This window comes from Halobacteriovorax sp. GFR8 (assembly GCF_050955245.1).
Lineage (GTDB): Bacteria > Bdellovibrionota > Bacteriovoracia > Bacteriovoracales > Bacteriovoracaceae > Halobacteriovorax_A.
This window is the reverse complement of sequence record NZ_JBPBLR010000002.1, coordinates 2,315,839-2,370,589: the sequence shown is the minus strand read 5'-3', so window position 1 is coordinate 2,370,589 and position 54,751 is coordinate 2,315,839. Positions and strand designations below refer to the sequence as shown.

Genomic DNA, 54,751 nt, shown 5'->3' with positions numbered 1-54,751 from the left:
GAAGATAAGTTTTAATAAACTGGCTACAATTCGTTGCAGCCAGTTGATGTCTTTATTATCAGTATCGCTGAATCCTTAATTTCTAGTTTATCATCCTGAATAGTTTTCCATTTATCTAAAAATTGACTTCCAAAGTTAATGTAATCAAACTTTGAGAGATCACTTTCTCTAACGATCATGTACTTTTCAGTCGTTTTTGGAAAAGTTATCGTTTGTCCATGAATGACTGAAGATAGAAACGATATCTTATTGTTGGCACATACTGTATGTACTGAATCACTAGGTCTCGAGTAGATCTTCGTAATATTCAATTTCTTATAAATTCTAGCAATAAAATAATCATAATTAGGTCTAAGGTTTTTATCATCAATAAGGCCATAATCTGAGCCGACAATTGTTTGACGAATAAGTTTCTTATTTCCAGCTGCCATGACCTTAAAAATATGATCGAAGAACCACAGAGCGGAGTTAAGCTTTGTTGATATACCAGGTTGGCCTCCACACTGTGCAGGACCTGTTTCTCCAAGCCATACTTCTTTTGAGCGTCCTTTTGTTACTTTTGTAATGGCCTCCATTGTTTCAATCATGTCATTCGACATAATGGCCTTAATCATGCTTTCATCGTCTGACTTGATAACTTGTAGTGGGCAACGAGTGGATTGAGTCGGGTAGTAGTGCCACGTATAAATATCAAGTTCACTACCTAGGTCTTTAACAATATTAAATGAGTTTACGCTAAACCAATCAAATACTTCTCCTAGAATCGGCCAGAAGGCATTAGCAGGTCCTGCTAGCTTCGCATCTGGATAGTACTTTCTTATGATATTTTTAATATCACGATAATTCTTCTTATACTCATTCTCACTAATCTGACCGAAAGGGCCGTAGTTTAGAAAGAAGGCATTGGCCTCGTTTCCAAGCTCAAAGTATTTTATGTCTTGTATTTCCTGAGAGAGATTTTTGATGAAGATTTCAATTGGAGCCAGATTTAGCTCACCATCTTTACGATAACCTGGCCCAATATTTAGTGTTATGAGTAAATCTAAGTTATTTCTAGCGACAAAGCTTTTGATATTATCGAGTTTTGTCTTGTTAAAAAGAGTTTGAAAACCTTGATCTTTCTCAGTTTGAGTAAGCTCAGTACGAGTTGATTTTATATCATAGTGAGCGGAATCTGCCTCCGATCCTCCTAGTCTGAGTGTAAAGGGGGCTAGTGGTTTCAGTAATTGATCCAATTTCTTTCGGTTGAAATCAAATGGTTTTGTGATCTTACCACCGCGTCCACCAGTAAAATCCATTGATCCTTCCCACCACTTGCCACCAAGTACTTGGGCCATATCAAGTGCAAATGAAAGATAGTCTTCAGTTACGCTAATACCTTCGTTATTTGGCACGTCGAATTGGATGACTTGGTTATGATAGGTTGGAAGTTTTGTATATAAGAATGTCGTTGCTGTTAGGATTAAAATAATAATGATTTTTTTCATAACCTATTACTACATTAGCTGAAGTCGCTATCCAAGACAGTTTTGTGTTAGTTTTCTAGTAAGAGAATCTAAGTTAACTTAAGTAATAATTACAATGGCATAGGTTGCTGATTTTGCTTATGCTAGGATGCCTCAAATTATGAGGTCTCCATGAAAAAGCTAAAGATATTGTCTTTAATGGCAATTATTTCAATAACTTCACAAGCCGCTGAGAGATTTGGTGGAATTTACTTTGATTCTTCTATTCCTGTTCATCAGGTTTATTCTCTTAAGGAAGATCTTACGTATCTATATCAATCAGAATTTGAGCATACAGATTCTGACTTTTCTTTATTTTTTGAGCTTGAAGAAGTAAATGGGCCGACTCTTTATAATTGGATTTTCAATCGCGTAAAATATATTGTTGGCCAAGACTATCGTATACGTGGACGCAATTATATCACAAAAAAAGGTTATCAATTTCCTGCAACACCTCTTCCTAGAAGTTCATCATTTCAAAATACAGATTCCTTTGGTGGTGTGGTCGTTATGTCAAATATTGGTGCTGGACTTTATCTGAGTGGAAAGAAATCAAAACTTTTAAAAGGCACTAAGATTAATCGCCAAAAAGTTTTTGCAACCTCTCCAAGAGTAGGCATTTTGCAAATCGGTGAAGGGCTCTTTTTAAATAGTATTTTAATTAATGACGAAATAAACTCTGAAGCGAATAAGATTAAACGCCTTGGAACTCTTTTTCACGAAGCTAGGCATAGTGATGGAAACTCTGAGCATATTGGCTTTAATCATCATACGTGTCCCGAAGGACATACGCTGTATGGATTCTCTGCCTGTGAGAAGTATGGAAATGGTTCTTATCAGTTGGAGGCCATCGCAACTAAGAACCTATTAGAAAATTGTTCAACTTGTAGTGTTGAAGATAAGACAAAGCTCGAAGCATCGATTGCAGATGCCTTTGATCGCGTGCTTACAGTTTCTCATCGTAAAAGCGAAGAGCAATTACTGCATGAAATAGAATCTTATAAGAAGGTCGTTGATTTCTATATCGACTTTATGGAAATGAGCCCTTCTCAAAATGAAACATCTCAAAAAGAGCTTGATCGTTTTACAGCAATGTATGAAAAAGCAAAGAATCAACTAGATGAACTAAGAAATACACCGGCACCTAAGATGATGGACTCAAATCCGGAGGGAGAGTTTAGTGAATCGAGTATCGAGGAATCTAATATGCTTATTGAGGCATCGGTTAAGTAATGAAGGTACGAATATTCTTTTTTACATTGGCAACGATAGCGTTTCTGCTTTTACTGAATCACCCCGAAACTCATGAAGTATCGATGAAAGTTGATGAAGTCAATCAGCTTAATAAATTAAATTCTAAGCATAGTGAAGACAAGAGTGAGTTGATAGTAGTAGAATTTGAACGAGAGCTTAATACTCTACCGATAAATGAGGATCTTAAAAAGTTAACTGCAGATGAAGTTCACCATACTCCTGAATTAATAAAAGATGCTGGTGAGCTAATTGGGAGTATCCATGCAAGTGCTCAAGCTGATCATTCTAAAAGGCCAGCAGCAATGAAGTTCTTTAAAAGTTGTGCAGAAGATAGAGATGTTGTCCGTCCCATACGTGCGGTTTGCTTGAAGAAGATATACAAGCTTATGCCTGAATGGAGAATCGCTACAGCTATTTCACATCACTTAATACCAGAGAGTGTTTCATCTCTAGCGTTTAAACTTCCTTAGTTTTAACTCATCGAAAGTAGCAGCCCAGCTAAGTACAATCCTAATCCATAAGAAGTATGTGCCATTGTACTCTTAGATCTTGTGACAAGTGGTGAAGGGGTTAGTGAAGCGGCTACGCCAAAACCAAAAGCTGGTTGCATGATATAGAAAGGTGCAATTAGTGTTATTAATCCAATAATAAGAGCAGGCATTATCTGAGGTGTTTCGAGCCAATTATTTCCGAAAGTTAAAACCAAAATAAAAGCAAAGAAGATTCCAATTAAATAATGAATCGTCCATCCAATAAGTGACTCTTTTGGTGCTGGAGGAGTTTGGATAATCGTATCGTGGAAGAAAACACCTTTTGCTATATAGTAGGCCCATCGCCCAACAAGTCTGTAATCAAGTCCTTTTATATTGAAGACACTTTTCATTATATATGCCCATAAATCCATAAATAGAGTTGCGAGAATTCCAAGTAATATAATTTTCATAAAATAATCCTTTGTTATATCAACTCTACAAGTTAAAGTTAACTTCAAGTCAAGCTGTGATTTAAAAAGGATTGGTATGGATATAAGTGAATTATCAAAGGTTACATCCCTTGCGTCTTCAAAGATTCGTTATTATGAAAAGATTGGACTCATAAAGTCAGTTGGAAGAAATGGACTTAAAAGAGTATTTTCTAAAGGGATCATCCACAACCTATCTTTTATCGCACTTGCACAGTCATGTGGCCTAAGTTTGGAAGAGATATCCTCAATGCTGAAAGCAAATGGAAAGTTTAAGGTTAGTCGCTCTCTTTTTACGAAGAAAATTCAAGATATTGATGAACAAATCAATAAACTAAAGAAGATGAAGAAGAGCTTGGAGCATTTAAATAACTGCAAGGAAAAAGATCACTTTGAATGTGCAAATTTTCAAAAAATATTGAATGAGCAGCTTAACTAAACTAGTTGTGCTTTCTAGTCATGTTACAGATTCAGCTTTAATAAAATCGCAACCCTCCGTTTTTGCACAGTATTGCCGTTGTTTGCTATTAGTGCGTCTATGAGCTATACTAGTTAAGTCGAGATTTTCTTTATGGCCATGTAGCTAGCAATCACTGAAAATAAATATCTTTTTGACTATAGGATTAGTAATAAAAAATGATCCTAGGTTATTTTCGCTATTAGCAACAGTTTGAATAATTTAATTTTAAAATACACTTACACAATCTTGTGTAGTAGAGGCATGTGTCTCTTTATATCCTTTGCAAGTAATGATTATTGTAAAGGCCGATTTACCTTGGAGGTAAAAATGAAATCAAATATTTATGTAGGGAATTTATCATACGATATCGAAAACTCTGATCTTGAAAAATTATTCGCTGAAGAAGGCAATGTTGTAGCGGTAAACGTTATAAGAGACCAAGAGTCAGGTAGAGCAAGAGGTTTCGGTTTTGTGGAAATGGAAACGATCAGTGATGCTGAGAAAGCTATAGGCAATCTTAACGACAAGAACTTTATGGGAAGGTCGTTAATAGTGAATATGGCAAAAACAACTAAGAGAAAATCACACGATCGCTATTAGTTTCTAAATAAATTGGGCGTCAATACTTGGCGCCTTTACAATTTTTCTAGGAGAATATAATGATTATTGATTTTGAAATGCATATTGAAAATAAAACAAAAGTTTATTCTGATGAATTTGGAGTAGGGAGAGTAACTCATATATTTAAACTCTATGACGGCATCTTTGACTATTTCGAAGTTCATTTTGAAAAAGATAATGTCAAAAAATACTTTCCTACTCGTGTAAGTGATAAAATGCGCATTCGCTCTAATGCCATTATATTAACTTAGCCTACTTGTTCCTTGTTTGGGGCAGACTAATAAGAGAGAGTGACCTTAATAGGCCACTTTCACAAATTTTTTAAATACTTCTTTATGTTTCTCTAGATTAAAATCTGCCGCAACTGAAACACGAACGATATAGTCTTTGTCACTCTCTTTCGTTGTTCCTTGAGTTGAAGTTGCTGGAACTGTCCAGTAGCAACCTTTTAGTTGGCCGTAGCTTACACAGTGCTTACTTTCCTCTGGTATGGCGTCAATCATCATGCGAATAAGCTTGTGATTAAGCTCACGTTTATGATCTTCACTAGAAGCCGGCAGATCCAGAGAGAATACTGAAGGAGTAAAAGTCGCATCAGCTAATTCATGTGAGACAAAGTTGATCTTCGCTTTTGGAAGTTGCTCTTGAATATAGTCAACGAACCCACGTGTGTTTGCATAGGCCTTAGCAATTCTTTCATTCATGCTTGGCATTTCACGAGTAAGAATTTGCAGTTGTAAATTTGTTGCTACGTTATCACACAGCTTTAAGTGATTTTCAACAAAGCTCATGTACTCTGCGGCGCTATCACTTGCAACAGCATAACCTGCTGTGCAAAGTCCACCACTTGGGAATTTTGATCCACTTACATAAGAGATAACCTTAACGTCATTAAGATAGCCGTGATCGCCAAAGAATTTCACATTTGGACAAAAGGTTTGATCGAGATTAAAAACTGCGCCAACAGCAGTTGCGCCATCATTTGTAAATCTCGGTTTCTTAAGTGTTTCACGAAGTTTAATTAAGTCTGGAATTTCAACGCGCGGGTTAGTTGGAATTTCTCCAATAATATATGGAACTGCATCCGCATGAGCAACGTCTGTTAGAATACGCTCGAGCTCAGTTACCATATCCTTACCACTATCAACCGGAAGGTCAATAATCTCAACGTTATCAATACAGGCCGCTACACGTCTGGCTTGGTCATTTGTTCCACCATAACAATTTGGAGGAACGATAAACTTAATATCTTTTCCTGGATGGTTCTCATTTGCAAAGTGAACTTGCCCCATCATGATTGCATATTGAGCAGAAAGGCCACAATTACTAAAAGCTACTTGAGTTTTAGAGTTTGTAATTTCTTGAATTGTTCTTGTTAGCTCTGTTGTATCAGTAGTTGTCACGCTTTTTGGACTTTCTCCAATCATTGCCTTAATAACAGTTAGGCAGTCTTGTGGAGTCATCGCAATCGATTCACGACGCCTTACGTGCTGAATTTCTTTAATATAGTCTGGGTTGTTATCGTTAATAGTTATCACACTTCCAAGGTTCGGATAGCGTGCGACATTGATATCAGCTTTCTCACTGCCGTCGATAACAATCGTTGTTCCATCAAAGTCTTTATCCATTTCTTGATTTTGAATAAAGTCATATTGATAAACAGATTGAATTAATTCCGATAGAGGAGTTTCGCAAACAATCTGTGTGCGTTTATTAAGAAATTTATTTGCACGAAGAACCGCAAGGATTGGCATCATATCAGAAGAAAATGAAATAACACTCTCTGGATTAAGATCGGCTTCTTTTGCAATGGCCCACTCGAGCACACATGAAAGAGGGTGACCGAGACGAATATAGTCATATGCAGTTGGAAGCTCTTCGAGCTCAACACCAGTTTCTAATTTTTGAAGAAATTCAACTTTCGCTAAAGACTCATTGTAGATATCAAGTCTATGCGTCGTTAAACGAAGCCAGTCTGTTGGCATATTGTTTACAATTTGCGTTAAAGTTTCTTTAAGATTTGCGTTCATGAGGAACTCCGTAATTGATTCAATATTTGGTAGAGATTCTACGATATAAAATATCAGATGTCGGCCTTTGGAAGGAGATTTTTTTTGAACTCGATGTTAAAATTATTCTTATCATGACACTGTGAGAAATAGTATTACGAAATACAATTATACTAATAAATCAGATTATATCCTTAAGGATCTTGTCAATTTCTCTTTCTGAAAACTCAGCACAATTATCAATGATGAGAAAGGAAATACCATGGATGCAGGCCAATACTTTCTTTAATTTTGTCTTTGAATCGATTAACTCCAAAAGGTATACGTAAAGTTGATCTGTTATACTTTCAACTTCTTGAAACTCATCCATCGTACAAATTTTCTTAAAGTAAATGGCCCTAAAATGTCCCTCATTTTCTTTGGCGAAATTTATATAAGCTTTACAAAATTTTAAAAGACTAGGGGATTTTGAGTTTGAAATAGTATCGAATTCTTCTTTAAGTAGACTCACTCCTTGTAGAGCAAGCTTAACTGCAATCTCATTTCTTGATTTAAAGTGTTTATAGATTGCAGCAGGAGAAACTTTGCAAGCATTACTAATGTCTCTTATTGAAAAATCGACACTTCCGTTCTCTGCAATGATTTGACTTGCATTGAATAGGATTGATTCTTTAAGGGCCCCATGATGATAAGTATCTGATTTTTTTCTCATTTTTTCATTTTGCCTTCTTTTATCTTGAAAGTAAACAAGTGTTAACTTATATTAAGTGAACAAGTGTTAACATTGGGGCCCATATGAAAAATATCTTAGTTATCCAAGGTCATTCTGATCCAACATCTCTCACATACTCTCTTGCCAAATCTTATCTTGAGGCACAGGAGGCGAAGGGAAACCATGTGAGCTTCATTGATTTATCTGAAATAGAGTTCAATCCTATTTTAGAAAAAGGCTATAAAGAAATCATTCCTCTCGAAGAAGTTCTACTTTCAGCACAAGCTTCTTTAAAAGAGGCCAATCATATTGCAATCTTCTATCCAACTTGGTGGGGGAGCCTTCCTGCCAAATTAAAAGGTTTCTTTGACCGCGTATTCCTGCCTGGATTTGCCTTTAAGTTTGAGCAAGGCCAAAGTTTCCAAACAAAGCTACTTAATGGAAAGACTGCAATAATAGTCACGACAATGGATACGCCACCGTTTTTCTATAAGTATATTCAAGGTAATTTAGGGCCGAAATTACTTAAAAGCTTAATTCTTGGCTTTTCAGGAATTAAAACGAAGCAAACTATTCTTGTCGGGCCAGTACGTAATTTTGATGATCGCAAGACAAGGTCTTGGATTGATAAGATGAAATATATTGATTAAACGTTATGCACCCTGTGTAAATAATCATGTAATACACAAACTAAATTTTATTCATGCTAACTTTTAGTAATTGATAGTTATTAGGAGTTAGAATGAAGCATTTATTCATTTTATCGGTAGCCTTACCGTCACTTTTATTTTCTTGTAAAGATAAGACTAATAGTCGCATCAATCTAGGAAGTGATACTAAAGAGACTCGTTCTGTAGAGAATGCTAGCGGATTTAATATTGAAAATATTGATATTTTAAAACGTGTATCATATGAAAAGTTATCGATTTCCTTTAGTCCTGTGAATCTTATTTATGAATTAAGCGATGAAAAAGTTATATTTAAGACTCGTGATAAAGCAGAGCTTGTTGCACAGTTAACAGTGTCTGATTTATCTAGTATCGAAACACTAGAAATTTCTGGAACAAATCCTATCTTTAGAAAGAAGGGTGATAAAAATGAGCTTGTCCTTGAAGTATTTGATGTAAAGCAAGCCGAAAATATCTTACGTCATAGCTTCTATGACAGCACTCCAAATTCAAAGTCATTAAATAATGGAAAAATTATTCTAAAGAGAAGAGCTGATAGTGAAAACCTTAAAAACTATGTATCTCATATTACTGATGCTCCTATTCAGTATTTAACTGCTCGTCGAATCGGAAATCTTAATCAAAATGGTACGTATGAGTTTTGGTTTGATGATGAGCTTAAGATGGTTAAAGAAGCTCAAGCTGACTCTATTTCTATAAAAGAGTTTGAAGTTATTGAGTCTATTAATATTGATGAGGCCCTTGCTGATAACTTTAAAATCGACTTTCGTATTGAAGAATTAGATGAAGATTATAATAAGATTTCTTTTAAAATTACCAACGAAATTGATAAGGGAGCGTTTGTAACATCTAATCCTATTACTGGACTAAGTTATAAATGCGTGGCCATGAATTATAAGACAGGTATGAGCTCAAAAAGAATCGACAACGGTGTTGAGCACATAATGGCCTTTAAAAAAGGACTAGACCGAGAGTGTCTAACGAATAATCACGATGACAAATCAATATACATTTTTGATAAGGATCTTAACTATATCAAAGTAAACTACTAATAATTTCAGGAGTTTAAAATGATGAAAACAATTATAAATAAAGGACATCAAGTATACTTAGTTAAGGATAGTGTATGTATATTCGTAATAGATTAGTTATCATTCTTAAGTCAATTGTATATTTAGTTGGAATATATAATTTATTTTATCTTTCAAATTATGTTGATTTTATCGCAATCTATATTTTTATATATATTGTTTTTCACAATTTCTTATGTTTTTTCTTAGTCCAAGGTAAAGTCACTAAGTATGAGTTTGTAAAAGAATTGAGTATTATCAATTTTTATATTCTTCCAATTGTTATCTATTTTTCAATGGAGAGTACTGATAAGACAATCTATGACTTTTTATTCAGTGCGAATTTCTACAAGAATATGTATGTAGTTCTTAAAAGCATGTTTTAATTTTTTTGTCTATATATTTAATAACAGAAGTGAGCGGTACTGGGAAATTGGCATTTTCATTTCCTTCTTAAAGAAACGTCTAAAACTCATATCGTCAATAAAACCAAGTTTATAAGAGATCTCTTTAATCGGTATATCTTTGAGAAGATATTCTTGCACTTTTTTTAGGCGATAGGCTTTTAGGCTATCGCGAAATGTCGTGTTAAACCTCTCTTTTAGATGGCGCTGAAGTCCACGAGGGGACATTCCTAAGTTTTGTGCAATATTTGTTAAGGTTAAATCTTCGTTTTTAAGTTCGTCATAAATTGCAAATAATTGTTTTAATTCTGAATCACTATCTTCTTTATGTCTTGGTATTTGATATTCTCGAATTCCTGGTCCTTGAATGATTTCGTTGTACATTCTGGCAATCTTTGTCCCCAACTCTTTTTTTATTATTAGACAAATAACATCAAGGTAACTAAGAACTCCGCCTGCTGTAATAACTTTTCCTGATTCAACGATTGTTCGATGGGCCTCGATATTTACCTTTGGATACTCTGCCTTTAATTTTTTTTCAAAGAACCAATGAGTCGTGACCTTTTTATTATTTAGTGCTCCTGTTGAGGCAAGCTTAAATGTTCCTCCACAGCATGCGATAACCTTTGAATCTTTGGAGGCAAGGTGGGCATTGATTATTTTTGTCTCTACTGCAGTTGCCTTCTGTGGGTTATGTGACGGAGGGATGACAAGATAATTCACTGTCTTTCTTGCTGATAACTTCGTCTTGAATTGACTCGTTATTATGAAGTTAACCTTGTTATTTATATATTTTAATATATCGAAATAATCCTTAAAGTTTTGAGTTGTACTCTTTAGTGAGTGATTACATTCAAGGATATGGATCGTTACGTTTGTCGTGTTTTGCATAGATTATGTCATAAGTGACGATACTGTTTAAGTCAAGTCTTGGGTAGAGTTTACTTAAGGAGACTGACACTATGAAAACAATCAAACCTCCTCACAAGTGTGGGGTAATAAAGAGCTTAATTAAGTATGACTTAAAAGAAACAATTTACCGAAGTAAGATGGCCTTGAGCAGAAGAAGTGCTAGCTATATCAGCTCAGTTGAATGGAGTGTTCCAAAGAGTGAAAAGGTGGAGAGGATTATTGCACTTGCTGATAAGCTCTATGATGGGCCGCTTTTTAATCATGGAATAAGAAGCTATGCTTTTGGAAAGATCTTAATGAGTTTAAATAATGAAAAAGTTGATAACGAAGTTTTCTTTATTGGCTCTCTTCTTCATGACTTGGGATTAATAAAGGATTGTACTGGAACGACGTTTGAACTTGTAGGTGCAGAGGAGGCGTGTGCTCACTGTCACGATATCTTAACACCTAAGCAGCTTGATATTATTCATGAAATGATCCTCCTTCACAGTGCCATTGGATATGCTGAAAATAAAAGCTTGGAGCTAAAATATCTCCATTATGGTGCAGGTGTGGATGTCGCCGACCTTTGGGGCCATCGTCTAAATGAACAAAACTATTTTGAAGTATATAATAAGTATCCTTCTCAAGGCCATATTCCTTATATGATCGATCTTCTTAAAAAGAGGATGAATGAAAATCCAAATATGTACCTTTCGACTGTTATAAATTTAGGCTTCTTAGGGAAAATGAAAAAAAAGAAAAAAAAGGGCGCGGGTACCAATGAAGATTTCGGTAACTTATAAGCGTTTTTATAATAATTGAGAGTTGGTTTTGTATTATTAGATCAATAATAGTGCCTATGGGACTCTAAAGGCCTTCGAAACAGAATATTTATAAAGGAATCGGATAAAGAGCGAGTAGAAATACTTTGTAAGTATTCAAAATCTCGATTGGTACCCGCGCCCCTAAGAGATAATATTAGACATGATCAAAGTAAGTGTTGCTATGGCAGTAAAACACCAAAGAAGCACTCCTTGAAGCATTGGTTTTATCCCTGCTTCTTTAATATGTTCTAGAGTAATACTAGAGCCAATATAAAATAGTGTGAGAACCATTAGCTTTTTAGCTCCGGCGTAAACCATCATTCCTGTTGGCCTTAACTCTGGAACAAAAGTAACGAGTGCCGCGGCCGTGATGAAGCCTAGGATAAACCAAGGCTTCTTTGTTTTTGTTGTTGTAGCAGCGTTTTGCTTCTTAAGTTGCACGGCAGTTGTAAAGCTAAAGATAAGTGCTAGTGGAATAATCCAAAGAGCACGAACTAGCTTAACAATTGTTCCAACCTCAAGCGCTTTTGGGCCGTAACTTAAGGCAGCTCCAACAACGGAACTTGTATCGTGAATTGCGAGGGCCGACCAAAGTCCAAATGAAGTTTGGTCGATATTTAATAAATGGCCAATCCATGGGAAGACGAATAGGGCTATTGCATTTAGTGTAAAAACAACGGCCAAAGATACTGTCACTTCATGATTCTTTGCTTTGATGACTGGAGCAACGGCAGCGATTGCACTTCCACCACAAATGGCAGTTCCAGAACTAATTAAAAGAGTTGTATTAAGAGGAGTTTTAAAGAGCTTACCTAAGATGCTCCCAACTGCAAAGACCGCTAAGATACTAAGCGCAGTAAAACCAACTGATTGCATCCCAACCTTTGTTACCACATTTAAGTCCATTCCTGCACCTAGGCCAACAACAGCAAGGGCCAGTAACTTCTTTACTGCTTTGGTTGTCCAATCCTGAAATGGGTTTCCTATAAATAATGAAAATAAGATGCCTGCAAAAAGAGCAATGGCCGAAGAGGCCCATGGACTTAAACAAAGGATTGAGAGAACAATGAACAGTAATTTCTTTATACTTTGATTTTTCATAACTTTAGTATCGCACTCTTTTTATGAATATGCTAAGTTCGCTACATGGAAAACAAAATAGAGTTAGTAGAATACAATGATTTTTGGTTAAAAGTTTTTGCAAAGGAGAGTCAGACTCTGGCAAAGCTTTTGAGAAATAATTTAATGGGCTGTGAGCATATTGGCTCGACTGCCATGCCAAAAGTTGTGGCCCGTCCGACCCTCGATATTCTATGTGTTGTCCATACTCTTGATGGCATTGAAATGTTTAGAAATGAATTCAAGGCCCAAGGTTTTTCATTAATTTCAAACGATTCAAAATGTTTCTTGTTTGAACGCAGGTCTCCTGAAGGGGATCGAGTTCTAACTAGTGTCCGTATCCTTAAGAAAGGTGATATCAAAATTAGTGATATCCTAGACTTCAGAGACTATCTAAACGCTGAACCTATGATTGCGACAGAGTATAAGAACGCCAAATTGAATCTCATACAAAATCACTCAAATGATATTGGTCTTTATGAAGAAATGAAGACGAGATTTATTGAGGCCGTGCTTTCTAAAATTAGCTAGTTCTTATTTAGCTTTCGATAAGAGTTGGTTAAGAAATTTTGGTATATTCCGATAAGTTTGCTATGCTTATTGGTAAGATGTCGAAATTATTTATTAGTTTAATTCTATTAAGTGGCCTCACTGGCTGCCAACAAGTTTATGTCTCTCAAAATGTAGAGGCCTCTACACAAATGATTGTCAAAAGTCCTCTTATTCATACAACGATTGTGAAAAAGGGTAAGGTCAAAAGAGGACAAGGTCTGTATCAGGCCCTGCAAAATATTGATATCGATAATAAGCAAGCATTGAATCTAATCAACCAACTTAGAGATGAAGTTGAGTTTTCAAAACTTAAAGTAGGTGATCGATTAGAAGCAACTTTTGATGAGTATAATATGCTTATTAAATTTTCTTTTGCGCAAAATGATTATGAAACTCATGTGGTGTCTTTAAATGAAGATACTGGCAAATGGGATTACTCTTTAAATGAGCTGGATACTTATTGGCAGCCGCGAATGATTGAAGGAAATCTCAATTCGGGATCAACTCTTCAAGACGACCTTTTGGCCATGGGCCTAGAAAGATCAGTTGTTAATGAAGTTATCAATGTTCTTCTTTGCAAAGTGAATTTTAGAATGAATGCACGTGCGGGAGATCAATATAAGATTCTTCTAAGCGAAAGAAAGCACGCCAAGAAAACTGTTCAGACAAAAGTTCTCTTTACTTCATATAGTGGAGTAAAAGCAGGAAGTCATGAAGCTTACTTCTATGAAGATACTGAAAAGAGCTCAACTTATACTGCTCACTACACACCAAATGGACAGGCCCTCATTAACTCTGGGCTTCGTTATCCACTTCCTAGACTTCACGTGCGTTCAAACTATGGTTGGCGCATGCACCCTGTAACGGGAAGACGCGCTATGCACAGAGGCGTTGATTTAAGGGGAAGAACTGGTGAGCGAGTCCATGCTGTTGCTGCCGGGAAAGTTATCATGTCTACTTATAATAAGTTTGCAGGTAATAAAATTGGTATTAGACACAGAGATGGATCAACTTCGTACTACTATCACTTAAATCGTCGTAGTGTAAAAGTAGGAGCATGGGTTAGGTCACATCAAGTTATTGGAACAGTTGGTGCAACAGGAAGAGTAACTGGCCCACATCTTCACTTTGGCTTTAAAGACTCAAGAGGAAGATGGATGAACCCATTAAATAAGAGAATGATTGCAACTCCTAAACTTACAGGTGAGCGCCTTGCTAATCTTCAAGGACAAGTTAGTAAGATCAAAGGTGTTGTTGCAGATTTACAAATTAGTAAAGAGTCAAAATATCTTGTGGCCAACTTAGATAAGATTAAGCGCTTTCCAAGTGCTCTTGATAATTTTAGCTTCTTACCTAAAGAATAAACTCAACTATTACTAGATATTGTCGATAAACGTTCATATGCGTTTAAAGCTCTTTATACTGTCAATTCAATTTATTGCTATCTTTGGCCTTGGTTTCTATTCTTCTAGTACAAAAGAAGGCCAGCGTTCGATAAGTTCATACTCAACTTCAAGATCTGTTTCAGAAATAAGTTGTTCTAGTGCACTTAGAACTTTTCTTTCTCCATTAAATCTTGAAGAGAATATTATGCTTTGGCATATCTTTAAAGAGCAGGGGGCATCAGTTAATCCTAAGTATCTTTCTCACGAAGATTTTGATTCTCTCGCATCAGATCCAGACCATAACTTTAAACAAACTCAAACAAGCCAGCTTGAGGCCGTAAGTGGACTCTATGCCCAGGAGAGGGGAATCATTGCTGCTGGAATTGAAAGAGGCCCAGAGGGAACAGAGTTCGTTGATGGCAATGGAGTCTTTTGGGATGTAAAAACACCTATTTCTCCACTGCTAACACATTCGTGGCGTTTTAATATTGAGAATGCTGGCAATAGTATCAAGCATAAACTTGAGGCGGTCGGTGATATTCATATTCTAGTAGACCTTTCCTATATGAGGCAAAGAAATGTAAGTGACCTAAAGAAGTGGATTAAGTCTAATATTTCCAAAGAACTGCAACAAAGAATTCGCTACGTTACCGTACCAGATGCCATTGTCGATTAAAGAAGTTAGTAAATACTTACGATAAGAATACATGGGACTCATCAAAGTATTTCTCATATTTCAAGTTGTGTTTACTGGCCTTGCAAATGAAGCCGGTATGAACACGTTAACAATTCGTACTTCAAGCGAAATAAGTAAAACCTATAAAATCAAAAAAATAAGTAAGACTAGACTCTCTGCTGACAGTGGACGAGTCATTCTTATTGAAACTTATGGAAAAGAAAAATGTGTTATTCCTATGGATAAGGTTGTGAGTACGCCTCGACCTAATTACCAAGGTTGCACACATTGTTTTACTGATGATGAAGAAGTTGAAAGATACTATTCACAAATGTTTTTAAATCGTAGAAATCCAAAGATTACTTGTGATGTAACAAATGGTGAAACAGTTGGCTTTAACTTTATTGGTGGAACAACGATTAATGGAGAATCGAAGCTTGTTTCAGCAGGCCTGGTTCTTGAGTCTGCCGTTTATTCAGAAGGGCCTTTCCTTCATAAGGAAAAGAAGCCTAATGCTTTAGAAAGACTTTTAGATGGTACTGCAGATCTTCTTCTTGATGCTGCATTTTAATTAATTTTTTTATTTTTTAAGACTCTTTAGCTACTCTATGTATTCATGCGCATTCATCAATTCAATCTTTAGATAACCTAAAGATTTAGCTTTTTAAGCCAGCCGATAGCATTTTCAAGCTATTGACAAAGCTTTGTACTGGCCAGTATTGCTGTCATCTATATTTATTTATAGCTAAAATTATCGGAGAAAAAAATGTTTCGTAGCTTACTAACGATTTTGATTACTATTGCCTTTGCATCATCTGTTGTTGCACAAACTCAAGTTTCAGCTGAGTTTGAAAAGATTAATACTTACAAAGAAATGAAAAACTATGCACAAGATAATTTCGCTGCAAATTCAACTTGTATGGATGATTATCACCAAAGAGTTAGAAAGCTTAGAAAAGATCTACTAATGCAACCAGTGAAGCTTACATTAGGTCTCGTTCAACTTCCAATTGTTGCAACTCTTGGCGGTTTTGTTCTTGGTGGTATTGCTGACGGTGGACCGATTACTGAGTTCGGAGAAAAAATTCTAGAGCTACTTGATATTGATTTAACAGAGACAATTGACGCTGAAACGGCACAAAAAATTATGGATGATTTGGGAATTAAGCCTATTGAAGCTATTCAAACTGGAGCTGGAGCAGGGATTGGCGCACTTGGAATCGTACTAATCTACAATACAGTAAAGATGGGTGTTATTAGTTCAAAGATTATTGCTACAAAGAATGCTGCAAAGTTGTCATTTTCTGGTTATATCGGTGCAGGGAAGAAGTTTGATAAGCTGGTTGCCAAAGTTAATAAAAGAGTAAATCGCGCTCTTAAGAAAGAGGGACTTGAAGAAATTGAGGTTGCACCTGAAAGAATCTCTGAGCTACTTGTTGAGGCAGATCAAAACTCGATGTTCTGTACAGGTGAGCTTAGAAAGTCGAAGAGTGCTAAGAAGTTTGGAGCTCCTCTTAGAAAGAGGCTTGCTAAGAAGTCTGATATCTATCGTTACTTAAAAAATTCAATACTATTAGAATACGGAATTAAGAAGTAATTCCGGCGGGCAAGCACTTGGTTTAGCGACGACGGTGCTTGCCTTTCGCATTTTGCTTTCGCTTTTCTTCTCTCTTTGTCGTCTTGCCACTGAAGTTAAATTCCTTATCTAAATCTTTAAAGAGCTTATCGTACTTACTCTTCTTTTTCTTTTGTGGTTGCTGAGGCTTTTTTGCAGGAGCTTTCTTATCTTCAGATGAGGAACCTTCAATTAATTTGTAGAGGGTCGCTATTTCTGTTTCGCTTAGCTCTCGCCAGTCTCCAACACCAAGGCCATTAAGACCTACATTCATGATGCGCACGCGATCAAGCTTTGTGACGTTATAGCCAAAGTGCTCACACATACGGCGAATCTGACGGTTAAGGCCTTGAACAAGTGTGATCTTGAAAACCATCATGCTCATTTGTTCAACCTTACACTTCTTAGTCATTGTTCCTAAAATCGGAACACCACTGCTCATACCTTTGATAAAGTTGTCGTTGATTGGTTTATCAACTGTAACGACATATTCTTTTTCGTGATTATTTCCTGCACGTAGGATCTTGTTAACGATATCACCATTATTAGTCAGAAAGATTAGCCCTTGTGAGTCTTTATCAAGACGGCCAATAGGGAAGATTCTTTCCACGTGATTTACGTAGTCGACAATATTATCTTTCTCACTGCTTTCTGTTGTTGAAACAATTCCGCGTGGTTTATTTAGAGCGATAATAATTTCTTTTTCTGCAACTTTTGGTTTTACGACCTGACCGCGAACTTCAACGACATCTCCCTCGTTAACAGTTGCACCAATGCCTGCAAGTACTCCGTTGATCTTTACAACTTGTTGTTCAATTAAATCGTCAACTTCACGACGAGAGCAGATACCACTTTGGCTAATGTATTTATTGATTCTCATTGCAGAATATACCTTATCTAAGTAAATAAAAGTGAGACAATCTAGCATACTTTTATGTCATAAATATAGCATCTTGAAATAATTCTCTCTTTTCGGGTGCAATATGCTATCAAGGCTTTATGAGTAAAAAGAAGAAATCAACGATGGCATTACAGGGTGTAGGCATTGCACCGAATATTCTCCTTCAACATGTTGAAAACACAGCACCTTTTCTCTTTCAAGGGGAGCTGGATACGACAGGTGAAAAGCGAGCTTTCCTTGAGAAGCTAAGGTTTTACAAGAAGAATTTAAAGCAACTAAATAATATCAATCTAGCTGAGTACTTTCATATTTGTATCAGTGCTCACTGGGCAACAGCGGGAACTTTTGTTCCAACAGATGTCGACAATCAGATCAGAGAGTCTTTGTGGAAGCATGGCCATATCTCTAAGCATATCGAGAAGATGGCCCGTCTGACAATTGAGTCTTGGTCTTGGGATTACTCTCAGGTCACGAGTCGTAAGGCTTATAATAACGACAATAATACGGTCATGAGTACGCACGAAGGAACATGGTTAAGTGTTGCCATTGGTGCTTACTGTGCTCTTGTTAAGAATCGTAAAACTGAACTTGCGCAGGAAATGGCAGATGTCATTTTAGAAGAGATCAAGAAAGAAGAGCTTATTATGCAAAAGCTTCGTGAGGAAAGGGATCATATCAATTTTCTAAGAGCGGCTCCTCTAATGGCCCATAATTTTGGGGATCTTGATCGCGTGATGGTTCAGTGGAATATGGACCCTGAAGATGCTTTCTACAAGCGTATCTTCAAACTAGGTCATCAATTAAATGAAAACTACGACCCGATTCTTGTGTATACAGGGAAGGTGAATAAGGAATTCTCTTCAAAAGAGAATCATCGTCATATGTCCATGAGACAACCGAAGTGTCTAAGAAAGTCTTCGAAGTTCTTAATTCCTGTAGGTCCTTTTATGGACGATTGGGGGAAAGTTCTAGGTGAGAGTGATCTTCTTTCAATGGAAGAGAAGGCAGAGATCGTAACTGCATTCTACGACGGATATAAGAGACAAGATGAAGCCTTTGGCTATATTCGTGGATACAAGAATCTTGTGGATTCAATTGATGGGGGCCTCGCTGCTCTTGAGATGTATCTACCATTTGACCTTGTCGCTGAAATGAAGAAGTCTGAATTTAGTGAGCTTGCAAAAGTTTCTCGCGAAGACTTTGAGGCAGACTACAAGAAACGTCTTGAGGAATTTGTCTGCCCAGTCACAAATATAAAATTTTAAGCTTCTCGATTTTTTAAGAGAAAGCGTTGAACCTTCCCACTTGGAGTTTTTGGTAGTTCGTCAATGAACTCAATTTCACGTGGGTAGGCGTGTGCCGCTAGTCCTTTCTTCACAAATAAGCTAAGTTCTTCTTTTAATTCTTTCGTGGCCTCAAAGCCTTTATTTAAAACCACAAATGCTTTTACGATTTCAGTTCTTTCTGGGTCAGGCTTTCCAATAACCGCCGTTTCTAGCACACAAGGGTGTTCTAGGAGGACACTCTCAACATCAAATGGGCCAATTCTATACCCTGAAGAAGTAATGACATCATCATTGCGTCCTACATAAGTAATGCGTCCATCTTCAGTTTGTTCGGCCGTATCACCAGTCGTATAGAAACCATTGGCGATGGCCGGGGTTTCGGCCTTTAGGTAGCCCTTAAACCACATGATAGGAGAGTTTGCGATATCAACAGCAATAACTCCTGGCGTATTAGGTGGAGCGATTTTTCCACTCTCATCAAGGATGACTACTTTATAACCAGGCATGGCATAACCCATACTTCCCGGTTTTATTTCATGTTCTAATTCATGGTGGTTATTAACGGTCATCCCTGTTTCGGTTTGTCCGTAGTGATCGTTGATCACAACATCGAGTTTATTCTTAAACCAATTAATAACCTCTGGGTTTAGTGGTTCTCCTGCACTGCTGACAACTCTAAGCTGTCCTTTAATGGCCTTAGAGACTTCTTCACCATTTCCTATTAAGAGTCTAAAGGCCGTAGGTGAGCCTGCTAAATTAGTTATTTTATACTTTTGAATCACACGCACTGTACTTTCTGCACTAAAGCCACCTTCATAGAAGAGTAGGGCATTTCCATTAACGAGTGGACCAATAACTGAATAGTATAGTCCGTAGGCCCAGCCTGGATCGGCGAGGTTCCAGAAGCGATCTGTTGGTTTTAAATCAACTGCGAGATCCATATATTGCTTAAATGAAGATAGGGCAAAGAGTGGAACCGGCACGGCCTTAGGAAGTCCTGTTGTTCCAGAAGTTGAAAGGAGACAAAATATTTCTTCACCTTTTCTCATGACTGGGGCGAAGTCCACACTTTGCTCTGCCATGGCCTTATGAAAGTCAAAATCATCTTGTGCTAATTGGTAATCAGCAGAACGAACCAAAACACATTTCTTAGGCTTCATTGGAAGCTCATCTAGTTTTGAACGGTTCGTATCATCAGTAAAAACAATCTTGGCCTGACTTGAGTTTAGTCTTTGTTCAATTGCTTTCGGTCCAAAGGCCGTAAAGAGAGGTTGATAGACAACGCCTGCTTTCCATGCGCCTAGGATAGTATAAAGTAGCTCCGGTGTTCGAGGGAGAAGTCCTGAAATCACTTCTCCTGGTTTAACTCCTTGAGCGACAAGAAAGTTTGCAAGCCTTGAGGTTTCATCTTTTAACTTTTTAAAAGTGATGACTTCCTCTTCACCATTTGCTCCCTCCCAATAAAGGGCGACCTTATCAGTATCCGCATAGCGGTCACAACACTCGACTGCTGCATTGATTGAGTTGTTGATATCTCCGTCAAAGAATTTATTGAACTCTTTAATGTCGAAATTACTATAGTGGTCTACGTACTTTCTTTTCATAACTTCTCCTTAAGGTATTGGTTTAATTATAAGGGGTATTTGATCTGTGTAAAACTTAATATGGTTAAGATGATTAACTTTAACTTGTATTATCAGCTACTTAATTAAGATATCTCTTGGTCATAAAATTATCTTATTAATTATCACTCATAAATTTATTGTATTTATTAAATATGATTTTCTATCTTACTTTCAACCAAAGGGAGGAGAAATGAAGAATTTTCTATTAATCGCACTTACTATTTTTACGTCTGCAAGCTTGCTAGCAGGAGATGGGAGTATCGCTCGTAAAGACTTTGAGATTCAAAACTACGCTTGTTACACAGATAGTATTGGAGCACTTAATGGAGCTGTCGATATGATTCTTCATGACGCCCAGAAGTGGTGCGATGGCCTAAATGGAGAACTTAGTCGCATCCATAGTAATGACCTTGAGGTTGTTGTTCACAGTGAATCACCGTTTCCTGGTGGGTGTCGTGGTGACGTTACAGTGAAATCGACATTTTCTTGCTTTGTTAATGGGAAAATTACTATAATCGAATAGAAGACTTGATGAAAAGGCCTATATGAAATCGATTAATGTTGAAAAGATTAACTCTGAAGTAAGTAAATTTATTAGTGAGAGAGACTGGGATCAATTTCACTCGATTAAGAACTTGGCAATGGCACTTAGTGTGGAAACTTCAGAGCTTGTTGAAATCTTTCAATGGCTAAAAGAAAGTGAGTCAAATGATATTGCTTCTAACCCAAGCCTTAAAGAGAAGCTTGAAGATGAAGTTGCTGATATCTTTGTTTATCTTATGAGAATTGCCATTAAGGCCGATATTGATATTGAAGAAGTTACTCTTAGAAAGATGCAAAAGAATGCGAAGAAATATCCAATTGAAAAAGCGAAGGGCTCAGCAAAGAAATATACTGAGCTCTAAGCTTTCTTTATTATTTTATGTTTACTTCAAAATATCTTTTATCTGAATCAATATTAACTTGATCTGTTACTTCATCAATCGTGAAGTATTCATTAACTAGCTTTCTGTACTTTGATCTAAAGATCGTAATAGGTCCACGGTCACTTAATTCATCAATTAAGTCTTGGTTAAATAGTTCTTTATCGTATTTGACTCTTGCCTCTGCATACTTACCGTACTTAAGTTTTTGTGCGTCTCTTTCTCCTAGGAAAGGGTCAAATTTCATAACTCGTTTTTGATAAATAACTGTAAGTTCGACTTTTTCATTATCTTTTGTCAGCTTAATATCACCAAGATGGACAGAGTGGTCGAGTTTATTTAATGCCACAACCTTTGGACCGCCGCCATAGTCTCCTCCAGCGAGAATACTAGCTGCTAAAGATGATAATATGATCCACTTTAAAAATTTCATAATTCACTCTTTGTAAATGTATCAGTTGTCATATAGGTAAAGACTCTCTTGCCTTTAACATTAGTTCGATACTGTTTAGCTATTTCAGCTTTCTTAATAAATGCTTCTTTATCAATTTCTAGCCACATCTGGTAGGCCTCCTCTGGAAGAGACTCAACATAAAGTCCGATGAAATTATCACCAGTGACTTCACAATTTTGATGCTTAGAGTACTTCTCTGATAAAGTCAGTCCTGCCTTCTTAATGATTTCAGCATCGAGCTGAACTCTGGAAGTCCCAAGAGTGATGGCACCATCATCTAGGTATTTAATTGCGTTAAGAGAGAACATATTGTCGAGAATATGAAGTCCATGCTCTCCGTATTTGAACATAATTAGATCACGTGTAACAGGTGCTGTATCAATTAAAAAATAGATCTCGCAAAAGACTGCATTCTTTAAAATTTCACTTTTGATAACTGCTGAGTAATCAATGTCAGTCTCAGGTAAATCAATTCCATCTTTTAATACAACTTCTTTAATTGCATTCGGGAGTAGGGGAAGTAGCTTAGATGTATTACTCTCTCCAAGAAGGACACGGTAAATTTTAAGAATTGTAATATGCCCAGGCGTATTTTCCTGGCGACAAATTCTTTGGATTGTCTTTGGATGAATATCTGCACTTTCGGCTAGCTTCCTTTGACCAATCTTTGGATCCTTGAAGTTTACAAGGTAGCGATTAATATCGGCCTGTACTTGTGCCCTAAGGCCAAGCTTTGAATGGGAAGCAGAAATGCTATTTTGCATGGATGTATAACTATCGTTCACTATTCATTTAATCAATAATTGTTGTAAAACTATGAAAAATTTGGACAAAATTCTGAGATTTGTCCGCTCTAGGGCCCTGAAATTAGGTTATTGGACAAATGTCTTTGAAAATTTGGACAAAATTTGAAGAATATATATTTTTTGTCGTGCTTAGTTCAAATTACCTCCATAGAAAACATTGCTAACCAATTCTTGGAGGATTTATGAAAAACTTATTAATCGCACTTACACTAATCGCAGGACTTTCAACTCAAGCAAAAACTATCTCATACGATGTATTCGCAACTGAGAAAAATGTTGAGTCATCTAGAACTGTAAACGTAAACGTATTTGATTTCAAAATTACTGAAGTTGTAAAGTCTAAAAATGTTGTTGTTACTAACTGTAACTCAAATGGTCCAGTTAGAGATAGAGCTCAAACAGGTCTTTGTAAAGAAGTAACACTTTCAAAAGTTGAAGTTGCTCAAGTTGTTCTAAGCTTCAAGCCATTTGGTACAGCTGATCGTCACGGTGAAGTAAATAATGGAAAAAGAAATGAGTTCGTAGCTTTCAATATCTCTCTAGACGAATTATCAAGCTCTGATGTAGAACTTCTTAAAAACGCTAAGAGATCTGATCGTAAAGCTCTAGCTCTAGAAATGTTTGAATTTGAAGTTGTTAGAGAAGGTGCTGTTCATACAATCATTCTTCTTTAATTTCATATGTCCATACCTTGATTTCCCTAAGGTCGAGGTATGGACTTTCAATTAAAAGCGCCAAGCAAGTATATGCGCTATCTTATTTCCATGATTCATCTCAATTACTCGACTATCGCTTACTCTTTGTTTCTTAAGCTCTTTCTCTAGTTCAAGAAGATTTTCTTTTTGAGAAATAAGGGTTGTAAACCAACGACACTGATCTTTAAACTCAATACTCTCTTGAATCATATTTGTCACAAAGGCCCTTTCACCACCTTCACACCAAAGTTCATTCTTAACGCCACCAAAATTCGATTTAGCTGAAGGTTTATGTCCTTTCTTTACTTTATTCGCATTTAAGTTCTTAAGCTTTGTTGCTCTTTCTTTATCGGCTTCTTCTTGTGATGAGTAGAAAGGTGGATTACACATTGTAAAATCGAATTTTTCATCATTCTTAATCAGATCAATAAAGATATGATTTGGAGATTTTTGAAAGCGTGCCTTAATATTCTTCTTTAAGCTTGCATTAGACTTAAGCATTGAGTTTGCATGATTGATGGCCTGCGAGCTGATGTCACTGCCAACAAACTTCCAACCATAGATACTATTACCAAGAATAGGATAGATGCAACTTGTCCCTGTACCAATATCAAGCCCCTTTATCTTTGGACCTACAGGAATTTTTCCATTATTTTCTTGGGCAAGTAGATCTGCTATATAGTGAATATAGTCTACACGTCCTGGTATGGGTGGTACGAGGTTTCCTTGGGGGACACTCCAATTTTCTACTTTGTAGTAATGTGCTAATAGTGCCTGGTTTAAACACAGAACAGCTCCTGCATCAGAGAAGTTTACACTCTGATTACCATACTGGTTCTCTTTTACAAAACTTGCCAGGGAAGGGAATGACTCTATTAAGGCCTTGAAGTCATAGCCCTTATTGTGAAGATTTCTTTGATGTAGTTCTTTGGTTTCATTTTTCATTCATTATTTTTAACATATTTTTAGTTCTTTATAAGAAAAAAGGAATTAGAGAAGAAAATACACAGTGTTCATCTGGTTGCTGATAAGAAATTTTTACTATTTATTTGTTGGAGTTTTTTTTGGAATAGAGTGATGATAAAAAAAATATCTCTTGGAGGTAGATATGCATCGATCATGGGTTGTTGTCGCAAGTAAGTCTAATGCGCGTATTTATGAGCGTAAAAAAAGAAATACACTAAAATTAATCAAGTCTCTTGAGAACCCAAAAGTCAAGCTTAAAGAAGGGGAGGTCGACTCTGATCGACATGGATCAATGGCAAATAGTAACGGCCATGGGTATCAATCATTTACTCCGAAAAAAACGAATAAGAAGCATCGTGAGGAATTATTTGCAAAAGAAATAAATCAATTCCTCAATCAAAATCATAATAAGAACAACTTTGATGATTTAGTTATTGTTGCTGAAAATTCATTCTTAGGAGTTATTCGAAATAACCTGAATAGCAATTTAAATAAGCATGTGAGTAACTATTTAAATAAAGACCTAGGAAACTTACCTGATAGTGAGATTGAAAAAATTATGGCCGCGTAGAGGTTTATAATAGTCTTAAATTGTAAAACATAAGGGCCTTTTATGGCCCTTTTTATATCTAAGTTTTTCTTACCGATAATAGATTTATTGACTTTAGACACTATTGTTAAAACTATTAACATAAGTGTGAATTCTTTGTTTGGTGCCTATATTTCAACAATCCCTAGTGTTAAATTTGAAAAAAACTAAACAAGGGATTAATTATGAGAAAACTTATCTTAGGTATTTGTGTTCTTTTATCAATGACAGCTGTTGCATCTGAAGCAAAGATTCAAGAAGTAAAAAAAGAAAAGGTTAGTAAACAAGCGTCGTCTAAAGATTGTCATAAAAAGGATGAAGCCGGAATCAAAGAATACCGTAGTGAATTCTTCGGAAAATAAGAAAGAGTTAAATACTTTTCGATTCAAATTTATGCTTAAATGAAAATACTCTGAGAGGTGCTGACTTAAGGAGATCGATGTGAAAAAGATTGCAATCGTTCAGCTTCCACCAGTATTTTTAAACTTATCTAAAACAATAGAACGGGCCTGTGACTCAATTTCTGAAGCCGCAGGAAATGGTGCTGACTTAGTAATGTTTCCTGAAGCCTACTTACCTGGTTATCCTTCATGGGTTTGGAGGTTAAGACCAGGTGGTGATATTGGAATGTCTAAAGAATTACACCACCTTCTTTTTAAGAACTCTGTTGACCTTTCCAAGGGACAACTTTCTGAAATTCAAGAGACAGCTAAGAAAGAAAATGTGACAGTCGCAATTGGCTTCAACGAGATTAATGCAGAAGCTAGCGGCTCAACTCTTTTTAATTCTTATGCCATTATTGGGCCAGATGGAAAAATTCTTAATAACCATCGTAAGCTTATCCCAACAAATCCTGAACGCATGGTCTGGGGGTGGGGAGATGCTCGTGGGTTAAATGTTGTTGATACACCCGCTGGAAAAATTGGAACGCTAATTTGCTGGGAAAATTATATGCCACTTTCACGCTTCAGTTTATATGCACAAGGAGTAGAAGTTTACTTGGCACCAACCTGGGACTGTGGAGAGTCTTGGGTAGGAACCTTAAGGCATATTGCTCGAGAAGGTGGTTGTTGGGTCGCTGGATGTTCTACTGCAATTCAGTGCCGTGATATTCCAGATGATATACCATTTAAAGACGATATTTTTCCGGAGCCAGATGACTGGTTATCAGATGGCGATGCGGTTTTATTTAGACCTTTTGGCAGTGCTGTTGCAGGGCCATTATCACGTGAAAAAGCAATTCTCTATGCTGAGTACGATCTCGAAGAAGTTATCGATGCAAGACGCTCTTTAGATATCGGTGGGCATTACTCTCGTCCAGATATCTTTGAGCTAACTGTCGATAAAAGAAATATGGATTCTCTTCACTTGAGAAAAGCTAGTTAAACGCGTATCGCTTGCGATGAAAAACTACGAGTAAAATTAAACATAGTAATCCCACTAATGCACCGATCGGTTGCGCTTGTTCTTTTGAAAGATTCACACCGATAGGAGCAGTTAGGATATATGATATTGTAACTGCTGTCCCGACAATAGCTGGAAGGCTTACAACCCAATGGATCGCCTTGCGATCAAAAAGATACTTTGTTGCTAGCCAGAGCACACTCGTTGATAAGAGCATATTTGAAAATGCAAAGTATCGCCAAATTAGAGAGAAATCGATCTTTGTCATAAAGTAGGCGATGGTTAGAATCGGGATCGAGACAAAGAGTCGATTTTTTATACTTTGGTGGATATTAAATGCATCAATGATCGTAAGCCTTAGTGATCGAAAGGCCGTATCTCCAGAAGTTATTGGAAAGATCGCTACTGCAAGAACCGCCATAACTCCACCAAGTGCTCCTAGATAAGTTGAAGAGATTTGTTTTACCACTAGGCCTGGCCCTCCTTGGGCGATGACTGCCTTTAATTGAACATATCCTTCTGGGAATGCCGAGATCCCTGCTAGGGCCCAAACACATGCAACAACACCTTCTGCTAACATAGCACCATAGTAAACGGGCCTTACATACTTTTCATTTTTAAGACATCTCGCAATGATTGGAGCTTGCGTTGAATGAAAACCACTAATGGCACCACAAGTGATCGTAACAAATAGTAGTGGCCACACGGGAGGCCCATTAGGGTCGCGATTTAATAATTCATAGTTCATATGAGAATGTGAAAAGTAGGCAAAGACATTTTCTATCTTAGGCAGCATTGGTGCATGAAGTATTAAAGAAATGGCCACTAAGACAGTCATGACAACCATTAAGAGACCAAAGAGTGGGTAGAATTTTGTAATGATTTTATCGATTGGAAGAAGAGTTGCAAGAAGGTAATAGGCAAGAATAACTAGAACCCAAAAATTATTACTTGCAAACATTGTATCTTTAAAGGCATCAAGGTTACTAATTAAACCGGCAGGACTCATAATAAAGACTACACCAACAAAGAAGAGGAGCATTGCTGTAAAGAGTAACATGATTGCCTTGAAGTATTGATTTAGGTAGTGACCAGCAATTTCAGGTAAGCTCTTACCATCTTCCTTGATGCTTAGAACTCCCGAGTAGAAATCATGAACAGAGCCTCCTATAATATTTCCAAGCACGATCCACACGAGTGCAATTGGGCCGTAGATTGCTCCAAGGATTGGTCCAAAAATTGGCCCCACTCCAGCAATATTTAAGAATTGAATGAGAAAGGCCTTGGTTGGTGAGACCTCAACGTAGTCAACTCCATCTTCGAATTTTGTCACGGGGGTATCCTTGCTTGGATCAATTCCTGCTTGTTTCTCGACAAAGGGACTATAAAAGATATAAGCGAGGGCCAGCATCGCAAGGCAGATGAAAAAAATAATCATTTAACACTTCCATGGTTAAAAGTTTTCTATCCTTAATTATAAGGGGATAAACAGATGTCATTGGTTAATTCTAAAAGTAAAATTTCTTGAAATTTATGTTAAACTCCATCTAAGGAAGTTAGAATGAATGAATTTATCTATATTGATTATCTCGGAACATTTGCATTTGCTGTCACTGGAGCATCTGTAGGAGGCAAGTCCAAACTTGATCTCTTTGGAATGCTATTCTTAGCATTTCTAACTGCAGTAGGTGGCGGGACAGTTCGTGACCTTATTATTGATGAACCTGTTTTCTGGACGCAAAATACGTCTTACCTCTATATAATTATCATTGCGACACTCTCAACTTTCTTTATGAGAAGATTCTATGAACGCCAGAGCTCTCTCTTACTCTTCCTTGATACACTAGGACTTGGCTTCTTTGTTGTCATCGGTACTCAAAAGACATTATTACTTGGGTTTAATAATGAGACTGCTCTTCTAATGGGTGTCATTACTGCTGTTTTAGGTGGAATCTTACGTTCTGCCTTTAGTGGGGAACTTTCAATACTCTACCAAAAAGAGCTGTATGCAACTGTGGCGGCAATTTCATCTCTCGTTTTTATTTTATTATCTGACGTCGATCTAGAGCCAATTTTCCCTGCAATAATCGTAATCATAAGTACTTTTGTTCTCAGGTACGGGGCCATAAAATTTGGTTTAAAGCTGCCAACAATGAAAGAATAAAGGTTAGTTCCACTTTGGATAGTAACCAAGTGACTCATGCACGTAGTAGTCATGTGTTGGAATAATAATAAAACCTTTTTCTTGCATATCTTTCACAACTTTAATTTTCTTTTGTGCCACTTCTTTGTCTGTATCAACAAGCTTAGATGAAATGAATGGCTTATTTTGAATTGGGGAGAGTTGCCTTGTTGTCCAGATAGCATCACCAACAAAGAAGTATTTCTTATGTGCTCCATTTAGAATGAGGCCAAGAGAACCATGAGTGTGCCCAAATAATGGAACAACGATAACTTTTTTATCCCCAAAGACGTCATGGTACTTATTAAACCCTAGATATCTTTCTTGCCTCCATTTGAATGGTTTTGTCTTTGTTCTTTTAAATTGTGAAGGAAATGTTCGATTGGCAATAGGGTGCTTAACTTCTTCCATTTCTTCTGGGCTTACTAGTGTTGTGATATATGGATAATCAACAAGGCCACTGGCGTGATCCCAGTGAGCATGAGATAAGATGATATTTTCAATTTTATACATATCTTTTAGTTGTACCTTTATTGAGTCAAGCTTTTCATAGGCAAAGAGTGGCCTTGCCCACCAAGACATGTCTTCGTCAAATTGTTGATCAACTTCATCTCCTAAACCTGTCTCAAATAGAATGTACCTTCCCTTGTTTTCAATTAGAAAACCTGCGTGGTTAACCATCATTGTTTTAAAGAGACTGCCTTTCTCATATATTAAGGCCTCAAGTGTTTTTGCTGTACCTGTTTGAATAATAGAAAATCGAGGACCTTCGCTTGCTGCAAAGATACTAAGTGTAAATAGAAGAGTGATCAGAGATTTCACTTGTTTTCCTTTTTGTTATCAGTTTAGACTAGTATAAACCTTAAACTATACTTTAAGGTCAAGTGCTGGAGAGAAAAAATGAAAATAGGTGATTTATCTAAGCAAACAGGGATACCTTCATCAGCAATACGCTATTATGAAAAGGTAGAGTTATTAGTTCCTAGAAGAAGTGATAATGGCTACCGAGTGTACCCTGAAGAGGCCGTTGATCTACTAAAACTTATTGTTCAGGCAAAGGAGTTGGGATTCTCTCTTGCTGAAATTAAGTCGATGGCAAAAGTTCTAGCAACAAGAAAACCTAATGGGCGACTGAGAAAGCAGCTAGAAGATAAACTGACTCAACTTGATAATCAAATTAAGGTGATTAGAAAATTTCAAAAGAATATCAGGGGACTTTTAGATTCTAATTGTCCTCTTTAAAGATATTTTCTAGCTTATTCTTGTTAGTGAGTAGGTCTGCCAGAGTATAGGCATTCAATGTTTCGTAGAATTGATTTTGAGCGATTATAAGAGCACTCTTTAATTTACACGCTGGACTAATAATACAGTTTCCCGCACTTCCAAAACACTCAACAAGGGGAGAGTCTTCCTCAAGTTCACGTATTAAGTTTCCAATGACGATTTCATCTGGAGCGCTAGAGAGGGTGATACCTCCACCTTTTCCTTTATACGAGTCAATGATTCCCATTGTTGAAAGATTATGAACAACCTTTACTAAGTGGTTACGAGATATCTTATACTTATCGGCAATTTCACCCACAGTAGAGCGCTCATCGCCCTTTGTGGCGATATATATAAGAACTCTTAGACTGTAATCTGTAAAACTGGCCAAACGCATATTAATTTCCTGTTTACTTTAATACCATTTAAGTCTAGCATACATAATATGTATTTTGGATATATATTAAGGAGATAGTATGTCAAAGTTATTTGAAAGAATAGGTGGTAGAGACGCTGTTAATGCAGCAGTTGATGTTTTTTATAATAAAGTTTTAGCAGATACACGTATTAAGCACTTCTTTGAGGGGATCGATATGGCCGCACAAAGAAGAAAGCAGATCATGTTCTTAACATATGCTTTTGGTGGCCCAAATACATATGACGGAAAGGGAATGAGAGAAGCACACGAGGCCCTAGTTGCCCAAGGATTAAATGATGAGCACTTTGATGCCGTTGTTGAAAACCTTGGTGCTACTTTACAAGAGCTGGGTGTGGCAGATGAGCTAATACAAGAAGCAGCAGCAATTGCTGAGTCGACTAGGGCCGACGTACTTCTTAAGTAGGCAGAGAGAGTTGATGGGGTTTAAGTCATTATTTTCAATTAGTTTTAGGCCATTCTTTATTATGGCCGGATTAATTGCGGCACTTAACCCCATTATTTGGGTTCTTACTTATCTGGGGCATTTTGAAGTTCCTGTCTTAAATTTAAGTTCTCTCTTTTGGCATTCTCACGAAATGCTTTTTGGATTTACAGGTGCTTTAATTGCCGGATTTCTACTCACTGCCAGTGCCAATTGGACGGGCTCAAGGCCATACCAAGGAAAGGCCCTCGTCATATTACTCCTGTTGTGGCTTATAGAGCGCTTCTCATATTTCTTACCTCTAACAGAAACTGTATTACTAATAACTTTAAATCTTTTCTTTCCAGCTCTTCTAATTATGCTTTTTAGAAAGTTACAGAATTTTCCAAAACAAAAATATGTCTTTATCCCGATATTATTGGGGTTCACTGTTTCTAGTTTTTTACATACTTGGGGGAATCTATATTCTGAAGCGACTATTTCAGATTACGGAAGGGATGTTGCGATTGGCCTAATTCGCTTCATTATTTTATTGATAGCAGGCAGAGTGATTCCATTTTTTACGAGAAGCAAAATCCCTGAGACTAAGATTGATATTCCTAAGTGGCTTAATATCTTAAGCTTAGGATCTGTTCTAATTCTTTCATTATTTTGGAATTTAATGAACCCATCAGTGGCGTATATTTTAATCCTTACTATTGCAATTATCTCAAACCTCTTCAGACAGCTTCTGTGGCGACCTATGTTAACTACAAGTATTCCAATACTTTTTATTCTTCATGTTGGTATTGGATTTATTAATATTGAGCTGGTCTTAAGATTAATTGGGATTTTCTACACGCGTATTAATCAGACAAATGCAGCATTGCATATGCTATTGGCCGGAGGCTTGGCCACCGTGTCCATTGGGATAATGACTCGTGTTTCTCTGGGGCATACTGGCAGAAAAATTATTGCAGACTCATGGACGAAGCTTTCTTACTTATTAATTATTATAGGTGCCTTAACACGTTCTATAACTCCTATGGTTACGTCAGAGTACTATTTCTCTAGCTTGTATATTGCGGCGGCTTTATGGAGTTTTGGTTTCTTGATCTTTGTTTTGAGCTACTTTGATATTCTAACTTCAATGAGACCAGATGGCAGAGAATACTAGCTGGCCTCTCTTGTTTCAACAATTTCTTCTTCTTTTTCTTTTTCTTCTTTTTTTATTCCGGCCAACTTTTCGATGGCCTCTTTTCTCTCATTATCTCCAATATCAGCAGTTCTGGTGCTAATTTCACTTAACATATCCGCTCTCCCATAAAGAATAGCAGTATCTCCTGGTGTGATGACATAGTCTTTTGAGGGAAGCCCGAGGTACTCACCATTTGCAACTTGAACACCTAGGACGATAAGGCCCTCTCTTGGTAGAGAGAGTTCTCGAACATTCTTATTGGCAAACCAGTGCTTATCAGAGACATAAACCTCACCAATGCCAAAGCGATCTCCTATGTGAAGTAAATTTGCGTAATCCACGAGTTCGACATCTGAGAGCTTCCCAAGATATTTTTTTAGTTTTTTATTTAGCCATTTATTAAAAAAACTACTCTGAGTTACATAGATTATTATTGAAAATAGAGTGACTGCGATAGCGAATCGGCTAAGTCCTTGAGCAGTCGTATCGATATTCACAAATGATAAGATGGCCGTTGAGATGACGGAGATAATTCCAACATTACTAATTGTCATTAGGAAGCTGAGAACGCGTCTTCTTAGAGGGTGGTTAACAAGACTTTCTGACTCACTAGTTGTATACCCTGTTCCTGTGAGGGCGGACTTTGCTTGAAATCTTGCAACTTCGTCACTTAGGCCAGTTAAAACTAAGATCTTAGTTGCTACTTTAACAACGGTAATAGATGTAAATAGTATGATCGTTAACGTTAGTAGGGCCAGCATGATAAACTCCACTTTCCATTATAGAGAAAAACCAGCTAAACTTATCTATAAATGAACTTAAATATACTTAAGGAAGCCTTATGACTCATCTCAAGCTAAAATCGACAGCACTTTGTTTACTTACACTTTCAACATGGGCAAGTTGTCCAGATCTTGCCGGTACTTGGGAAGGAATGTGTGATCGCGATGGTACAGTGAAGATTGAAAAATTACATGTACGACAGCAGAGTTGTGAGCATATCAATTTCTACGGAATGGATTATAAAATAGGTAAGCCTTATAGTGAACAGTATGAGAATAAATTTGAAAAGACATTTAATGTTCATAATCTTTACTGGGGAGCCGATAGGAAAAGCCTCTATTTTAATGTTGACCGTATCCAATGGATGAAGGATCGCAATCAGACTTCTAATGCTCAGGGGCTAGGAGTACTTAAAGTAGAAGGTGACGAAATGGACTATTTACGAGTCTACAGTGGACGTAGCCGAGAAGGTCAATATTTTAAAAAGTCGAGAAAGTGTAGTTTTACACGTATTTAGAAATAGTGAGAAGAAAAATGAATATTAAAGACCTTTTAAATATCGGAAAAGAGATCGAAGCTCTAAATCCTGTAGCTGAAGACTTTTCGAAAGTGTGTACTGACTTTCTCATAGAATCGAAATTTGATTTTGAACTTGAAGAGTTGGAGTCATTTATCGCGCAGTGGAGTTTAGAGCAAGTAACTCTGCCTGAACAAGTAAATGTTTATAATGGCTTCGGTCAGCCTCCTGTTACAATCTTTAATAATGGTCACTTTGTCGTTGATCTTTATTTTTGGCAGACTCTAGATACTTCTATTCACTCTCATTCATTCTGTGGCGCTTTTCAAGTCGTAGCAGGAGAGTCAAGACATGAAGTTTTTAAAGTTCATAAGAAAGAAGAGTTCTTCCCTGATATTTACACAAGTCAAATAGAGTGTATTGTAGATGAAACTCTTGTTAAGGGAGATATTCGTGAAATCAAAAGAGGACTTGAGTTCTCTCATCGTGTTCTTCATGAACAGAATCCTACTGTGACTCTTTGTATACGCACTGTTAATGACAAGAGTCCGCAGTGGCATCACTTTGACAATGGGCTTAGTATTCAAAAACGCTCACCGGAAGCCTGTGATATAAAACGATTATCAATTTATGACTATCTCTTAACACGAAATCCACAGCAAGGTTTGGCCTACCTTGAAAAGCTTATGGACTTTTTTTCGCCAAGTCTTATCATGAATCTTTATGAGCAACTCTCATATGATCAAATGGGCCTTACGGAAGAAGGTGTTGAAGTCTTCTTTGATAAGGTCGTCGAACGATATGGAGAGACACCTTGGTTTAAAGTGTATATGGACTTTTTTAATTAATATCTTTTCGTGCTTGATTATAATGATTAAGTACGGAAAGCTTACGCTCGTACTCTATGTCCATTAAGCTTGAATTAATGAAATAGTCAGCGCTTGTTTGATTACATGCCATGGGAATATTATAAAGTGTTGCAATTCTTAATAAGGCCTTAATATCTGGATCGTGTGCCATGGATTCCAATGGGTCCCAAAAAAAGATCAGCATATCTACACTGCCTTCAACAATAGCTGTACCTATTTGAAAGTCCCCACCGATTGGACCACTTAAGTATTTATGAATATTGATTCCTAGCTTTTCCTCTAAGAGTCTTCCTGTCGTCCCTGTAGCACAAATATTGTACTTGGTAAGTTTGTCTTTGTGTTCCAAAGTCCATTGGATAAGGTCATTCTTTCTACTGTCGTGGGCCACAAGGGCGATGGTCTTTTTCTTCATAGTATTATTCTATTCCCACACTTTATTTAAGTAAAGTTAACTTAGTGATCATTAATAGAGTGTTTTCCGAGTTATTCCATGCTAAAAGCTCCTATTAGTTTAAAAAAGTGAGATAGAAGTGAAGAAGACGTTTAATTTAGTAGACGAAAAGCGCGCACCAGAGAGAGTTGCGGATAAGATAAAATTTGAAGTTAAGAAGTATATTAAAAGAGAGCGCAAGAAGGAACTTCCTGAAGGTGCGGACTTTTGGGACTTTGACTGTCGCATTGGTACTTCGCAAGAGACTGCTAAAGAGATTCACGAGAAAGAGATCAATAAGAATGTTGATTTAATGGTTAACGAGAAAGCCGAATCTTTCTATCTTGAAATCTTGGCAAAGAAGGCCCGCCGTACTCGTCGTACTAAAGAATAAGAATACTAAGTTCCAGGAACCATTCTTGGTTCCTGGAGATGTCAGGAGTTTTGCCAAAGAGCAATTTACGCGACTTGTGGTCGACGTAAGCTACTTGCTAAGCTATTGCTAAATCTATCTCTTTTCCATTTTAGTAATTGCTCATCGATTGCTTCTTCAAGAAGTAAAAATGCTTGAAGTGGCGTGTGAGCAACTTTCTTTGCGTGAAAGTTTTTAGTAAACGATTTGATACTTAATTGACCAATATAATTGGTCTCATGCTTCTTGAATGTTAGTTTAAAGTGGCTATGAATAGGGCAGCGGTCCATAAGGCCGTCTAATCGTGATCTAATTTTCTGATATTGTTTGGGCCCTAATTCTATGCCGAAGTCATAAAATAGTGGATTTGAATAATTACATAATTTTGTTTTCTTTAACATAAAGTCTCCTTGATACGGTTAATAGTAAAAAAGATTCTTTAGAGGTCGAAAAAATAATGATTTACCTCTCGTGATAAAAGAATGGTAGCAAAAATAATGGTGTCAATACTAGCTAGGAAATTTTTTTTCTCTACAGCCAACTTGGTTTTCGATCAGCTTTTGCATAACTAAGACGTCCAAGAGGGGCCGTCTTAAAGTATGCATCTAGTCCCGATACACAAATTGTTCCCGCCTTGTGGATGTCGATATGACCGTCTTCTTCGAGGCAGTCTTGCGGTAAGTGAACACTTTTTATTTCTCCAATTAAAAAATGAGTCCCATTCTCCTCAATTTTAATCTCACGCACAAATTTAATCGCCATCTTTATATTTGCTTCTTGTACAAATGGTGCAGGAAATTCTTCTTTGTGTTCAACGAATTCTGCAGTTAGTCCACAAGCATCAAACTCGCTTTGCTCTTGAGGGTATCGTGCACTTGTTTGATGGGCCTTTTCGACTATCGATTCATTAACATGATTAATCGTAAAGAAACCGTTTTCTCGAATATTTTCTAGAGTATCTCTTCTGGCGATATCAGGTCTAATGACTAGTCCAATAAGAGCAGGAGAGGCTCCTAGATGTACGACGGAACTTATGATTGAAAGATTTGTTTGACCTTCATTATTGATTGTCCCTACAAGGTTCGCTGATTTAAAACCGGATAAGGCATTAATAAATTTAATTCTCTTTCTTTCATCATAGTTTTTAAAATCAGTGTCTTTAATTATCGTCGTTACCATGGAATTTCTCCGCCGTCCCAAGATAGAAACTTTCCAGTTTCATTTAGTTCTCTATTATTTATAACATTAAGTATATTGGAAGCGGTTTCATGTGTCTCGTGAATTATATAAGAGGTTCTTTCAATGAAGGGTTCAGATAAATCAGTTCTAGTAGTGCCAGGGTGAATGGCAAGAACAAGACATTTCTTTCTTTTTCTTTCAAATTCAATGGCAATATTTTTGATGAGCATATTTAGAGCAGCTTTTGAAGCACGGTAACTATACCATCCACCTATCTTATTATCTTCGATACTTCCTACTTTTGCCGATATCGTAGCAAAGAGACTAGGGGAGCTGCTTAAGTTCTTTTCGAAATACTTAGCTAACAGGGGTGTGATCATGGCATTAACTCTTATTAGTTCAAGAAAGGTATCGGGGTCAAACTCTCGTAAAGACTTTTCTGGGGAGATATTTTCGGTGTGAAGAAAGCCTACGCTATTGATGATTAGATCGAAGGAATTATTAATATTCTCTTGGGCAAAGTTCTTTAAATGATCTTCTTTAGTTGGGTCTACTTGATACACTTCTAAATTATTAGGAAATACTTTTTTTAGATTTAATAAATCTAATGCACTCTCTTTTCTACGATAAGTTGCCTTAACGAAGATACCTGAGTAATTCTCTAATAGATTCTGTACAATCCCAAATCCTATCCCATGACCAGCTCCAATAATAAGAGCATTTTGGCATTTATTGAGTCGAAAATTCATCCTTTCTCCTTTAGTTAATGTTAGAATAAGAAGGCCAATGAAAAAAATAAATAAAATAAAAAATAAGTTCATTTCAAGACAAGTCGGAGTTGCAAAACTTGCTCTCAAGATGGGCAAAGACGTTTGGTCTAAGCGTAATGAAGATTTGAAAAATAAATTGAGTGGGGGTATTGGGCCTCATGTTGAACTCATTGTAAATGAGTTAGGTGTGATGAAGGGCTCTTTAATGAAGGCCGGGCAACTTCTATCAACTTATGCAAGTGCATTTCTGCCTCCTGAGGCGCAAAAAGTTTTAAAGCAACTAGAGAGTCAGTCTTACTATTTAGAGTGGGGTCAAATTAAAGAACAACTACCTAAAGAATTCTTAGAAGAACTTGAAATCGAAGAGAAGCCAATTGCAGCGGCAAGCCTTGGGCAAGTTCACCTGGCCCACTTTAATGGAATCGATTATGCCATGAAGATTCAGTACAAGGGAGTTCGCAAGGCAATAAAGAATGATGTGAAGGCATTAAAGATGTTAATGAAGCTTTTAAATGTCATTCCAAAAGAAGTGGACTTAAAAGAAATCTATTCTGAAATTGAAGAGATGCTCTTTCTTGAAACTAATTACCAGGAAGAGGCCAAGTCAATAAATGAGTTTCGTGAGCTATTATCAGACTACCCACAGTACAAAGTACCTACTGTTTTAGAAGAGTATAGCAATGAGCGCGTACTAACAATGGAGTATCTCGAAGGCCATAGCTTAAGAGAGATTGACCAATTAAACTTGTCTCAAGAAGATCGAGATGAACTAGGTAAGGACTTTATGAGACTGATGTTCTTAGAGCTTTTTCAATTTAAGAAAGTTCAAACAGACGTTCATATGGGAAATTATATTCTTCTTCCAAATAATCGTTGGGGCCTAATCGACTTTGGTGCTTCAAAATCTCCACCAGAAAACTTTTTAAAGGGTTACCAAACACTAATCATGGCCTGTGCAAATCTTGACCGTGAGCTATTCTTCTCAAATCTCTATGAGATGGAGTACCTATCTAAGAGTAAGAAGACAAACGAAGACTTCTTTTGGGAGTACGCCAAAGTTATCGCTGCTCCTTTTCAAGGAGGTGTCTATGACTGGGGCAACTCAAACGTCGCGGACAAAGTAATGGAGATGGCGCCGCAACTAATGAAAGAAGTTGCTGTCGGTAATCCTTCAAGACATACCGTTTTCCTTGATCGCAAGATTGGAGGGGTCTTCTTTGTGCTACATAAGCTTGGTGCACGTTTTGATGTGCGTGCATTACTAGACGAGTGTCGTAAGTAATTCTAGTTAGTTAGATCTTCCTGAAAAACTTTTCCAAATTCAAGTGAATTTATTCATAAATAAACAATAAATGCCGATAAGTTATTTAATTAATTTACCTTAGGTAAGTTGATAAATGTTGAATAATTTAGGGGTTTTCATCATTGCACTTGGCCTAAAATTTAGGCGCTCTCTTTTTATTGAGAGTGAATAATTTTAGTTACTTAGCTATAAAGTTAGTTCAATTTCTAGCCTTAAGTTATTATTTTTTTTGGTGCACATCAAATTTTCTTTAGTTGGGAAAGTTTAATTTAGGTGGGGGAGATCTTTAAATTGAGAAATAATTCTACATTATTCAAATTCTCATTTATCGCATCGGCTATTTTCTTAGCTTATTATTTCTCATTCTCATTAAATAATAATCAATCAAAGACTATCAAAGAAGACACCGAGAAAGACTTAACAAAGAAAATATCGAGGTCCTCTCATCAAGCAAAGAAGATTAGTACTGACACTCTACAGAATACCGTAATTGAAGATACTCCAAATGAAGACGCTCAAGAACAAGAACGAAATGTTGCGAGCACTTTGGAGCTTGATAATATGGATATTGACGAGGGTGAGAGATTTATTTCGATTGGACAAAAGCAGGGAAGTTATAGCTCTGCTCTAAATGAAAATTCTCCAAGCACTTCTTCTCGATTTGATGATATTTCTTTTGAAAGTGAGCCTCGTTTTTTTGATACACCTCGTGCTGATTCTAATAGTGCGCCAAAAAAATCAAGTGAAGATGAAGAAGTAGGAATAAAGGTAACAAGTGTTTTTAATCCTCCTGAAAGTGAAACAGCTGAGAGCAACGAAGAAAGCTCAGGAAAAAGCTCTGGAAGCTCTAATAGTTTTATTGGAAATGTTATCTTAGCTCTTTCAACGAACTCTATTAGTAATCTAAATATCTCAGGGGGAGCATCTCCGGGACCTAGTGAAACTCTGACGCTGAAAAATTTAGGTAATATAAAAAGTTCTGCATTGATGGCACCTGTTATTGTTGGAGAAGATGCAGGACATATCGAAGTTATTAATGATAATTGTGAAGGTGTCGTTTTAGGGCCTAATGAAACTTGTACTTTTGAGATTAGGCCAATTGCTTCAAATAATGGAAGTTATAGCGTTTCAATGTATACAAGTGACTCGAAGGAGAGCTCTGATCTCGCGACAGTTAGTGGAACTCTCTCGGGCTTTGTTCCTCCTGTCGTAGATGCAATTGCTGATCAGGGACCAATAGCAGAGGGAAGCCCTGTTGCTACTATTGATGCCGGTGATGGTGGGGATGATTTTGATAGTACAGGTGAAGCACTTACGTATACGTGTACTTATGACATGATTATTGATGGGAGTGTGAACTCTGGAATTAATTGTACAACAATAGCTGGTGTTTCACTGAATCCTTCTTCCGGTGTTTTCGATTGGACACCAAATTATTCTCAGAGCGGAAATTATGAGTTCATGGTTGTCGCTTCTGATGGGAACCTTGTTGATGATGAGATTTTTGTTATCAATGTTGTCAATAGCAATCGTACACCTGTCATTGATAGTATTGCAAATCTTAGTGTTAATGAAAATGTGGCAATGACAACTATCGACGTTTCAGACGGTGGTGATGATCTTGATATTGATCTTGAGGCTATCACTTACTCATGTGAATTTGATACTGTTTTAGATGGAAGTGTATCTGGGACAAGCTGTTCAACTCTTTCCGGACTTAATCTTGATTCAGCGACAGGTGTAATTAATTGGACTCCAAGTTTTACACAAGCTGGAGTTTATGAGTTTAAGATTACAGCTAGTGATGGAAGCCTTAGTGATGAAGAGTTATTTATTGTAACTGTTAATAACGTGAATCGTACACCTATACTGGATACAATTTCAAATATTACGATTTCTGAGAATATTGCCATGACAACAGTTAATGCTAGTGATGGTGGAGATGACCTTGATATTGATTTAGAAACAATTTCATATACATGTATGTATGACAATATTATCGATGGAAGTGTTAGCGGGGCAAACTGTACAAGTTTATCTGGGGTTTCGTTTGATATTAACTCTGGAGAGTTTGACTGGACTCCAAGTTACTCTCAATCAGGTGATTATGAATTCAAGATTACGGGAACAGATGGTGGCCTTAGTGATGATGAATTTTTTTCGATTGTTGTAAATGATGTGAATGTTGCTCCTGTTTTAGATGCTATTTCAGACATTGTCGTAAGTGAGAATAGTGCTATCTCAACTGTTAATGCAGGAGATGGTGGGGATGATCTTGATTTTGATTCAAATACGATTTCTTATTCTTGTTCATTTGATACAACAATTGATGGAAGTGTTACTGGATCAAGCTGTACAACCTTAACAGGCGTGTCATTTAATGCAGTTTCTGGTGAATTGGATTGGACTCCTAATTTTGATCAAGAAGGAAGCTACGAGTTTAAGATTACGGGAAGCGATGGAAGCTTGAGTGATGATGAGTTTTTTTCTATCACTGTTTCCAATACGAACCGTACACCCGTGCTCGATACTATTTCAGATTTTAGTGTATCTGAGAACTCTGCAATAACAACGGTTGATGCTGGTGATGGCGGTAATGATAGTGATATTGATTTAGATACAATTACATACTCTTGTTATTACGATACGAGTGTTGATGGAAGTGTCGGTGGCACTAGTTGCCTTGGCCTTTCTGGGGTGTCTTTTAATGCAACAACTGGTGAACTTAATTGGACACCAGATTTTACTCAGAGTGGATCTTACGAATTTAGAATAAACGGTGGTGATGGTAGCTTAAGTGATGATGAGATATTTGTTGTCACTGTTAATAATGTTAACCAAGCACCAGTTCTTGATATGATTTCAGATTTTAGTGTTACTGAAAATTCTTCAATGGCAACTGTTAATGCAAATGACTCAGGAGATGATTTAGATGTTGATCTTGATGCGATTACATATTCTTGTCTATATGACACTGTTATTGATGGTAGCGTCTCAATTGGTTCTAACTGTGCCTCATTAACAGGTGTTAGTTTTAATGTGGCAACAGGTGAGCTTGACTGGACTCCTGATTTTGAGCAATCTGGAAATTATGAATTTAGAATAATTGGTAGTGACGGATCTTTGGATGATGATGAAATATTTGTCATTAATGTGACAAATACTAATCGTGCACCAGTCTTAGATTCAATCGGCGATCAAACAGTTGCAGAAAATTCTTCGATAACGACTGTTAATGCTGCCGATGGTGGGGACGACTTAGATGTTGATTTAGACACTGTTTCTTATAGCTGTGAGTATGATACAGCTGTTAATGGATCTGTTTTAAGTGGAACTGATTGTTCATTACTTACAGGGGTGTCTTTTGTTGCCTCAACAGGTGTCTTAGATTGGACTCCTAATTACTCTCAGTCAGGAACGTATGAGTTTAAGATTATGGGAAGTGATGGAAGCCTAAATGATGAGGAGATATTTTCTATTACTGTAAATAATGTCAATCGTGCCCCTGTATTAGATATTATTTCTGATTCATCAGTGAATGAGAATTCAGCTCTTACAACTATTAATGCAGCTGATGGCGGAGATGATTTAGATATTGATTTAGATACAATTACTTATTCATGTACTTTCGATACTACGGTTGATGGAAGTGTCGCGGGGGCGAATTGTTCGACTTTATCAGGTGCTACATTTAATACCTCAACTGGGGAGCTTGATTGGACGCCTAGTTATAGTCAAGCAGGAAGCTATGAATTTCAAGTTAATGGAAGTGATGGTAGCTTAAGTGATAATGAAATATTCGTCATTACTGTTAATAATATCAACCAACCACCTGTCCTAGATAGTATTTCAAATCAATCTGTCGCAGAAAATTCTGCAATGACTACTGTTAATGCTGAAGATGGTGGAGACGACTTAGACAACGACAATGATACGATCTCTTATACATGTATTTATGACACTACCGTAAATGGTAGTGTTAGTGGTGCAAATTGTACGGCCCTTACTGGTGTTAGCTTTAATAGTACGACAGGTATTTTAAATTGGACTCCTAATTATGATCAATCTGGTTCATATGAATTTCAAATTACTGGATCAGATGGAAGTTTAAGTGACTCTGAAATTTTTAGTGTCACGGTTACAAATACAAATCGTGCGCCTGCACTAGATTCTATTGCAGATATCATTGTTTCTGAAAACTCTGCGATGTCGAGCGTGAATGCTGCTGACGGAGGGGATGATTTAGACGTTGATTTGGATTCTATTTCATATACATGTACGTATGACACAGTTGTTGATGGTGCTGTTGCAAGTGCTACTTCTTGTACATCCTTGTCAGGGACTTCATTTTCTGCGACGACCGGGGTAATGGATTGGACACCTGATTATACTCAATCTGGTAATTATGAATTTAAAATTGTAGCTAGTGATGGAAGCTTAAGTGATGACGAAATCTTTAGTGTCATTGTAAATCATGTTAATGCCGCTCCTGTGCTAGATGCAATCTCTGATCAAAATGGTGCAGTAGAGAATAGTGCCATTACTACAGTCAATGCAGCAGATGGTGGGGATGATTTTGATCTTGATGGTCAGGCCCTAACTTATTCATGCGCTTACGATATTAATATTGATGGTAGTGTATCAGGCTCAAATTGTACGAGCTTAGCGGGTGTAAGTTTTAATGCTTCAACAGGTGTTATGGATTGGACTCCAGATTTAACTCAAGATGGTGAATACGAATTTATGATTATCGCTTCTGATGGAAGTCTAACGGATAACGAAATATTTGCAATCGTTGTGGCCGACCTTCCTGGGCCTTCATATAATGAAACATTTGCTTCGACTGGGGTTACAACTTGGACTCAGTCTGCAACTGATGATGGAAATTGGTCCGTAGATTCTAATACGACGACAAGTTCTGGAACAGGACCAAGTGCTCCAACTGATGGAACTTATTATGCTTTCATTGAGTCATCGAGTAATTATAATAATACTCATGTCATAGAAAGTCCGGTTTTCAATACTGTTACTGATAAGTACGTGATTGAATTTGATTGGCATATGTATGGTGCCACAATGGGGGAGTTAAATTTAGAATATTCTCTCGACGGTGGAAGTACATGGGAGCCAAGTATTGTTTGGAGCCAATCTGGAGATCAAGGAAATTCATGGTTTTCTGAAAGTATTAATTTATGCGAATCATTTCCGAGTTCAACTACTACGATGGTACGTTTTAGAGGAGTGACAGGTAGTAGTTATACTTCAGATATGGCAATCGATAATATACGATTAACAGCAGGACATCCATGTGACCTTCCTCCTGTAATTTCTTCAATTGTTGATCAAAATTCGTTAATAAGTACAGCAACAAATCCAATTCCTTTTACTATTGGTGACGCTGATTCGACGATAACTTGTTCGGGTTCAGTAACTGGAAGTTCTAGTAATACTGCTCTTCTTAATAATGCAAATATTGTTATTGGTGGAACCGCCCCGAACTGTACAGTCACGCTAACTCCTAGTGCTGGGGTGAAAGCTAGTACAGTCGTAACTCTTGCTCTCACAGATGGTAACTCAACAGTCTATGAAGTTTTCAATTATCATACAGTTGATCTATTTGATATCTCTCCAGGTGCTTTAAGTAATCTTGATATTGAGCCTGGTGAAGTTGGTGAAGAGTCAATCTTAACGATTACAAATAATGGCACGATTGCAACTGGTACAATTCAGTCACCTGTTATTACTGGAGACACTAGTAATTTTGAAGTTGTTGTTGATAATTGTACTGGGTTTTCGTTAGCAGCAGGTGCTAGTTGTACAATCAGTGTTCGTGGTGTCGAGACGGCCGCGACAACTTACTCTGGTAGTTTAACTGTTTCTGATGGAACATATGTCACTCCTGCTGTTTCATTATCAGGTAAGCATATTAATCCATTTAAGACGACTTGGAGAACGACAGCAACTAATGAAGTTGTCACTCTACCACTTGTTGCAACTTATAATTATAATTTTACTGTTGATTGGGGTGATGGAACACCAATTCAGACTATTACATCTGATACTGATACAAACAAGGCCCATACTTATGCAAGTGCTGGTGATTATCAAGTGAAAATTGTTGGTACATTTGAGGGGATGGATTTTCTAAATGGTGCTTATACTAATCAGCATCAATTAATTTCAGTCGAGTCTCTTGGTGAAGTTGGTTGGGTAAGTTTATCTCGAGCATTTTACAATTGTAATCAACTTACGACTTTTGTTGCAGGTACGGCGTCAACTGGTATTACGTCGTTTGAATATACTTTTATGAATAATACGTCATTAACTTCAGTTGATATGACAGGGCTTGATACAAGTAGTGCCGTAACTATGTCCTATATGTTTAATGGTGCGAGTGCATTAACAACACTCGATTTATCTGGATTTAATACTTCAAATGTTGATTCGATGACGCAGATGTTTTCAAATATGAGTGGTCTGACTAGTTTAAATATTTCTAGTTTTGATACGAGTAATGTTTTAAATTTCATTAGTATGTTTCAGGGAGTTAATAACCTGACTTCTCTTGATCTATCTCATTTTGATACATCTAGTGCTCTTTATATGAACGCTATGTTTAAAGAGATGAGAAATCTTACATCTCTTAATATTTCAAATTTTAACACTGCAAGTGTGAAGAATATGAAGGAGATGTTTAAGTATGTTCAAAGCTTAACGTCTTTAAATCTATCAAGCTTTAATACAGGAAATGTAACGAATATGGAGGGGATGTTCTTCCATGTGGACTCTCTTACAACATTAGACTTATCAAGTTTTGATACGAGTAAAGTTACAAATATGAAGGATATGTTTTATTGGAATACAAATATGCTTTCGATGAACCTCTCTTCATTTAATACTGCAAATGTAACTACGATGGAGAGAATGTTTGCAAGTAATGAAAAGTTAACAAGTCTTAATCTCTCTAGTTTTGATACCACAAAAGTCACAAGTATGCAGAGTATGTTCTCTGGTCTTGAAGCTCTAACAACACTAGATCTTTCTAGTTTTAATACGGCCAATGTAACGACTATGGCCTATATGTTTACATCGAATATTAGTTTAACTTCGTTAAATATCTCAAGCTTTAATACTTCTAAAGTTCGATTTATGCAATATATGTTTAACAACTTAGATGCTCTACCAAGTTTAAGTGTCGCCCATTTTGATACTGCCCTTGTTGAGAATATGGATCGAATGTTTAGTGGTATGAGCACTATTACAACTTTAGACTTAAGTATGCTTGATACATCAAATGTCACTAATATGACTGCGACATTTGCATATATGACCTCATTAACTTCTTTAAATCTTTCTGGTCTAGAAACTAATAGTGTGACGAAAATGGAGAGAATGTTTAATGATAGTCCATCTTTAACAACTCTTGATTTGACAAGTTTTAATACATCTTTAGTTACGACGATGTCATATATGTTTGCTGGAATGGACTCTTTAACGAGTCTTGATATTTCAACTTTTGATACTTCATCTGTGACAACTTTTAGTTATATGTTTAAAGAAACTGTTTTATCTGTTATTGACCTAACACATTTTAATACTTCAAGTGCTACAAATTTCGCAGGGATGTTCTATTTTGCTGATGGAGTTTCATCAATTAATATGGCCGGACTTGATACATCGAGTGTAACAACAATGTCGTGGATGTTTAGATATGCTGATGTTTTGGCCGTAGATGCAACAGGCTGGGATATTACGAGTGTATCAAATAGTACTGATATGTGGTCATCATCAAATGCCTTACTTGTGCTAACCTGTGATCAAGGTGGCACTCCTGCAACAGGACATATTTTTGGTGAACCTTGTAATTAGATCTTTATAACTTTTGGGCCGCCTTAATAAGCTTTTCATTAAAGAGTTTAATATGCTCCCTCTGATACTCCCATTGATGTAAAAAGAGAGAAACACTAAAATTTTTAGATGGATTAAGTTGGACAAACTTTCTCTTTTTCATTTCTTTTTCCATGTCGATGAAGGGGAGGAGACCATAGCCGTATCCACCAAGAATTGCTTTTTTAAAGCTTGAAACAGATGGCATGAGATTCATCTTTGTAAGCTTATCGACCTTGAAATTTTCTTTCAAGTAAGTATGTTGGGCCTTGTCATACTTATCAAAAACAACAAGCGGAGCTTCGGAGAGAGTCTTCTTATTTACACCTTCACTAAAGTACTCTTTGTAGAACTTTTTTGAACAAACTAAGGAGTAGACCATGTCACCGAGGTGTGTTGATGTATGGTTGGGAAGAGGTTTCTTTTCCGAACTAATACACATATCCACTTGACCACTCTTTAAGTACTTTAGTGTATTGTCCTGGTCATCTGCAATAATTTGTAACGTCAGAACTTGTGAGACTTTGCTGTCTGTTAAGACATCGTGAAAGAATAGGTCGAGGCTATCTCTATTCATAGCAATTTTTAATGTTGGCTTTGCCTTTTTGATGTCATCGTCTTCTAATATTTCATTTTCGAGGCTAGTTACTTTTCTCAGTAGGTTTAAGTATGACTTTCCTTTCTCTGTCGCACGATAAGGCGCCTTTCTAATCAATAATTTTGTCCCTAGAAAAGATTCAAAGTTTTGTATTCTCTGAGTTACTGCTGATTGGGAAATCCCAATGGCCTTAGAGGCAAGCTCAAAGCTTTGATATTCAATAACGGCCTGTAAGGCCCTAAGGGCATGGTAATCAATCATTATTTACTCTCATTAGTTTTACTAATTAATAATTAAAAAGATTAATTTAACTTATATCATGGTTTGCATTAAATTACGCCTCAGGAGCAGGTTTTATGGAATTTTTTACTCAAGGTTTTTTATTGCAGGCAAGTCTCATTCTAGCATTAGGTGCACAGAACCTATTTCTTATTGATATTGGGACAAAAAAGAAGAATCATTATTTAGCGGCAGCTATTTGTTCTGTCTGTGATATGGCCCTCATTCTTCTGGCCGTTCTTGGTGTCTCAGGAATGTTGGTAAAAACTGTTGAATTTAAAGTTGGGATAGGACTTTTAGGTGCTTCGTTCTTACTTTACTATGCAGTAATGAAACTTATTGACTCTGTTAAAGGTGTTAAGGAAGCTCAAGAAAATAAGAAGTTTGCTCTTTCTCGTCGCATAGTTATTTTAACGACTTTAAGTTTTACGCTTTTAAACCCACATGTTTATATTGATGCCTTCTTCTTAATTGGTGGTTACTCAACGCGCTTTGATCTCGTTCAACACCGTTTTCTATTTGGACTAGGAGCAGGTGTCTTCTCTATTGTGTGGTTTTACTTTCTCGTGACTTTCTCTTCTAAATTTTCACATATTCTTACTAAAGAGAAGAATTTAAGAATTTCGTCACTAGCGACAGCTATTGTCCTAGGATACCTTGCACACAAGCTTGGAAGTGAATCTGTAACAGAGTTCATTCAACTGGTGTCGTAGGAGGCACAATGTCTACTTCTATTTCTTGGATAATTCTAGTTATTGCAGGACTTCTCGAGGTTTGCTGGGCGATTGGATTAAAATATACTCAAGGTTTTACTAAGCTTGTTCCAAGTATTTTTACATTGGTCACACTTGCAGCGAGTATGTTCCTACTTGCAAAATCGAGTCAAACTCTTCCTATTGGGACGGCCTATGGTGTATGGGTTGGAATCGGGGCGCTAGGAGCAGCGGTATTTGGGATCATACTTTTCAATGAACCAATATCTCTTGCCAAAAGCTTCTTTCTTGTTCTATTACTAATTTCAATTATTGGTCTTAAGCTTTCAGCATAGACTTAATATAATCATCAACCAGGAGGTAACTATGACAAATTCATCAGTAAGTTTAGTTAGAGCTTCTTGGAGTCCAAGAAAATAAATTCTTCAAAAGCTCTTTTATTATTTCATAATTAAAAGAGGAATTTAATGACATTTAAACAATGTGAAATGCGGCCTTTTGCCTTGGCCGAATTGGATACCTATAACCTCGAGGGTTTTAGGATAGGTAAAGATATCGCTCTTAGTTCGATCGAAGAGGATCTGTTAGACGATCTTAATGATTTAAATAGTATGGAGACAAAGCTTGCTAGGCACAAGCTTTTTAAGGTTGATAATGCAACAGTTGATGACTATGAAGAGTCTTTGATTGACTTAGGTGACGGAAGAAAGGTCATTTGCGGTATCCGCCATTACGGGCGAGATCCAAATCTACCTTTTATAAATCTCATCCCTAATTTTTGCCTTTCTTCAAAGAGTGAAGCCTTAGGAGTCTATAAGTTAATTAAAGATCGCTTTGAGATCTTTTCACCGAAGTTCTTAAGCTTCCATAGTTCGATGCGTATGGATGTCGATTCGATTGGAGTTATTTATATGGCCATCTTAGCAGAGAGAATTCGTAAGCTTAGGCCATGGAGTGAAGAAGAGGGATTAGAGCTTATTAATATTAGCGATGATTCGTACTATGATTGGTATGTGGAAGGTTACCAGCAGTTTAACCGTGAGTATCCTGAGATGGCCAAAGACGTTAAGGCCAATAGTAAGGAGCTAATGAATGAGTCAATAGAACAGAATCTTTTAAAATATGCATACTATAAAGGGGAGCGTATAGGACTGATTGCTGCTGTTAAAAACAAGACTCTTGGCCATGATGACTTCTACTTCAATGAAATCCTTATACTAAAGAAATTCAAAGGGCTAGGACTTGCAAAGGCCATCCAAAGAAAGTTTATTCATGAAAATACTATGGGGCATGAACTCGTTTGGGGAACGATATTTGATAAGAATAAAGCTTCTCTAAAAACGGCCATGTCTAATAATAGAAAACCTATTCGTTACGAATGCTTTATTAATCTAGATTAAAAATTAGGGCCTTAATTGGCCCTATATTATTTCTGAAAGTAATTTTAAAGAATGTATTTTCTTTTCAATATCAAAGATAGAAGTCACAACCATAAGCTCATCAGGGCGGTAGCGCTCAATGAATTGATCGAGGCCTTTTTTAACTGTTTCCTTTGATCCGATAAAAGAAAAGTGAAGCATATGCTTGGCCATCATTGCTTCATCATGACTCCAATAAGAATTGATATCTTCTAATGGAGCTTGAAACTTCTTTTTTAATCCACGACGAAGATTAGCAAAAGACTGCTTTTGGCTTGTAGAGAGGAATTGAGCTTCCTCATCAGTGTCCGCAATAATGACATTCACACCTAACATGACATAAGGTTTTTCTTGCTGTGGCGAAGGTTCAAAGCCTGCATGGTATAGTGATAATGCTTCTTGAATTGCGTCGGGGGCGAAGTGAGAGGCAAAGGCATATGGTAGTCCTAAGTGGGCCGCAAGCTGGGCACCAAAAGTACTGGAACCAAGAATCCATAAAGGGACTTCTGAGCCATGCCCCGGAGTTGCTACAATAGGGTCATTAGCACTTTCTTTTGAAAGATAGCGCTGTAGCTCCACTATATCCTTTGGAAAGTTATTTGAACTTTGGGCCGTAGTCCTTAAAGCCTGTATTGTCATTTGGTCAGTTCCTGGAGCGCGACCAAGACCTAGATCAATTCGACCAGGGTAGAGTGCTTCTAATGTTCCAAACTGTTCTGCGATAACAAGGGGAGAGTGGTTGGGAAGCATAATTCCTCCCGCTCCGATACGAATCGATTTTGTTTGACTAGCAAGATGTCCAATAACGACGGAAGTTGCAGCACTTGCGATAGCAGGCATATTGTGATGCTCGGCCACCCAAATACGGTGGTATCCGTACTTTTCTGCCGCCTGTGCACTACGAACTGAATTATCAAATGCATCCTTAAGCTCTTGTCCTTCATTCACAAAAACTAAATCGAGTAATGATAATTTTGGAGTCATGATAAATCCTTCAAGGTTGGATAATCAGTATAACCAACATGATCGGGGCCATAAAAAGTTTCAAAGACTGGCTCATTTAAAGGAGCATCGTTTGCAAGCCTCTCTACAAGGTCAGGGTTTGCAATAAAAGGAACGCCAAATGAAATGGCATCGGCTATTTTATCCTCTAGTGCTTTTTCTGCAGTGGCCTTAGTAAATTTCTGGTTGGCAATTAGGACTCCATCAAATTTTTCTTTCAACTTAGGAAAAAGGCTACCTTCATCCAATGGATCGCGAGTAAAAATAAATGCGATCCTTCTTTTGTTAAGTTCTTCTACCACATGGCCAAAAAGTGCCAAGGGGTCAGAGTCACCCATGTCGTGGCTATCGCAACGAGGAGCAAGATGAACGCCGACGCGATCAGCGCCCCATACTTCAATGAGTTCGTCTGTAATTTCAAGCAAGAATCTTGTACGGTTTTCAATACTCCCTCCATATATATCGTCTCTCTTATTTGTTGAGTCTTGTAAGAATTGATCAATGAGATAGCCATTTGCTGCATGTATTTCAACACCGTCAAAGCCTGCCTCCATTGCATTGAGTGAGGCCTGGCGATAGTCTTTAACAATTGCTTTAACTTCTTCAGTTGTTAAAGCACGTGGCTCCTCATAGTTAGTGATTGGACGAACGAGTGAAACATGGCCTGCTGGCCTGATCGCACTTGGGGCCACAGGCTTTTGTCCATTTAAAAAACTAGAGTGGGAGATTCTTCCCACGTGCCATAGCTGCATAAAAATCTTTGAACCTTTAGCGTGAACTGCATTTGTAATTTTACGCCAACCCTCAACTTGCTCTTGTGACCAAACTCCTGGCGTGTTGGCATAACCTACGGCCGATGGAGTAATGGCCGTTGCCTCAGTGAGAATCATTCCTGCATCAGCTCTTTGTTCATAGTATTTCACCATGAGATCATTTGGAATTCGTTCAGCGCCAGCTCTAGCACGAGTTAGAGGTGCCATAATAATTCTATTTTTCAGCTCAGTTCTTCCAAGCTTTACCGGTGTAAATAAATTCGTACTCATTCGAGACTCCTTTAGTTTGATATTTATCAAACAATAGGCCTGCCCTTGATAAAAATCAAGTCCTTTGTTAGAATTTTATCTAACTATGAATGATTGCACACAAATACCATTAGATAAGATATTTAAATCACTAGGCGATCCCATTCGCATGAGTGTGATAAAGCAGTTAATTGCTTATGAAGAAGAGCATGGACACAAGGAGATTACTTGTGGGGCCTTCGATTATTGTGTAAATAAGGCCACTTTCTCTCATCATATTAAGATTCTTATTGAGGCCCATATCATCTGCCAAAGAACAGAAGGGGTGAAGAAATACTTATTTCTTAATCCTAATATCAAAAAACTATATCCAGGTGTTATTGAAACAATTAAACAAAGTTGCGTATAAAATACATAAATAAGAAACTTACTTGTAATTAGACACAGGTCGTTGTATCTTCTCTCAAATTAGGTTTCCTATAGTTCACTTCCTTTATTCGGTTCTGTCTATTTTTAATCTTTATTTATTTAGAAACGACAGAATTCAAGGGTAACCTTTAGTGAGCGCCACGCAAGTATTATTAAAAGATCTTATCAAAAATCCACGTACATATATTCGTAGTAATGATCTTCACCCACGTGTTCATGCAAAGAATTTAGATAGTAAGCTTGGTTTTCGTATTTCAAAGATCGAAGGAAAGCTTCTTCAAAAATATAAAGCTTACTATAAGCAGAATGATGGGAACAAAAGAAAGCAGCACTATCAAGGTACACAGACTTGGATAGGACTTCACCCTCAAGCACTGCAAACCCCTTACAATGATATCTTTGAGGCCCTCTATCTTTTAAAAGAATATGATATTGAGCGTATTGTAGACATTGGTGCAGGCTATGGGCGAGTGGGAATTGTGATGAATTCGGTTTTCCCTGAAGCTCGCTTTATCGGTTATGAAATTCTCAAGCAAAGAGAGAGCGAAGGAAATCGCCTCTTTGAAAAATTAGATTTAATTAACTGTGAAATTCTCTTAGAAGATGTTTTAGATGAGGAGTTCTCTCTACCTAAAGCGCAGGTATATTTTATCTATGACTTTAGTGAGATTGAGGATATATCTAAAATATTAGATGAATTAGTTTCACGGATTAATGAATACAGCTTCTTTCTAATTACTAAGGGAGATCGAACTGATTTTCTTTTAGAGAGAAAGTATAAACAATTTTGGAAGGCCAATGGCGTTTTAAGCTCTGGCGAATTAAAAATATATAGTTCTAACGTAGACCTAAAGAAACTTAAACATAAGGAGTAAGTATGAAAACAGGTAAAGTTAAGTTTTTTAATGATGAGAAAGGTTTTGGATTTATCGTTCCTGACGATGGAAGCAAAGATCTTTTCGTACACGTTTCAGCAGTAAACGGAAACACACTAAGTGAAAATGACGCTGTTGAATTTGAAGTAGGTGAAGGCCAAAAAGGTCCTTGCGCTGTTTCAGTAAGTGTTCTTTCTTAATTTAAAGATTGATTCACCGTGTCTTTTGAGAAAGCTAAGAATTTTAGCTTCTTAAAAGGCACACCTTTATAAAGTTCATTTATTTATAAGAATGCCTAATATATCTTATAAGATTTATTAAACTTTTTCATTGTGTTCATGTATTTTAGTCGATACTCTCTTTGCATGAAAATCACACACATCACAACAACTTTTCTAATTTTCATCACAAGCACGGTCTTTGCCTCAACTTGTGATCAAACTCAGTTTTATTCACGACTTTCAAAGCACGCATCTGGCTACGAGTTTAAATCGGAGCTTTCTTCACTTTTAAGAAGAACTCATCGTGGTATCTCGTATGATGACCTTCTTAAGGCGTATCGTAGTACAGATCTTGATACTACTTACGATGGTGATCGCACGATTATGGATATGTACTCTGAAAACCCAAACGGAAAAGATCCTTATCGTTTTCAACCAGGTCGCAGAACATGTGGCCAATATAAGGGAGAAGGTGACTGCTACAATAGAGAGCACTTATTCCCTCAAGGTCTTTTTAATAAGAGACGTCCTATGAAAACTGATATCTTTCATGTTTACCCAACTGACGGGAAAGTAAACGGACACCGTGGCTCTTATCCTTTTGGTGAAGTTGGTGAGGCATCTTGGGTTTCTAAAAACGGGTCAAAAGTTGGGAGAAGCTCGACAAGTGGTTACCGTGGACGTGTTTTTGAACCAATTGATGAGTTCAAAGGCGATATTGCAAGAGCAATGCTTTACTTTGCTGTTCGCTATGAAGCAGAAATTCCAAGGTTTAAAAACAATCCAATGACTAATGGTTCTCGTGAACAAACATATAGCTCTTGGTTCATCAAACTACTTTTAAAGTGGCATAAGCAAGATCCTGTAAGTGAGCACGAAAGAAGAAGAAACGATATTGCATGTGAGTATCAAAAGAACCGTAACCCTTTCATCGATCACCCAGAGTGGGCGATGGCCATTTGGGAAGTTCAATAGATGTTTAGAATTCTTATTACAGTTATTCTAACATTTATTTTTCTCGTTCCGTTCTTCTCCACTCCAGTTGGAGAAGAACTCTACCTCGAATATCAAGACACAGACCTTTATAAATCTATCTATTGCCAATACGTTGAGTGGTTTGGTGCTGAAGGATTTGATAAAATTAAGTTTGCAGTTAAGTGTCAGCTATTAAAATAAGCCCCTTATATTAGAAATATTTCAATGCAATTCCATATAGTTACATCATTTAGCTTGAGTCTTACGCTCTGCTGTGGCATATTCTAGAATACACGTCTAGACAAGTTGTCTACAAATGGAGTGATTGTGAAGCAGGACTCAAAAGAGGCCATTTTTGAAGGTGTCTTAGAATTATTAAATAAAGAGGCCATCTTAGATATTTCAGTTTCAAAACTAAAAAAACATACAGGCCTTTCAACTGGAACCTTTTATTATCACTTTCCTGGCGGGATTGAAGATATATACAAATCTCTTTTTATAAAGCTTTCAACTAAGATTAGAAATAGGGCCTTTGTCGCTGCTAGTAGTGCAAGGTCGATAGAACAAACTTTAAATGATTTAGTTTGCATTTATTTTGGTTGGCATAAGAATGAAGTTCGAGAGAGTGACTTCTTTTGGAAGGCGACAATGTCTGGCTTCCAAGAAATACGTGAGCTTTTAGTTAGTGAGTACGAAATTTTATCAACAAGAATTTATGAAGTCCTCATAAAACAAGCTGAGCTTGAAAATATTAGAATTGTTGATCGCCATATACTTGATGCCATATTATTTGGTGCGGCCAGAGAGCTTGTCCATTCGTGGATTGGACGTGGCAGGGATGAAAAAGAATTTGATCTTTTAAAGCAACAATTTATAAAGACGCTAAATCGAGCATGTATCATTGGAACCCCTTGTGAAATACAATAAAGACTTCTTTAAACAGTTCGAGCATCGTGGCGAGAAATTCGTCATCCGAAGTGTAAGTGAAAAAGATCAAGAAAAGTTGATCGAAGCTTTTAAGATGGCCTCTCATCGTACGTTGAGCAGTCGTTTTTTAGCGGCAAAAAAAAGTCTTTCAAAAAAAGATTTAGAGCTATTCACTTGTCCTGATTATGTTAACCATGTGGCCTTAACGATTATGCAAGAAAATGAAGAAGGAGAGACTCCGGTAGGCTCAACAAGATTCTA

General features: G+C 37.0%; 63 protein-coding genes (2 of these 63 running past the window's edge). 41 read left to right on the top strand and 22 right to left on the bottom strand.

Going from position 1 to position 54,751, the window contains the following annotated elements:
• A protein-coding gene (locus ACRXC1_RS11820; RefSeq protein WP_433659035.1) for a hypothetical protein crosses the window boundary here: on the top strand, positions 1-8 show its final stretch. Its footprint begins 670 nt before the window's first position; the window shows 8 of its 678 coding nt (coding positions 671-678); its start codon lies beyond the left edge, outside the window; its stop codon occupies positions 6-8.
• Positions 9-23: 15 nt separating this feature from the next.
• Here the strand turns inward: ACRXC1_RS11820 and ACRXC1_RS11815 are convergent, their stop codons facing one another.
• Positions 24-1,487 (bottom strand): hypothetical protein, encoded by a 1,464-nt coding sequence (locus ACRXC1_RS11815; protein ID WP_433659033.1) that lies wholly within the window; start codon positions 1,485-1,487, stop codon positions 24-26.
• Between the two features lie 150 nt (positions 1,488-1,637).
• Between ACRXC1_RS11815 and ACRXC1_RS11810 the strand changes: the two genes are divergently transcribed.
• Complete coding sequence (locus ACRXC1_RS11810) at positions 1,638-2,738, top strand: hypothetical protein (RefSeq protein ID WP_433659031.1); 1,101 nt, start codon at positions 1,638-1,640, stop codon at positions 2,736-2,738.
• Positions 2,738-3,229, top strand: a complete 492-nt coding sequence (locus ACRXC1_RS11805; RefSeq protein WP_433659029.1) for a hypothetical protein — start codon at positions 2,738-2,740, stop codon at positions 3,227-3,229. Before ACRXC1_RS11810 ends, ACRXC1_RS11805 begins: the two co-directional genes overlap by 1 nt.
• Before the next feature lie 2 nt (positions 3,230-3,231).
• On the opposite strand, the gene ACRXC1_RS11800 is transcribed toward ACRXC1_RS11805, so the two are convergent.
• Positions 3,232-3,702 (bottom strand): DUF2938 domain-containing protein, encoded by a 471-nt coding sequence (locus tag ACRXC1_RS11800; protein WP_433659027.1) that lies wholly within the window; start codon positions 3,700-3,702, stop codon positions 3,232-3,234.
• Positions 3,703-3,778: 76 nt separating this feature from the next.
• Between ACRXC1_RS11800 and ACRXC1_RS11795 the strand changes: the two genes are divergently transcribed.
• From ACRXC1_RS11795 to ACRXC1_RS11785, 3 genes are all read left to right on the top strand, one after another.
• Positions 3,779-4,159 carry a MerR family DNA-binding protein gene (locus tag ACRXC1_RS11795; protein ID WP_433659025.1) on the top strand — a complete coding sequence of 127 codons (381 nt, stop codon included), beginning with the start codon at positions 3,779-3,781 and terminating at the stop codon, positions 4,157-4,159.
• A 348-nt stretch (positions 4,160-4,507) separates the two neighbouring features.
• Positions 4,508-4,780, top strand: a complete 273-nt coding sequence (locus ACRXC1_RS11790; RefSeq protein ID WP_392908790.1) for an RNA recognition motif domain-containing protein — start codon at positions 4,508-4,510, stop codon at positions 4,778-4,780.
• A 59-nt stretch (positions 4,781-4,839) separates the two neighbouring features.
• Positions 4,840-5,052: a hypothetical protein gene (locus tag ACRXC1_RS11785; RefSeq protein WP_392908792.1), complete on the top strand. Its 213-nt coding sequence runs from the start codon at positions 4,840-4,842 to the stop codon at positions 5,050-5,052.
• Positions 5,053-5,097: 45 nt separating this feature from the next.
• Here ACRXC1_RS11785 and ACRXC1_RS11780 read toward each other — a convergent pair whose 3' ends face one another.
• The gene (locus ACRXC1_RS11780) at positions 5,098-6,831 is read right to left on the bottom strand and encodes a cystathionine beta-synthase (protein WP_433659022.1); all 1,734 of its coding nucleotides are present in this window, start codon (positions 6,829-6,831) and stop codon (positions 5,098-5,100) included.
• A 160-nt stretch (positions 6,832-6,991) separates the two neighbouring features.
• Entirely contained in the window at positions 6,992-7,522 is a 531-nt protein-coding gene (locus tag ACRXC1_RS11775) for a TetR/AcrR family transcriptional regulator (RefSeq protein WP_433659020.1), read from the bottom strand.
• An 83-nt stretch (positions 7,523-7,605) separates the two neighbouring features.
• On the opposite strand from ACRXC1_RS11775, the gene ACRXC1_RS11770 reads away from it, so the two are divergent.
• The 3 genes from ACRXC1_RS11770 to ACRXC1_RS11760 all read left to right on the top strand — a co-directional run bounded on the left by ACRXC1_RS11770 (position 7,606) and on the right by ACRXC1_RS11760 (position 9,667).
• Positions 7,606-8,172: an NAD(P)H-dependent oxidoreductase gene (locus tag ACRXC1_RS11770; RefSeq protein ID WP_433659018.1), complete on the top strand. Its 567-nt coding sequence runs from the start codon at positions 7,606-7,608 to the stop codon at positions 8,170-8,172.
• A 92-nt stretch (positions 8,173-8,264) separates the two neighbouring features.
• Positions 8,265-9,263, top strand: coding sequence for a hypothetical protein (locus tag ACRXC1_RS11765; RefSeq protein WP_433659016.1), 999 nt, complete (start codon positions 8,265-8,267; stop codon positions 9,261-9,263).
• Between the two features lie 74 nt (positions 9,264-9,337).
• Positions 9,338-9,667: a hypothetical protein gene (locus ACRXC1_RS11760; protein ID WP_433659014.1), complete on the top strand. Its 330-nt coding sequence runs from the start codon at positions 9,338-9,340 to the stop codon at positions 9,665-9,667.
• Positions 9,668-9,676: 9 nt separating this feature from the next.
• Here ACRXC1_RS11760 and ACRXC1_RS11755 read toward each other — a convergent pair whose 3' ends face one another.
• Positions 9,677-10,576 (bottom strand): helix-turn-helix domain-containing protein, encoded by a 900-nt coding sequence (locus tag ACRXC1_RS11755; RefSeq protein WP_433659012.1) that lies wholly within the window; start codon positions 10,574-10,576, stop codon positions 9,677-9,679.
• A gap of 71 nt (positions 10,577-10,647) precedes the next feature.
• Between ACRXC1_RS11755 and ACRXC1_RS11750 the strand changes: the two genes are divergently transcribed.
• Positions 10,648-11,382 (top strand): hypothetical protein, encoded by a 735-nt coding sequence (locus tag ACRXC1_RS11750; RefSeq protein WP_433659011.1) that lies wholly within the window; start codon positions 10,648-10,650, stop codon positions 11,380-11,382.
• Positions 11,383-11,544: 162 nt separating this feature from the next.
• Here ACRXC1_RS11750 and ACRXC1_RS11745 read toward each other — a convergent pair whose 3' ends face one another.
• A complete protein-coding gene (locus tag ACRXC1_RS11745; RefSeq protein ID WP_433659009.1) occupies positions 11,545-12,504 on the bottom strand; it encodes a YeiH family protein in 960 nt (319 codons plus the stop codon).
• A gap of 45 nt (positions 12,505-12,549) precedes the next feature.
• Between ACRXC1_RS11745 and ACRXC1_RS11740 the strand changes: the two genes are divergently transcribed.
• From ACRXC1_RS11740 to ACRXC1_RS11720, 5 genes are all read left to right on the top strand, one after another.
• Positions 12,550-13,053, top strand: coding sequence for a GrpB family protein (locus tag ACRXC1_RS11740; protein ID WP_433659007.1), 504 nt, complete (start codon positions 12,550-12,552; stop codon positions 13,051-13,053).
• Between the two features lie 62 nt (positions 13,054-13,115).
• Positions 13,116-14,438: a peptidoglycan DD-metalloendopeptidase family protein gene (locus tag ACRXC1_RS11735; protein ID WP_433659005.1), complete on the top strand. Its 1,323-nt coding sequence runs from the start codon at positions 13,116-13,118 to the stop codon at positions 14,436-14,438.
• 37 nt (positions 14,439-14,475) lie between these two features.
• Entirely contained in the window at positions 14,476-15,135 is a 660-nt protein-coding gene (locus ACRXC1_RS11730) for a hypothetical protein (RefSeq protein ID WP_433659003.1), read from the top strand.
• A 31-nt stretch (positions 15,136-15,166) separates the two neighbouring features.
• Positions 15,167-15,706 (top strand): hypothetical protein, encoded by a 540-nt coding sequence (locus ACRXC1_RS11725; protein WP_433659001.1) that lies wholly within the window; start codon positions 15,167-15,169, stop codon positions 15,704-15,706.
• Positions 15,707-15,901: 195 nt separating this feature from the next.
• Entirely contained in the window at positions 15,902-16,732 is an 831-nt protein-coding gene (locus tag ACRXC1_RS11720) for a hypothetical protein (RefSeq protein ID WP_433658999.1), read from the top strand.
• A 22-nt stretch (positions 16,733-16,754) separates the two neighbouring features.
• Here the strand turns inward: ACRXC1_RS11720 and rluF are convergent, their stop codons facing one another.
• A complete protein-coding gene (rluF, locus tag ACRXC1_RS11715; RefSeq protein WP_392908826.1) occupies positions 16,755-17,630 on the bottom strand; it encodes a 23S rRNA pseudouridine(2604) synthase RluF in 876 nt (291 codons plus the stop codon).
• Positions 17,631-17,749: 119 nt separating this feature from the next.
• On the opposite strand from rluF, the gene ACRXC1_RS11710 reads away from it, so the two are divergent.
• Entirely contained in the window at positions 17,750-18,916 is a 1,167-nt protein-coding gene (locus ACRXC1_RS11710) for a hypothetical protein (protein ID WP_433658997.1), read from the top strand.
• Here ACRXC1_RS11710 and ACRXC1_RS11705 read toward each other — a convergent pair.
• A complete protein-coding gene (locus ACRXC1_RS11705) occupies positions 18,913-20,541 on the bottom strand; it encodes an AMP-binding protein (protein WP_433658995.1) in 1,629 nt (542 codons plus the stop codon). The two genes, ACRXC1_RS11710 and ACRXC1_RS11705, sit on opposite strands and share 4 nt — an antisense overlap.
• 211 nt (positions 20,542-20,752) lie before the next feature.
• Between ACRXC1_RS11705 and ACRXC1_RS11700 the strand changes: the two genes are divergently transcribed.
• Together ACRXC1_RS11700 and ACRXC1_RS11695 are read left to right on the top strand one after the other, a co-directional pair.
• Entirely contained in the window at positions 20,753-21,085 is a 333-nt protein-coding gene (locus ACRXC1_RS11700; protein WP_433658993.1) for a hypothetical protein, read from the top strand.
• A gap of 22 nt (positions 21,086-21,107) precedes the next feature.
• Entirely contained in the window at positions 21,108-21,467 is a 360-nt protein-coding gene (locus ACRXC1_RS11695; protein ID WP_433658991.1) for a nucleotide pyrophosphohydrolase, read from the top strand.
• A 10-nt stretch (positions 21,468-21,477) separates the two neighbouring features.
• Here ACRXC1_RS11695 and ACRXC1_RS11690 read toward each other — a convergent pair whose 3' ends face one another.
• Both ACRXC1_RS11690 and ACRXC1_RS11685 read right to left on the bottom strand, forming a co-directional pair.
• Entirely contained in the window at positions 21,478-21,918 is a 441-nt protein-coding gene (locus tag ACRXC1_RS11690; RefSeq protein ID WP_433658989.1) for a hypothetical protein, read from the bottom strand.
• The gene (locus ACRXC1_RS11685; RefSeq protein ID WP_433658987.1) at positions 21,915-22,703 is read right to left on the bottom strand and encodes a hypothetical protein; all 789 of its coding nucleotides are present in this window, start codon (positions 22,701-22,703) and stop codon (positions 21,915-21,917) included. Before ACRXC1_RS11685 ends, ACRXC1_RS11690 begins: the two co-directional genes overlap by 4 nt.
• Positions 22,704-22,927: 224 nt before the next feature.
• Between ACRXC1_RS11685 and ACRXC1_RS11680 the strand changes: the two genes are divergently transcribed.
• Positions 22,928-23,419, top strand: a complete 492-nt coding sequence (locus ACRXC1_RS11680; RefSeq protein ID WP_393060897.1) for a hypothetical protein — start codon at positions 22,928-22,930, stop codon at positions 23,417-23,419.
• 51 nt (positions 23,420-23,470) lie between these two features.
• Here the strand turns inward: ACRXC1_RS11680 and rlmF are convergent, their stop codons facing one another.
• The gene (gene rlmF, locus ACRXC1_RS11675) at positions 23,471-24,385 is read right to left on the bottom strand and encodes a 23S rRNA (adenine(1618)-N(6))-methyltransferase RlmF (protein WP_433658985.1); all 915 of its coding nucleotides are present in this window, start codon (positions 24,383-24,385) and stop codon (positions 23,471-23,473) included.
• Positions 24,386-24,548: 163 nt separating this feature from the next.
• Here rlmF and ACRXC1_RS11670 point away from each other — a divergent pair, with 163 nt between their 5' ends.
• The 3 genes from ACRXC1_RS11670 to ACRXC1_RS11660 all read left to right on the top strand — a co-directional run bounded on the left by ACRXC1_RS11670 (position 24,549) and on the right by ACRXC1_RS11660 (position 26,381).
• Entirely contained in the window at positions 24,549-24,977 is a 429-nt protein-coding gene (locus ACRXC1_RS11670) for a host attachment protein (RefSeq protein WP_433658983.1), read from the top strand.
• Between the two features lie 203 nt (positions 24,978-25,180).
• Entirely contained in the window at positions 25,181-25,357 is a 177-nt protein-coding gene (locus tag ACRXC1_RS11665) for a hypothetical protein (protein ID WP_392908842.1), read from the top strand.
• A gap of 79 nt (positions 25,358-25,436) precedes the next feature.
• Entirely contained in the window at positions 25,437-26,381 is a 945-nt protein-coding gene (locus ACRXC1_RS11660) for a carbon-nitrogen hydrolase family protein (protein ID WP_433658981.1), read from the top strand.
• Here the strand turns inward: ACRXC1_RS11660 and ACRXC1_RS11655 are convergent.
• Positions 26,374-27,837: a carbon starvation CstA family protein gene (locus ACRXC1_RS11655; protein WP_392908844.1), complete on the bottom strand. Its 1,464-nt coding sequence runs from the start codon at positions 27,835-27,837 to the stop codon at positions 26,374-26,376. The genes ACRXC1_RS11660 and ACRXC1_RS11655 overlap by 8 nt on opposite strands.
• A 123-nt stretch (positions 27,838-27,960) precedes the next feature.
• Here ACRXC1_RS11655 and ACRXC1_RS11650 point away from each other — a divergent pair, with 123 nt between their 5' ends.
• Positions 27,961-28,563 (top strand): trimeric intracellular cation channel family protein, encoded by a 603-nt coding sequence (locus ACRXC1_RS11650; protein ID WP_433658978.1) that lies wholly within the window; start codon positions 27,961-27,963, stop codon positions 28,561-28,563.
• A gap of 3 nt (positions 28,564-28,566) precedes the next feature.
• On the opposite strand, the gene ACRXC1_RS11645 is transcribed toward ACRXC1_RS11650, so the two are convergent.
• A complete protein-coding gene (locus ACRXC1_RS11645; RefSeq protein ID WP_433658976.1) occupies positions 28,567-29,403 on the bottom strand; it encodes an MBL fold metallo-hydrolase in 837 nt (278 codons plus the stop codon).
• A 78-nt stretch (positions 29,404-29,481) separates the two neighbouring features.
• On the opposite strand from ACRXC1_RS11645, the gene ACRXC1_RS11640 reads away from it, so the two are divergent.
• Positions 29,482-29,823 (top strand): MerR family transcriptional regulator, encoded by a 342-nt coding sequence (locus ACRXC1_RS11640; protein ID WP_392908847.1) that lies wholly within the window; start codon positions 29,482-29,484, stop codon positions 29,821-29,823.
• Here the strand turns inward: ACRXC1_RS11640 and ACRXC1_RS11635 are convergent.
• Positions 29,807-30,241: an Rrf2 family transcriptional regulator gene (locus tag ACRXC1_RS11635; RefSeq protein WP_433658974.1), complete on the bottom strand. Its 435-nt coding sequence runs from the start codon at positions 30,239-30,241 to the stop codon at positions 29,807-29,809. The genes ACRXC1_RS11640 and ACRXC1_RS11635 overlap by 17 nt on opposite strands.
• Before the next feature lie 79 nt (positions 30,242-30,320).
• On the opposite strand from ACRXC1_RS11635, the gene ACRXC1_RS11630 reads away from it, so the two are divergent.
• Positions 30,321-30,686, top strand: coding sequence for a group I truncated hemoglobin (locus tag ACRXC1_RS11630; protein WP_392859312.1), 366 nt, complete (start codon positions 30,321-30,323; stop codon positions 30,684-30,686).
• Between the two features lie 13 nt (positions 30,687-30,699).
• Positions 30,700-31,860 (top strand): NnrS family protein, encoded by a 1,161-nt coding sequence (locus ACRXC1_RS11625; protein ID WP_433658971.1) that lies wholly within the window; start codon positions 30,700-30,702, stop codon positions 31,858-31,860.
• Here ACRXC1_RS11625 and ACRXC1_RS11620 read toward each other — a convergent pair.
• Positions 31,857-32,642 carry a TrkA C-terminal domain-containing protein gene (locus ACRXC1_RS11620; protein ID WP_433658969.1) on the bottom strand — a complete coding sequence of 262 codons (786 nt, stop codon included), beginning with the start codon at positions 32,640-32,642 and terminating at the stop codon, positions 31,857-31,859. The two genes, ACRXC1_RS11625 and ACRXC1_RS11620, sit on opposite strands and share 4 nt — an antisense overlap.
• Positions 32,643-32,722: 80 nt before the next feature.
• On the opposite strand from ACRXC1_RS11620, the gene ACRXC1_RS11615 reads away from it, so the two are divergent.
• The gene (locus ACRXC1_RS11615) at positions 32,723-33,181 is read left to right on the top strand and encodes a hypothetical protein (RefSeq protein WP_392908856.1); all 459 of its coding nucleotides are present in this window, start codon (positions 32,723-32,725) and stop codon (positions 33,179-33,181) included.
• A gap of 17 nt (positions 33,182-33,198) precedes the next feature.
• Positions 33,199-34,029 (top strand): hypothetical protein, encoded by an 831-nt coding sequence (locus tag ACRXC1_RS11610; protein ID WP_433658967.1) that lies wholly within the window; start codon positions 33,199-33,201, stop codon positions 34,027-34,029.
• On the opposite strand, the gene ACRXC1_RS11605 is transcribed toward ACRXC1_RS11610, so the two are convergent.
• Positions 34,022-34,462 carry a methylglyoxal synthase gene (locus ACRXC1_RS11605; RefSeq protein ID WP_392908859.1) on the bottom strand — a complete coding sequence of 147 codons (441 nt, stop codon included), beginning with the start codon at positions 34,460-34,462 and terminating at the stop codon, positions 34,022-34,024. The genes ACRXC1_RS11610 and ACRXC1_RS11605 overlap by 8 nt on opposite strands.
• A 118-nt stretch (positions 34,463-34,580) precedes the next feature.
• Here ACRXC1_RS11605 and ACRXC1_RS11600 point away from each other — a divergent pair, with 118 nt between their 5' ends.
• Positions 34,581-34,874 (top strand): DUF6172 family protein, encoded by a 294-nt coding sequence (locus tag ACRXC1_RS11600; protein WP_433658965.1) that lies wholly within the window; start codon positions 34,581-34,583, stop codon positions 34,872-34,874.
• Between the two features lie 65 nt (positions 34,875-34,939).
• On the opposite strand, the gene ACRXC1_RS11595 is transcribed toward ACRXC1_RS11600, so the two are convergent.
• From ACRXC1_RS11595 to ACRXC1_RS11585, 3 genes are all read right to left on the bottom strand, one after another.
• Positions 34,940-35,293 carry a hypothetical protein gene (locus ACRXC1_RS11595; RefSeq protein WP_392908863.1) on the bottom strand — a complete coding sequence of 118 codons (354 nt, stop codon included), beginning with the start codon at positions 35,291-35,293 and terminating at the stop codon, positions 34,940-34,942.
• 130 nt (positions 35,294-35,423) lie between these two features.
• On the bottom strand, positions 35,424-36,071 hold the full coding sequence (locus ACRXC1_RS11590; protein WP_433658963.1) for a flavin reductase family protein: 648 nt from the start codon (positions 36,069-36,071) through the stop codon (positions 35,424-35,426).
• Complete coding sequence (locus tag ACRXC1_RS11585; protein WP_433658961.1) at positions 36,065-36,820, bottom strand: SDR family NAD(P)-dependent oxidoreductase; 756 nt, start codon at positions 36,818-36,820, stop codon at positions 36,065-36,067. The genes ACRXC1_RS11590 and ACRXC1_RS11585 overlap by 7 nt, the downstream gene beginning before the upstream one ends.
• A gap of 37 nt (positions 36,821-36,857) precedes the next feature.
• Here ACRXC1_RS11585 and ACRXC1_RS11580 point away from each other — a divergent pair, with 37 nt between their 5' ends.
• Both ACRXC1_RS11580 and ACRXC1_RS11575 read left to right on the top strand, forming a co-directional pair.
• Positions 36,858-38,123 carry an ABC1 kinase family protein gene (locus ACRXC1_RS11580; RefSeq protein WP_433658959.1) on the top strand — a complete coding sequence of 422 codons (1,266 nt, stop codon included), beginning with the start codon at positions 36,858-36,860 and terminating at the stop codon, positions 38,121-38,123.
• A gap of 312 nt (positions 38,124-38,435) precedes the next feature.
• Positions 38,436-46,013 (top strand): BspA family leucine-rich repeat surface protein, encoded by a 7,578-nt coding sequence (locus ACRXC1_RS11575; protein WP_433658957.1) that lies wholly within the window; start codon positions 38,436-38,438, stop codon positions 46,011-46,013.
• 4 nt (positions 46,014-46,017) lie between these two features.
• Here the strand turns inward: ACRXC1_RS11575 and ACRXC1_RS11570 are convergent, their stop codons facing one another.
• Entirely contained in the window at positions 46,018-46,890 is an 873-nt protein-coding gene (locus ACRXC1_RS11570) for an ArgP/LysG family DNA-binding transcriptional regulator (protein ID WP_433658955.1), read from the bottom strand.
• A gap of 95 nt (positions 46,891-46,985) precedes the next feature.
• Here ACRXC1_RS11570 and ACRXC1_RS11565 point away from each other — a divergent pair, with 95 nt between their 5' ends.
• From ACRXC1_RS11565 to ACRXC1_RS11555, 3 genes are all read left to right on the top strand, one after another.
• Positions 46,986-47,621 (top strand): LysE/ArgO family amino acid transporter, encoded by a 636-nt coding sequence (locus tag ACRXC1_RS11565; protein ID WP_433658953.1) that lies wholly within the window; start codon positions 46,986-46,988, stop codon positions 47,619-47,621.
• A gap of 8 nt (positions 47,622-47,629) precedes the next feature.
• Positions 47,630-47,956, top strand: a complete 327-nt coding sequence (sugE, locus tag ACRXC1_RS11560) for a quaternary ammonium compound efflux SMR transporter SugE (protein WP_433658951.1) — start codon at positions 47,630-47,632, stop codon at positions 47,954-47,956.
• Between the two features lie 132 nt (positions 47,957-48,088).
• Positions 48,089-49,021: a hypothetical protein gene (locus ACRXC1_RS11555; protein WP_433658949.1), complete on the top strand. Its 933-nt coding sequence runs from the start codon at positions 48,089-48,091 to the stop codon at positions 49,019-49,021.
• A 21-nt stretch (positions 49,022-49,042) separates the two neighbouring features.
• Here ACRXC1_RS11555 and ACRXC1_RS11550 read toward each other — a convergent pair whose 3' ends face one another.
• Both ACRXC1_RS11550 and ACRXC1_RS11545 read right to left on the bottom strand, forming a co-directional pair.
• Positions 49,043-50,023 carry an LLM class flavin-dependent oxidoreductase gene (locus tag ACRXC1_RS11550; protein ID WP_433658947.1) on the bottom strand — a complete coding sequence of 327 codons (981 nt, stop codon included), beginning with the start codon at positions 50,021-50,023 and terminating at the stop codon, positions 49,043-49,045.
• Entirely contained in the window at positions 50,020-51,084 is a 1,065-nt protein-coding gene (locus ACRXC1_RS11545; protein ID WP_433658945.1) for an alkene reductase, read from the bottom strand. The genes ACRXC1_RS11550 and ACRXC1_RS11545 overlap by 4 nt, the downstream gene beginning before the upstream one ends.
• 85 nt (positions 51,085-51,169) lie before the next feature.
• Here ACRXC1_RS11545 and ACRXC1_RS11540 point away from each other — a divergent pair, with 85 nt between their 5' ends.
• From ACRXC1_RS11540 to ACRXC1_RS11510, 7 genes are all read left to right on the top strand, one after another.
• Entirely contained in the window at positions 51,170-51,472 is a 303-nt protein-coding gene (locus ACRXC1_RS11540) for an ArsR/SmtB family transcription factor (protein ID WP_392908881.1), read from the top strand.
• A gap of 151 nt (positions 51,473-51,623) precedes the next feature.
• Positions 51,624-52,367 (top strand): hypothetical protein, encoded by a 744-nt coding sequence (locus tag ACRXC1_RS11535; RefSeq protein ID WP_433658942.1) that lies wholly within the window; start codon positions 51,624-51,626, stop codon positions 52,365-52,367.
• A 2-nt stretch (positions 52,368-52,369) separates the two neighbouring features.
• A complete protein-coding gene (locus ACRXC1_RS11530) occupies positions 52,370-52,567 on the top strand; it encodes a cold-shock protein (protein ID WP_392908885.1) in 198 nt (65 codons plus the stop codon).
• Positions 52,568-52,732: 165 nt separating this feature from the next.
• Entirely contained in the window at positions 52,733-53,563 is an 831-nt protein-coding gene (locus tag ACRXC1_RS11525) for an endonuclease (protein ID WP_392908887.1), read from the top strand.
• Positions 53,564-53,764: a hypothetical protein gene (locus ACRXC1_RS11520; RefSeq protein WP_392859356.1), complete on the top strand. Its 201-nt coding sequence runs from the start codon at positions 53,564-53,566 to the stop codon at positions 53,762-53,764.
• A 126-nt stretch (positions 53,765-53,890) separates the two neighbouring features.
• Positions 53,891-54,490 (top strand): TetR/AcrR family transcriptional regulator, encoded by a 600-nt coding sequence (locus ACRXC1_RS11515; protein ID WP_433658939.1) that lies wholly within the window; start codon positions 53,891-53,893, stop codon positions 54,488-54,490.
• Positions 54,477-54,751: the 5' portion of an N-acetyltransferase family protein gene (locus ACRXC1_RS11510; protein WP_433658937.1), read on the top strand. Its footprint extends 247 nt past the window's final position; only the first 275 of its 522 coding nucleotides appear in the window; the start codon lies at positions 54,477-54,479; its stop codon lies beyond the right edge, outside the window. The genes ACRXC1_RS11515 and ACRXC1_RS11510 overlap by 14 nt, the downstream gene beginning before the upstream one ends.

What these genes read in the sequence shown, in the direction of transcription:
- ACRXC1_RS11635 (WP_433658974.1), bottom strand. Translation starts at nt 30,241, where the DNA reads ATGCGTTTGGCCAGTTTTACAGATTACAGTCTAAGAGTTCTTATATAT.
- ACRXC1_RS11720 (WP_433658999.1), top strand. Translation starts at nt 15,902, where the DNA reads ATGTTTCGTAGCTTACTAACGATTTTGATTACTATTGCCTTTGCATCA.
- ACRXC1_RS11745 (WP_433659009.1), bottom strand. Translation starts at nt 12,504, where the DNA reads ATGAAAAATCAAAGTATAAAGAAATTACTGTTCATTGTTCTCTCAATC.
- ACRXC1_RS11540 (WP_392908881.1), top strand. Translation starts at nt 51,170, where the DNA reads ATGAATGATTGCACACAAATACCATTAGATAAGATATTTAAATCACTA.
- ACRXC1_RS11655 (WP_392908844.1), bottom strand. Translation starts at nt 27,837, where the DNA reads ATGATTATTTTTTTCATCTGCCTTGCGATGCTGGCCCTCGCTTATATC.
- ACRXC1_RS11555 (WP_433658949.1), top strand. Translation starts at nt 48,089, where the DNA reads ATGACATTTAAACAATGTGAAATGCGGCCTTTTGCCTTGGCCGAATTG.
- ACRXC1_RS11755 (WP_433659012.1), bottom strand. Translation starts at nt 10,576, where the DNA reads ATGCAAAACACGACAAACGTAACGATCCATATCCTTGAATGTAATCAC.
- ACRXC1_RS11710 (WP_433658997.1), top strand. Translation starts at nt 17,750, where the DNA reads ATGAGTAAAAAGAAGAAATCAACGATGGCATTACAGGGTGTAGGCATT.
- ACRXC1_RS11705 (WP_433658995.1), bottom strand. Translation starts at nt 20,541, where the DNA reads ATGAAAAGAAAGTACGTAGACCACTATAGTAATTTCGACATTAAAGAG.
- ACRXC1_RS11730 (WP_433659003.1), top strand. Translation starts at nt 14,476, where the DNA reads ATGCGTTTAAAGCTCTTTATACTGTCAATTCAATTTATTGCTATCTTT.
- ACRXC1_RS11620 (WP_433658969.1), bottom strand. Translation starts at nt 32,642, where the DNA reads ATGCTGGCCCTACTAACGTTAACGATCATACTATTTACATCTATTACC.
- ACRXC1_RS11735 (WP_433659005.1), top strand. Translation starts at nt 13,116, where the DNA reads ATGCTTATTGGTAAGATGTCGAAATTATTTATTAGTTTAATTCTATTA.
- ACRXC1_RS11525 (WP_392908887.1), top strand. Translation starts at nt 52,733, where the DNA reads ATGAAAATCACACACATCACAACAACTTTTCTAATTTTCATCACAAGC.
- ACRXC1_RS11760 (WP_433659014.1), top strand. Translation starts at nt 9,338, where the DNA reads ATGTATATTCGTAATAGATTAGTTATCATTCTTAAGTCAATTGTATAT.
- ACRXC1_RS11665 (WP_392908842.1), top strand. Translation starts at nt 25,181, where the DNA reads ATGAGAAAACTTATCTTAGGTATTTGTGTTCTTTTATCAATGACAGCT.
- sugE (WP_433658951.1), top strand. Translation starts at nt 47,630, where the DNA reads ATGTCTACTTCTATTTCTTGGATAATTCTAGTTATTGCAGGACTTCTC.
- ACRXC1_RS11770 (WP_433659018.1), top strand. Translation starts at nt 7,606, where the DNA reads ATGAAAAATATCTTAGTTATCCAAGGTCATTCTGATCCAACATCTCTC.
- ACRXC1_RS11790 (WP_392908790.1), top strand. Translation starts at nt 4,508, where the DNA reads ATGAAATCAAATATTTATGTAGGGAATTTATCATACGATATCGAAAAC.
- ACRXC1_RS11585 (WP_433658961.1), bottom strand. Translation starts at nt 36,820, where the DNA reads ATGAATTTTCGACTCAATAAATGCCAAAATGCTCTTATTATTGGAGCT.
- rluF (WP_392908826.1), bottom strand. Translation starts at nt 17,630, where the DNA reads ATGAGAATCAATAAATACATTAGCCAAAGTGGTATCTGCTCTCGTCGT.
- ACRXC1_RS11785 (WP_392908792.1), top strand. Translation starts at nt 4,840, where the DNA reads ATGATTATTGATTTTGAAATGCATATTGAAAATAAAACAAAAGTTTAT.
- ACRXC1_RS11670 (WP_433658983.1), top strand. Translation starts at nt 24,549, where the DNA reads ATGCATCGATCATGGGTTGTTGTCGCAAGTAAGTCTAATGCGCGTATT.
- ACRXC1_RS11780 (WP_433659022.1), bottom strand. Translation starts at nt 6,831, where the DNA reads ATGAACGCAAATCTTAAAGAAACTTTAACGCAAATTGTAAACAATATG.
- ACRXC1_RS11625 (WP_433658971.1), top strand. Translation starts at nt 30,700, where the DNA reads ATGGGGTTTAAGTCATTATTTTCAATTAGTTTTAGGCCATTCTTTATT.
- ACRXC1_RS11750 (WP_433659011.1), top strand. Translation starts at nt 10,648, where the DNA reads ATGAAAACAATCAAACCTCCTCACAAGTGTGGGGTAATAAAGAGCTTA.
- ACRXC1_RS11630 (WP_392859312.1), top strand. Translation starts at nt 30,321, where the DNA reads ATGTCAAAGTTATTTGAAAGAATAGGTGGTAGAGACGCTGTTAATGCA.
- ACRXC1_RS11725 (WP_433659001.1), top strand. Translation starts at nt 15,167, where the DNA reads ATGGGACTCATCAAAGTATTTCTCATATTTCAAGTTGTGTTTACTGGC.
- ACRXC1_RS11765 (WP_433659016.1), top strand. Translation starts at nt 8,265, where the DNA reads ATGAAGCATTTATTCATTTTATCGGTAGCCTTACCGTCACTTTTATTT.
- ACRXC1_RS11530 (WP_392908885.1), top strand. Translation starts at nt 52,370, where the DNA reads ATGAAAACAGGTAAAGTTAAGTTTTTTAATGATGAGAAAGGTTTTGGA.
- ACRXC1_RS11800 (WP_433659027.1), bottom strand. Translation starts at nt 3,702, where the DNA reads ATGAAAATTATATTACTTGGAATTCTCGCAACTCTATTTATGGATTTA.
- ACRXC1_RS11685 (WP_433658987.1), bottom strand. Translation starts at nt 22,703, where the DNA reads ATGCAAAATAGCATTTCTGCTTCCCATTCAAAGCTTGGCCTTAGGGCA.
- rlmF (WP_433658985.1), bottom strand. Translation starts at nt 24,385, where the DNA reads ATGAAAAATGAAACCAAAGAACTACATCAAAGAAATCTTCACAATAAG.
- ACRXC1_RS11690 (WP_433658989.1), bottom strand. Translation starts at nt 21,918, where the DNA reads ATGAAATTTTTAAAGTGGATCATATTATCATCTTTAGCAGCTAGTATT.
- ACRXC1_RS11815 (WP_433659033.1), bottom strand. Translation starts at nt 1,487, where the DNA reads ATGAAAAAAATCATTATTATTTTAATCCTAACAGCAACGACATTCTTA.
- ACRXC1_RS11810 (WP_433659031.1), top strand. Translation starts at nt 1,638, where the DNA reads ATGAAAAAGCTAAAGATATTGTCTTTAATGGCAATTATTTCAATAACT.
- ACRXC1_RS11590 (WP_433658963.1), bottom strand. Translation starts at nt 36,071, where the DNA reads ATGGTAACGACGATAATTAAAGACACTGATTTTAAAAACTATGATGAA.
- ACRXC1_RS11580 (WP_433658959.1), top strand. Translation starts at nt 36,858, where the DNA reads ATGAAAAAAATAAATAAAATAAAAAATAAGTTCATTTCAAGACAAGTC.
- ACRXC1_RS11695 (WP_433658991.1), top strand. Translation starts at nt 21,108, where the DNA reads ATGAAATCGATTAATGTTGAAAAGATTAACTCTGAAGTAAGTAAATTT.
- ACRXC1_RS11595 (WP_392908863.1), bottom strand. Translation starts at nt 35,293, where the DNA reads ATGTTAAAGAAAACAAAATTATGTAATTATTCAAATCCACTATTTTAT.
- ACRXC1_RS11805 (WP_433659029.1), top strand. Translation starts at nt 2,738, where the DNA reads ATGAAGGTACGAATATTCTTTTTTACATTGGCAACGATAGCGTTTCTG.
- ACRXC1_RS11615 (WP_392908856.1), top strand. Translation starts at nt 32,723, where the DNA reads ATGACTCATCTCAAGCTAAAATCGACAGCACTTTGTTTACTTACACTT.
- ACRXC1_RS11650 (WP_433658978.1), top strand. Translation starts at nt 27,961, where the DNA reads ATGAATGAATTTATCTATATTGATTATCTCGGAACATTTGCATTTGCT.
- ACRXC1_RS11740 (WP_433659007.1), top strand. Translation starts at nt 12,550, where the DNA reads ATGGAAAACAAAATAGAGTTAGTAGAATACAATGATTTTTGGTTAAAA.
- ACRXC1_RS11680 (WP_393060897.1), top strand. Translation starts at nt 22,928, where the DNA reads ATGAAAAACTTATTAATCGCACTTACACTAATCGCAGGACTTTCAACT.
- ACRXC1_RS11795 (WP_433659025.1), top strand. Translation starts at nt 3,779, where the DNA reads ATGGATATAAGTGAATTATCAAAGGTTACATCCCTTGCGTCTTCAAAG.
- ACRXC1_RS11610 (WP_433658967.1), top strand. Translation starts at nt 33,199, where the DNA reads ATGAATATTAAAGACCTTTTAAATATCGGAAAAGAGATCGAAGCTCTA.
- ACRXC1_RS11775 (WP_433659020.1), bottom strand. Translation starts at nt 7,522, where the DNA reads ATGAGAAAAAAATCAGATACTTATCATCATGGGGCCCTTAAAGAATCA.
- ACRXC1_RS11545 (WP_433658945.1), bottom strand. Translation starts at nt 51,084, where the DNA reads ATGAGTACGAATTTATTTACACCGGTAAAGCTTGGAAGAACTGAGCTG.
- ACRXC1_RS11605 (WP_392908859.1), bottom strand. Translation starts at nt 34,462, where the DNA reads ATGAAGAAAAAGACCATCGCCCTTGTGGCCCACGACAGTAGAAAGAAT.
- ACRXC1_RS11565 (WP_433658953.1), top strand. Translation starts at nt 46,986, where the DNA reads ATGGAATTTTTTACTCAAGGTTTTTTATTGCAGGCAAGTCTCATTCTA.
- ACRXC1_RS11700 (WP_433658993.1), top strand. Translation starts at nt 20,753, where the DNA reads ATGAAGAATTTTCTATTAATCGCACTTACTATTTTTACGTCTGCAAGC.
- ACRXC1_RS11640 (WP_392908847.1), top strand. Translation starts at nt 29,482, where the DNA reads ATGAAAATAGGTGATTTATCTAAGCAAACAGGGATACCTTCATCAGCA.
- ACRXC1_RS11570 (WP_433658955.1), bottom strand. Translation starts at nt 46,890, where the DNA reads ATGATTGATTACCATGCCCTTAGGGCCTTACAGGCCGTTATTGAATAT.
- ACRXC1_RS11550 (WP_433658947.1), bottom strand. Translation starts at nt 50,023, where the DNA reads ATGACTCCAAAATTATCATTACTCGATTTAGTTTTTGTGAATGAAGGA.
- ACRXC1_RS11520 (WP_392859356.1), top strand. Translation starts at nt 53,564, where the DNA reads ATGTTTAGAATTCTTATTACAGTTATTCTAACATTTATTTTTCTCGTT.